Raw genomic sequence first — 57,671 nt, 5'->3', positions numbered from 1 at the left:
GGTTCAGCTTTTTGGCGATATTCCGTTAATTAAGGAGAGTCCAGTTGCGCTGGATGAGAGTAGTCTTCCTCGAACAAAAAAAGAGGAAGTGCTAAAATACGCATTGGAAAACGCAGATTTTGCTATTAACAATTTACCAGACAAATACACTGGCGCCGATGCCGGCAGAATTACAAAAGGGGCAGCCTTGATGCTCAAGGCTAATGTTTTGTTATATCAGGCTAGCATCAAGCAGTTCCATGAAGGGACTAGTGATGCCACTTTATGGAAAGGAGCAGCTGATGCAGCAGCCCAGGTATTGAATTTAGGTTATAAATTGGTTGATAATTATGCCGATATCTTTAAACAGGATAACAACCGTAATATGGATGAAACGATCTTGGCTTACCAATATGTTCAAGATAAAATAACTCACATGTTACCGGTATTGGCTTCACCCTCAGGTACCGGGATTACAGGAAATGGCTGGGCATCTTTTTGTCCGACAAGAGATTTGGTAGATTCCTATCTGTGTACAGACGGTAAGACAATTACAGCGTCGCCTTTGTATAATAAGCAAGATCCCTGGGCAAACCGTGACAAACGACTTACGCAAACCTTTATGTTACCAGGTGTTCCCGTTTTAAGGCCTAATGGTCAATACACACCGTACCAACCCCATCCAGCGTATAATCAAAGTGAAAAGATCAACAGTGAAGGCGGTGGATTAACAGGTTATATGTATTTGAAGTTTAATGAACCGAACTACAGTAAACCGAGCGAAGGATTTGCCAACTGGCCAATTTATAGATATGCTGAAACACTTTTGATCGTTGCAGAAGCGTTAAACGAGTACAAACCGGGAGATATACAAATAAAAACAGTCTTGGATCAGGTAAGGAAACGGGCTGGACTTCCCGCGATAACAACGGCCCAGCTGAGCGACAAAAACGAAATGCGCCAGATTATCCGTGAAGAAAGAAGACATGAGTTTGTCGCTGAACATAAGCGGTACTTCGATATCCTACGATGGAAAATTGCTGAGGATGTCTTAAGCAAGCCCGCGTATGGTATCAATAGTGATAAAAATGACCCAATTGGAGACTGGACCAAACCTAAATTTTTGGCACAAAATCGGGTGTTCGACAAAAGTAAACATTACCTTTGGCCAATACCACAAGAAGCCATCGACAAAAACCAAAAATTGTTGCCTCAAAATGCAGGCTGGTAAAATGAATATAAACGGAAAAATGGACAGAAGAAACTTTTTAAAGAAATCGGGTCTACTTGGACTGGGTGTATTAGCTGCTAATTACCCCGTCTGGTCAACCACTATGTTTGCCTGGGATCAACCTATGCACAATATTCCATTGGACAAAGGATATCCTGCGGAATGGATAAAGTCACTCTACCAAAAGGGAGATAAAATACAATATAGAAAAAGTAAAAACGAACTGAAATATATCGGTATGCCTGTTGGAGGACTCCATACTGGTACTGTTTATATTGGTGGTGATGGCAGATTGTGGTTGTGGCAGATCTTCAATGATGCCTACGATGGTCTGAAAGAGGGGATAGAAACCAAAATTGTACAGTGGGACAATGGAAAGGAAATGGTCAAGGTGAGACCGAGAGATGGGTCGGCCTATATTGAGCCTGCTATTGCAGATAATCTGCGGAAATTCGAACAGGGTTTTAAGGTCGTTGTAAGAAAATCGGGAGAGCTCTTTCAGAAAGACCTGAATGAAAACGATTGGGACGAAATAATCTTTGAACCTTCTTATCCAAGCTGTAAAGTTACCTATAGCAGTGAAACGTTCCCGGTGGATGTTGAGTTGACCGCATTTTCTCCATTTATTCCCCTGGATGAAGATAATTCATCTTTACCATTGACCACATTTCAGATTGAGGTAAGAAATAAATCCAATGCGGATCTGGACGTGGAGTTGATCGGATGGATGGAAAATGGGGTGCACAAAGGTAGAAAAGATTTCAAAAGCGTAAAGAAAGTAGCTGAGCTAGACAGATCATATACGACACACAAGATAATTCAATTCACATGCGATCAGGTAGCTTCACAGGATCTCACAGCAGGTGACTATGGTAACATGGCATTTATGTGCCATGATCCAGCGATTAAGCTCGTGACAAGTATTCAGGAATGGCCAATTAATCCGAATAATTTTGTCGATACTGAAGAAAAACGTGTAGAAGATTTTGACAAAATGCAAGTTGCGGCAATAAGTTCCCGCCAAAAAGTTTCGCGTTCAGATTCAAAGAAGTTCAATTATGCTGTTGCCTGGTATTTTAACAATCCACATCCGCAATTGATAAAACGTCTGTCCGATGCCAAGGAAGGATACTGGTTTGGCAAGAAGTTTAAAGACGCAGTTGATGTACTGAAATATTATTCAGCAAACAAGTCCCAATTAGACAATGATACCATGACTTGGGTAAAGACCTGGAATGATACAACTTTACCATACTGGTTCATTGATCGAACTTTTGTTAACATTGGAACCTTGGCAACAGCAAATACGATGCGTTTTGCAACCGGTCGATTCTGGGGATGGGAAGGCGTGGGCGCCTGTGCCGGCACTTGCACCCACGTCTGGCAGTACGGTCAGGCTATGGGCAGAATTTTCCCTGGTTTAGAGAGAAATCTGCGCGAAACTACTGATTATGGAGTGGGATTTGTGAAAGATTCTGGAGCAATAATATTCAGGGCAGAATATGAGACTAGACCTGCGATTGATGGTCAGGCTGGAGTGATCTTAAGGACCTACCGTGATCATCAGACGAGCAAAGACAGTCAATTCTTAAAAACAAACTGGTCCGCGATTAAAAAAGCGACTCAGTTTATCCTGGATCAGGACAAGAACGGTGATGGCATGACAGATACACCAATGGAAAATACACTGGATGCCGTTTGGGAAGGAGAGATTGCCTGGATTGTCGGCCTCTGTTTGGCAGCAGTAAAAGCAGGCGAACTAATGGCTGAAGAAGTCGGTGACAAAAACTTTCAAAGAGTTTGTGCCGAATATTTCAGAAAAGGGAGCAAAAATATGGATGAGCAGCTGTTTAATGGCGAGTATTATATCCATAGGCCTAACAAAGAATTTGGTAGAAAGAAATTGGGCTCTTACAATACCTGCCACATTGATCAAGTGTATGGACAAGCGTGGACCTTTCAGGTCGGACTTCCACGAGTAAATTCTAAAGAAAAAACCATGTCTGCTCTTCGTGCCCTTTGGAATTACAATTTTACACCGGACGTAGGACCTTATATAAAAACACATCTTCAGGGTAGGCCATATGCACTTGCAGGGGATGGAGGAATGGTGATGAACACCAATCCCAAGAACGAGAAAAATGCTTATGGAGAGAATGAAACCTGGCAGTTGGGGTATTTTCATGAATGTATGAGTGGATTTGAACATCAGGTAGCGGCCCATATGCTTGCAGAGGGAATGGTGGATGAAGGTTTAATTCTTACCCGTAAGATTCACGATCGATATCATGCATCGAAGCGAAATCCATTTAATGAAATCGAATGCAGTGACCATTATGCCAGAGCCATGGCAAGTTATGGTACATTTATTAGTGCTTGTGGATTTACCTACCATGGTCCAAAGAAGCAGATCGGCTTTGACCCTAAAATTAATCCTCAAGATTTTAAAGCTGCATTTACAGCTGCGGAGGGCTGGGGAAGCTTTTCACAGCGGTCATCTGTTACTGAATTTAACGCTTCCCTGAAACTTGAAAAAGGACAGTTAGAACTTGGTGAAATTTCGCTGAACGTCTACGTAAAAAAACAGCTATCAAAGAAAAATATCACAATTAGGTTGGACCAAATGACTTGCCAAGTTCAAGATGCTCTGATTGCAGATGGAAAGGTCAACATTGTTTTAAAAAATCCTACTTTAATTAAAAAAGGTGAAGAACTTTCAATCCAGATCATATGAAGAAACGAATAAGTTATTTATTGCTTGTGTTTTCGGTTTTATTTATAAACTGTCAGCCAAATAAAACCTCGGTTCCCGATGGACAGAAATCAACAAGTTGGAAGAAGCAACTTCAGACCGAATTACCTCAATTGGGACATCGAAACTGGTTGTTGGTGGTAGACAAAGCATTTCCGCTACTTGCAGATGAAAATATTCAAATTATTGAGACCAATGAACAACTGGTGGATGTATTGAATGAAGTAAAGAACCAAGTAGGGGAGCAGGCACATGTTAAACCAATCCTATACAAGGATCTTGAGCTTGATTATTTGAATGAAGAACTCGTTCCGGGAATAGAAAAGTTTAAAAAAGACTTATACAGGATTTATCCCAAAGAGTCGTATTCGGTGATCTCGCACAACGAGATCTTTTCTAAAATGGACGCTGCATCAAAACTGTTTAAGGTATTGGTTCTCAAAACAAATGCTGTCATGCCATACTCCTCTGTTTTCATGGAGCTGGACTGTAAGTATTGGAATGTTGACAAAGAAATTTTACTGCGGGACAAAATAAAGAAAGGAAACTCCGGTAATTAGCTGTCCGAACTTTTTATCATAATAATTTAGGTTTAGTTGGAGGCATTCAAAGATTTCTTTGAATGCTTTTCAATTTGAAGGTTGTCTATAATTTTTATTCCTTAATTTTGTACTTTTCTACGATCTTATACTTAAGCCAAAATTTGAAAAAAGAGAGAATAAAAAAATTTTTCATTTTTGAAAATACCTATCAAAACCGACCTTTCCATAACCATACCCTAAAAAAATGAAAAGTAATAATAAGTACAACACTTGTGGAAGGTAAAGAAAATAACTTAGCCATGTAAATGGATCCATCGGGTATATTTTTCCTCCATCCAAACTTGGCAGCAGCTCTTTTGGAATCGAATTTAAATCATGGCTTATAAGGGCAACTAGGATAATGATAATTAAACCTGCTGAACTTATACGGGTAAATAGTCCAATCAACAAAAATAGACCGAATATGCATTCAAAAGTCGCAGTAAAGTTTGCCGTAAACTGAGGATAAGGGAATCCAATTTTACTGATCGTATTTAACATACGTTCCTGAAAAATAGGATGAAATAATTTGTTAAAGCCTGTAATGGTAAAAAACAGTCCGATAAGAACCCTAGCGACAACATAGAAGCTTATTCCAAATTTATTTTGAAAATTGTTAACTGATTCCATATTCTTTAGATTTTTTTGTGAAGTATTTTTTTGCTATTAAATGGTTATAACGAGTTATTGATCTGCGGATCTCGTTTATATTTTTGGTTTTCCTGCCATAAATACCTGCTGAATTTCAAATTCACTGTTGAATAAAACTAAATCAGCATCATAGCCGGCTTTAATTTCGCCTTTGTTTAATTGAATTAAACGAGCAGGATATTTTGTAGCCATATTCACGGCTTCTGGAAGCCCAATGTTCAAATGTACAACACCATTCTCAACACATTTCAACATGGTAAGATTCGATCCGGATATTGTTCCGTCTGGCAGTTCAAAGTGATCACCTTTATCTATATGAATAAATTGACCGATATTAGTTCTTGTAACAGCATCTGTGATAAAAAATAGCTTGGAACCCAATTCTCTCTTTGCTATTCTTGCCATTGCGAAATCCACATGGATGCCGTCTGGAATTATACTTGTGTAGGGTCGTTCTTCAAAAACAGCAGGTATATATCCCGGATGGCGATGATGCATCTGTGGCATCGCATTAAATAGATGAGTAACAGCTTTAACAGGATTATTTAAGAATCTTTTCGCTTCCTGATATGTTGCATTACTATGTCCACAGGACAGAATGATGCCTTCATTTGTTAAAAATCGTAGTACTTGATCTTCTTGAAGTTCCGGAGCCAGTGTCATCATCTTAATTACTCCTTCTCCCATACGCACCCATTTTTTTACGAGATCAAAAGAAGATTTTCTGATTAAATTAACAGGATGTGCACCCTTCTGTTCAGGGTTTAGAAAAGGCCCCTCTAAATGTAAACCTAAAAAGTTCCCTTGGCAAACTTTATAATACTCACGTGCAACATGTATAACTTCTTCGGTATCATTTAGGGAACTGGTTGCAATGGTAGCTAAGAATCCTGTTGTTCCTTGCGAAATCAAATCGTGCTCCATTTGGGCCAAGGTATTAACGTCTCTTTTTGCACTCAATAGATTGCCACTACTTCCATAAACCTGAAGGTCTATGAATCCTGGTGTAACGTAAAAACCATTACAATCAATTTTTTCAAAATTCGTTGAAAGTACCGAACAGTCAGTTATTCCCAATATTTTGTCATTAGAAATAATAATCGCTTTGTTTTTAATAATCTCGCCGTCTGAAATTATCTGTAGATTATGGAGTACTTTTATCATATGAATATTTAAAATTTAATATTTAAGCGCAAAGACTTATTAGGAGTCACATTAAATATAGCTTGAAAATATTTAGTAACTAAAGCACTGTTATAAATCAAAAAATAGAATAGATAGATTTGTAAACGATTGCCTCGAGATTGGCATTTATTCGCTGAAATTTCGCTGTCAAAATGATTTTGGAAAATACTTTGGCTAGTTTTTAAGGAGTTTAATGCAGAATGATCTGATTGATTTTTGTTATTAACACAAAAAAAGCCAATCTTGCGATTAGCTCTTCTCAGTGATCCCGCTGGGATTCGAACCCAGGACCCATACATTAAAAGTGTATTGCTCTACCAGCTGAGCTACGGAATCTTACTTCTTTATTTTGAACTGTCGTTCCTTGTTTGAAGTGATGCAAAAGTAGGGCTTTAATCCTGTTCCTGCAAATAATTTTGGCTTAAAATCATGCTTTGAGGTTTAATAAGCTGATTTTAAGCCAAAAAAATTAACCATTTTCCAATTCCATGATTTCTTCCGCCAGCTGTTCCCAACTCTCCTGAAATTGCGTCAATAATGCCTTCGCTGAGTTGTAAGAGCGTGTAGTTTCCTGTAACTTAGTCGCATCCGAATACACTGCTTCGTCGGCAAGTTTTGATTCTAAATTTTTAACTAAAATTTCTTGCTCTTCAATTTTTTGTTCAAAAGACGTTAGCTCCTTATTTTTTTTACTCAACAAACGTGTTTTATCTTCCGTAAGTGGTTGCTTTTCTTTCTTTACTTTGGGTTCTTCCTTGATTTTTTTCTCCGTTTTTACGTCCGCCTTTACGACGCGTTTTGCAGCCCATTCTTCATACTCCTGATAGGTACCTGGGTATTCCTTGATCTGTTTATCTTCAATGTACCAGATTTTGTTTGCTACATTGTCTAAGAAATAACGATCGTGGGAGACAACGATAAATGTACCTTCGTATTGCTGCAAGGCCTGGATCAGAATGTTGACAGACTGCATATCCAAGTGGTTGGTAGGCTCATCGAGCGCTAAGAAGTTCGCGTCCGCGGTTAATGCTTTTGCAAGGGCCACACGCGATTTCTCACCTCCGGAGAGTACTTTGATCTTTTTGAATGCATCATCACCAGTGAATAGAAAACATCCAAGGATCGAGCGCAATTCAGTCTCTGTATGCTTCGGCGCAAAAGTTTGTAACTCGGCAAGGATGGAATTTTCCAGATGTAAGGCCTCCAGCTGGTGTTGCGCAAAAAATGTCTGCGAAACATTGTGTCCCTGTTCTGCTTTTCCTTCAAACTGGTGATCCGCATTGGCCACGATACGTAAGAGGGTAGATTTACCTTTACCATTGGCACCAATTAGGGCTATTTTATCACCCTTTTCTATAATGGCTGAAGTATTTTTTAAGATCTCCAGGTTAGGGTATGACTTGGAAATATTTTCCAATGTCACGACGTGGCGCCCCGAAGGTTTTGAAAATTTAAAGCTGAAGTTTACCGTAGGATTGTCATCGTCTACATCGTCAATTCTCTCCAAGCGATCTAATGCTTTGATGCGCGACTGCGCCATTTTGGCTTTAGAAGCCTTGGCGCGGAAACGCTCGATAAGGCGTTCTTCCTGTTTTATCTTGGCTTGCTGGTTTTTGAATTGATTGGCCTGCAATTCATTCCGTAGTTCCTTCTCTTCAAGATAAAAACTGTAGTTACCTGCATAAAGTGTTAATTTTCCTTTACGGGATTCTACCGTTTTCTTGATGATGCGGTCAAGAAAATATCGATCGTGGGAAACAATCACAATGGCGCCATCAAATGCTTGCAGATAGTTCTCCAGCCATTTGATGGAAGGTAAGTCCATGTGGTTGGTCGGTTCATCCAATAACAGAATATCTGGAGTTTGCAATAAGATACGGGCAAGCATAACCCGCATACGCCATCCTCCGGAGAAAGTGGCCAATGGTCTTTTCTGTTCTTCTTCGGAAAAACCTAAACCGGCAAGGATTTCATGGGCCTTAAATTCGATGTTATAACCATCTAAAGCCTCAAATTCTACTTGTTTATCACTTAGTTTATTCAGGATTTCATCCGAATAATCTGTTTCTAGTTTGTGGAGTAAGTCCTCGATTTCGGCATGTAATTGATTTTGGCGCTCAAAAGCTTCCATGGCAACATGCAAAATGCTTTTGTCAGAATGGTACGACAATAAGTCCTGGTTTAAATAACCAATCTTAAGGTCCTTCGCCATGGAAATCGTTCCTGATGTGGGCGTATATTGACCGACAATAAGGCGAAGTAAAGTCGATTTACCTGTACCATTGGCACCGATCAAGCCAACTTTATCTCCTGGTTTGATATGCCAGTTTGCTTCGTCATATAAAGCGCGAGATCCTATTTCAAATGTTAAATTATTTATTGATATCATTTCAACTGCAAAAGTACAAAAGTAATGAATATTTCTTCTTCTTTGAGTAACTTTGCGATTATGTATAAATTAGTCAAACCTATATTCTTTACAATGAATCCGGAGACGGCTCACCATAAAGTGACCGGTGGATTGAATGTTTTCTCAAAAATTTGGGGCGCCAAACAATTATTGAATGCTTTTTTTACCGTGGAAGATCCACGTTTGGAACGCGAAGTCTTTGGATTGAAGTTTAAAAATCCGGTGGGCCTTGCTGCTGGCTTTGATAAAAATGCGGAATATATTGCGGATATGACTAATTTGGGATTTGGTTTTATCGAAATTGGAACGGTAACTCCTAAGCCGCAACCGGGCAACGATAAACCCAGGATGTTCCGCCTTGTTCCCGATGAAGCGTTGATCAATAGAATGGGATTTAATAATCAGGGGGCAGATGTTGCCGCTACAAGATTGAAAAATCTAAAGGATCGAAAAGGATTGTTAATAGGGGGAAATATCGGTAAGAATAAGGTGACACCCAATGAAGAAGCTGTCAATGATTATATTTATTGCTTCAATGCATTGTTTGACTACGTGGATTATTTTGTTGTCAATGTGAGTTCTCCGAATACACCGGGCTTACGGGATTTACAGGAAAAGGAGCCTTTAAAACATATATTGAATACTTTACAAAGCCTCAATATCGCAAAATCGGCTCCGAAGCCCATCTTGCTTAAAATAGCGCCCGATTTGACGGATAGTCAATTGGATGATATTGTCGAGATCGTTTTGGAAACTCAAATTGCAGGTGTTATCGCAACGAATACGACGATTTCAAGAGAAGGCTTACAGAGCCAACAGGAGCTGATCAATGAAGCGGGTGGTGTAAGTGGACGTCCTTTGACAAAACGTTCAACGGAAGTGATTCGCTACTTAAGTGAAAAATCCAACAAGGCATTTCCGATCATCGGTGTAGGGGGGATTCATTCGGCGAAAGATGCCATTGAGAAGTTAGATGCTGGAGCCAGTCTCATTCAAGTTTATACCGGTTTTATCTACGAAGGCCCAGGCTTGATCGCAAAGATTTGTAAAGGTATTCTTCAAACTGGAAGATAAGGATTAGTATGGACGTTGATTTTGATCTGAAAGATTTCTTGGATAAGAAAGTTGATGAATATAATCAACCTGGTTTTATTCCAAATGATCCCATATCGATTCCCCATCAATTTTCCCGGAAGCAGGATATTGAGATCATGGGATTTTTGGCTTCCATCATGGCTTGGGGACAAAGAAAGACGATTATCAATAAATGTAATGAACTGGTGGCTCGTATGGATGGTTCGCCATACGATTATATTGTAAATCACCAAGAACAGGATTTAAAGACCTTGCTGGGATTTAAGCACCGTACCTTCAATGATACCGACATTCTTTATTTTGTTTCTTTTTTTAAGCATCACTATGCGCATTTCGAATCTTTGGAGGATGCTTTTCTCGTAGGACAGGAGAACAGGGAAGAGGTCGACCTAGAAATGGCATTGAATGCCTTTAAAACCTATTTCTTTTCCTTACCTGATTATCCTGTTCGCACGCGGAAGCACATTAGTAGTCCAGCACAGAAGTCAACTGTTAAGCGGATCAATATGTTTTTACGCTGGATGGTCAGAAAAGATACAAAAGGTGTAGATTTTGGTATTTGGCACCGCCTGTCCCCAAAAGATCTCATCTGTCCATGCGACGTCCATGTCGAGCGTGTTGCCCGCAAATTTGGTCTAATTACGCTGGATAAAGTGAATTGGAAAACAGCCCAGGAATTAACAGCCAATCTGCGCTTACTGGATCCGCTGGATCCGGTCAAATATGATTTTGCGTTATTTGGATTAGGCGTTGAAGGGGAAATGTAAAATTAATGCATGAAGAAAAAAAAGCGTCCTTGCCAATTATAATTGGCAAGGACGCTTTTTTTATGCCGCCACCTATCCTAAGATGATGATGAGGTAGCAAACTTATGCGAGCCTATCGATCTTGATCAGAAGGTCAACCAAACGATTGGAATAACCAAATTCATTGTCATACCAGCCCACAACTTTGACCAGACCGCCCACTACTGAGGTTAACTGCGCATCAAATACACATGAATAGGGGTTATTGATGATATCTACCGAAACGATGGGGTCTTCTGTATAAAATAATACGTTTTTTAATTCGTCTTCTGCTGCAGCTTTGAATGCTTTATTGATTTCCTCTACAGTGGTTTCTTTCTCGAGCGTACAGGTAAAGTCCGTCAATGAACCGTTGAGTACGGGGACACGTATCCCGGCTCCGCCAAGTTTATTCTGCAGATGCGGAAAAACATTGGTAATCGCTTTAGCGGCACCAGTAGTTGTTGGAATGATCGCCGACGATGCTGCCCGCGCTCTCCTTAAATCTTTATGTGGTGCGTCGTGAAGATTCTGGTCTCCCGTCATGGAATGAACCGTGGTAATATAGCCATCTCTGATGCCCCAATTTTCATCCAATATTTTAACAAGAGGAGCAACATTGTTTGTTGTACAGGAAGCATTGGATAAAATCGAAGCAGATAGATCAATGACACTGTCATTAATGCCCAATACCACTGTTGGAATGTCTTTATCTTGTGCCGGGGCGGAGATAATCACTTTTTTTGCACCAGCTTCCAGGTGGAGAGCCGCTTTGTCACGACTGGTGAAATACCCTGTAGATTCGATGACAACATCAATTTGAAGCTCCTGCCAGGGCAATGCAGTAGGATCTTTTTCATTGGTAACCAAGATGGAAAGACCATTGACAATAATATGTTTTTCATCGTGTGTCACGGTGCCAGGAAAGGGACCATGTACAGAATCGTATTTAAATAGGTGGGCCAACGTCTTTGTATCTGTTAGATCATTGATGGCAATGACCTGTAGTTCATCGAAAGCCCCCCTTAAAAAGATATTACGTAGTGTATTCCGACCGATACGTCCGAATCCATTGATTGCTATGTTTAGCATTTCAGATTATTTATGAAATTGGCTTATTGCTTCGTTAATATTTTTTTCACCTTCCCAATGTGCTTTTAGTTTTCCGTCCGCACCATAGACGTAATTTGCGGGAAATTGTGAAGGTACGTGGATGGTCTGTATAAATGTTTGGTCTTTATCAATCAATACCTCTACGTTGGATGCTTTGGATAGTTTAGGTGCAAAGGTGTCAAAAAAACCTAGTACTAAGGCCGGATCATTCATGGAAATATAATAAATATTGACGTCTTTTATACGATCAATATTCTTTTCAAGCTCCGTAGCTTCATGTTGGCAATGACTACACCCGGGATCAAATAGAATAAAAACGGTATTCTTGTCTTTAGCAACGTTTTCCTGCGTAACACGGATGCCCGAACGAAGCTGATAAAATGTGAAATTAGGAAGAATGGCTGCAGGGTCGGAAGATTGCTTTGGCGCAGCTTGACTAGGATCGTGGTCTGCATGATCATGACCTGCATGATCATGGCTGTCAGCACTGGCTTCCTGCGTAGTATTTGCAGTTTGATCTGTTTTCGGTTTGTTGTTGTTGCATGAGGAAAGAATGCCGGCGGCCAATAACGCTGTCACTCCTAAGATTATCTTTTTATTCATAGAATACGTTTGCTTTTAAATCAGTTTTCGTGATTTTATCGTTTTAATGTTTATGCTTAATACATCGTCAATTTTTACGTAGAAAGTATTGAAGAATGTATTATACTAATGATCAAAACTATGAAAAAAAAGGGATTCTTAATCGTAGAAATTCATTTATGACAGTATACTGGATATTAATGCATGTTGTGATCAAAACAATTTAACCTGTTGCAGTTCCTTTATTCTATGATGTCAGGACCGTCATGCGTAGACTTAGAGTCTGTCAATGAGGTAGATTGAATAATTTCTGGCGTACTTCTTCCAAATTCAATGCTATACACCTTCAATAATACACCCACACAAGATAGGATTAGTGGACCGAAGATCAATCCCAGCATACCAAATAGGTTTAATCCCAGCAAAACACCGAATACCGTTATTAAGGGATGAACGTCACCCAACTTTTTCAATATGGTAAATCGAAGTACATTATCAATACTACCAATAATAATGATACCATATAAGGCAAGACCTATTGCATTTCCGGACTGTCCATTCGCCAGTAGAAAAAGCGCTGCCGGTAGATACACCACCATGGTTCCCAAAATTGGGATTATAGTGGAAACTGCGGTAAGAATTCCCAGAAAGATCGGGCTCTCTAAGCCAAAGAACCAATAGCCAAGCCCCGCTACAATACCTTGGCATATAGCCAAAATCGGGATACCGATTGCATTGGATTTTACCATCATATCAAATTCTTTCCACAACTCGGCTTTACTGGTTTGGGTGAAAGGGATCGCTTGATAAATGGTTTGTTCTAGTTTTTTGCTGCTAACCAACATAAAATACAACACAAATAGCGCTACCAGTATATTGACACCAACTTCTGCAACAGAATTCAGAATATTGGGTATAAATTTAGCTGCTTTTTGAAGCGTTCCCATTAAGGCGGTATCAGAAAGATCGATATTGCTTAAATAGGGGCTATCTTTAAAGTACGTTTTGATCGAGTCAAACTTGTGCATCAGATCGTCTTTGTTGCTAATGACTTCTGTTACCTGAGGTACCATGTAGTTGATTAACAGATAGAGTGGCCCTACCAAGAATATGATAGTCAATAATATCAATAAAATACTGGCGAAAGATTTATTCCATTTTTTTTCTTCAGTCAACTTAAAATTGATTTTTCTAAAAAGAATATATAAGGTAACTGCTCCCAGAAAACCGGGGAGGTAGTAGAATAAGCTTGTAAAGATCAATATACATATCGCCAATATGATGACGATTAGCATGATTTGATTGATGGAATTATTGTTGATTTGTTTGTACTTCATATAGCTGACAAATATACTGTCTATCGATTGTTATTTATCGTATGACAATATTTTTTTGGAAAAAGTTTTGTCTGGTTAAAATAAACTTTCTTTTTTATAATTTCAATGTTTTATTGTATTTCTTTTTTCTGCCCTAAAGCCAATTGTGAAGTTCTGGTTCCCAGTGATTAGCAATCATGTTGTTTTGCTAAATTTTGATAGCTTTATACGCTATGCTGTACCTAGACTTTCTTTAACCTAGGCACTAATCGTGCGTAGTAAACATAGTCTGTTTACGTTTACATGTAGGGCCAACATCATTCACGTTAGTATGGAAGATGGAAATCTGCTTAATTTTAGTTTTGATTCTGCGGCATTAAAACCTCCCTTAAGATCGTTAGTATATCGTATTGTTTGACAAAAAGCATGGATTGTACCGTCCTTGTTTGACTGGTTTCTTTAGCTGAAAAGGCCGTGCTGCTTACTGTTTTGGTCGCCTTATGAAAAAAAGGATGAGACCCTTTTCCTTTTTTATTGTTTGAAAATAAGCCCATAATCTTTTGTTTTTGTTGGTTATAGCGATCAGGCTCGTTCAGCGGAACCGCTATAACTAATATACAAAATAAAACGGAATTAATTGATAAAAATTTGACTGCCACGCTCTTCATCCTTTTCTATTGAAAGGGATACTGGAATACGTTCTTTGAGCTCTTCAACATGTGAAATAATACCGACGATGCGGTTTTCCTTGTGTAAATCTAATAGGGTTTCGAAAACAATATTAACAGAAGTGATATCTTGTGTTCCAAAGCCTTCATCGATAAAAAAGAAGTTTCTGGCCGCACGCGAATTAGACTGTACACTTTCTGCTAAGGCCAAAGCCAGACTTAGGGATACCTGAAATGCCTGTCCACCGGATAGTGTTTTTACACTGCGACTTTTTCCCTCATTCAAATAATCGATAATTTCAAATTCATTGTTGTCATTCAGCTGCAGGCTAAGTTGATTGCGGGTCATGCGATGGAAACGAATGTTCGCATGATCACACAGCTGCCGTAAATAAATCGAAGAAACATATTGCACAAAGCCCGCACCTTTAAATAGATTAAAAAGTTGTTTCAAATTATCGTGGCGTAAACTTAGTTTGATCTGTTGTTGCTGGAGATTTTCCTTTTTAGCATAGGCGATTCTTAGCTGATCGCGCTCTTGTTGAAGTCGGGCAACATTTTCTGTGCTTGCTTTCAATTCTTGGGCGCTCTCATCCAGGATTTTTTCCTGCGCGAGAAATTGGTTTTCGTCATATACCTGGTCGACGAGTTTCTTTTCCAACTGACTGATCTGTGCCTTCACCGTTTCAAATTGAATCTGAAATTGCTCCAGCTCTTGTCGGATCTGTATGACAGACAAATTCTCCGCGAGGATTTGCCGAATCTCTTCCAACGTTTCAAAGGGTGACGCCTCAAGTAGCTGTTGGAGCGTGACATCGGCCTCTTGACTTTCACGTTCGATATGTCCGAGCTGTTCAACAATGGTCTGTACCAAGCTGTTTTGGGCTGCAAATTGACTGTTTAACTCATTTAATCGTTCGCTTAAAGCAATGTAGTCGCGCTCAATCTCAAGATTCGATCTTTTCAGTGCAGTATAGTCCTGTTCGACTGCTTCGGACTCCCGCATTTTATAGTCGGACCAGCGCAGCGTTTTTAGATTCCCCATATTTTGATTAATCTGGGCCTGTTTGCTTGCTTCATCACGTTCAAACTGATGCAGTGCTTTATTGTATTTCTCCAGCTTTTCCTCAACGGAGGCGAGTGTAGCCTGGTGTTCGCCAAGTTGTTGCTCCACTTTTGCTAGTTGCGTTTCGATCCGGGCAAGCTCCTGCTTATTTGATGTGTAGCTGGATTCATCCGTAGGACTATAACCGGCCCATGTAAATTGTTGGGCATGCGCAATTTTTTTACGGGCATTCAGCTGTATTTTCGTATGTAGATCTTGTTGCTGATCATTTAGTGACTGCAAACGTAGCTGAAGTTTCTCGACCTGAAATTGCTGATCCTGTTGGTGCTTAAGGTTCTCATTTGTCTCAGTAATCAATTTCTCATTAGCGGCAACCTGGTGAGAAATATCCTGTCCTTGATTGATGGCGGGATGTTCCAAAGCTCCACATAGTGGGCACGGGGAGCCTGCTTTAAGGTTTTCTGCATATTGGGTCAGCCTTTGCTGCAGGAGAAGATGAGATTTTTCATCTTGGAGTGCTTGAAGTTTTTGCTCGAGGGCATTGACGACAAGAGGATGATTGGATCGAAATTCTTCGAGATCAGGATGGAAGGCATGGAGTTCATTCTTCAGTATGGCTATGCTTTTTTCTAAATCAATGGCCTGTTTGTTCAGGTCGTCTTCCTGCTGCTGGATGCTCTGCTGCTTGGTATACCACTGACCCAGCTCCATGAGTTCTTGAGATGAGGGTTTTGCTCGCTTTAGGCTGACGATTTGAATTTCTGTCTCCTGAATTCTGGCTTTACAATGTCGTTGTTGATCTTTCGTTTCCTGCACAAAATTGCGTCCCTTCTGCGCCCGATCCTGTAAACTCTTGATTTCATTTGAAAACGTAATCAATTGGCTTATCAATTCCAGGTCCAATTCCTGAATACGACGCTGTGGTAGCAGCTCATATTGTGATTTCAACAGATTTAGACTTGAGGAATGCTCCTGGATCAGCTGTTGAATTTCGGCCTGTCTCTGCTTTTCAGTTTCTACTCTTTTCTGTGTAATTAGGCCTTCCGCCGCTAATTTTTCCTTAGTTTTAAGAATATGTAGAAAGTTGGTTTGCGCTTCCTCAAAGCGATTTAACTTTAACCGTAAAGTTTCTTTTTCATCTTTTTGTTCTAGCAATTGCTGAAAGAGTGCTTTCACTGTTCGGAGTTCTAAGAAATCCTCTTTGAGTTTTTTGAGGCTTAAGAACCTTTCATGATGCGCCTTGTACGACGACTCAAGGACGACAAAGGACTCGACTGCCAGTTGGAGATTTGTTTCGGTCGTTTCTATCAGTTCGGTTGTGACCTCATCAAATCCGATTAATTGACCGTTGAGGTGATCCAGTTCGGACTGATTTTTTTTATAGAGGTTGGAAACTTTATCCTGCAGGTCGAATCGATGCAGCTGAAAAATTTCTTTCATCATATCCGTGCGTTCCTTGGCTCCGAGTTCTATAAACTCTTTAAACTGTCCTTGAGGAATGATGATTGTCCGCTTGAAGTTCTCATAGCTTAATCCGATGATATGCTGTGTATTGCTGCTTTCTAGTGGAACCCATGCTTCATTGATTTTTTCGTAGAGTACAACCGTGGGCGATTTCACATCATCGAAATTTTTGGAATTGCGTTTAAATTCGCGGGTAATTCTAAATGTACGGTCTTCAAAGTTGACGAAATCAAGCTCAATATAAGATCGGTTAGACTTTAGATTCATCATGTTATAAGCGCGCTTATCCCGTGCATTCAGGCGTTCTGTTTCCCCAAATAAGGCGTAGGTAATTGCTTCCAATATCGATGATTTGCCGGAACCCACAGCACCGAAGATACCAAAAAGACCTGCTTGAGAAAGCGCAGTGAAATCGATCGTCTGACGTTCTTGATATGAGTATATCCCTTCTAGAGTTAACTTTAATGGAATCATGGATTATGAGTTTAGGATTTCGCGAAAAAGATCGAGGATGTCATCATTGGGTGCCTGGTTGCCGTTCTTGGATTTAAAATAATCGTTGAATAAAGTCGACATGTCTTGTGTAAGATTAATTTCTTTGGCTTCAAGCAGCTCTTGCTCATCCTGCTTAACGAGCGGAATGAGGTAGATTATTCCCGAATGGCTCTGATAGATTCGCTTGCGGTCCTCGGCTTTTAAGAAGGTCTCCGATTTCAGCGTGAGCTCCACCAATGCATTGGGGTTTTCAGACAACCAAGATATACACTGCTCAATATCGTCGAATGATTTTCGGACCAGCGGTTTGCCCTGAGTCAATGGAATGCGCTCGACAATTGCTTGTTCGCCGGCCGATACATTCACCAGCGCAACGTATTTAGTTTGCCCAGCCTCCGAAAAGCTATAACATAGGGGCGAAGATGCATAAATTACCGGTTTCTCAGCCGAACCGATATTTTTATAACCATGGAGATGCCCTAATGCCGTGTATTGGACCTGCGGCGGGATGGCCTCTGAATAGATTAAGTCTGCATTACCAATTTTGACCGGTTTTTCGCCATCTGGCTCCTCTAAAAGTGGACTGCCCAATTTATTCATGTAAAGATGTGCCGTCAATATATTGACGCCTTTATCATCGCAATAGGTATTGGCTATTTTTTGCCAATTTGCCGCTAACACTTCATTCAATTTACTTTCTTTCTCTTCGCCTAGATACTGTTTTAAGCGTATTTCATTGGCATAGGCTGTGTGAAGAATACGAATCGGGTCGTCAAATTGCGGCAAGCTTAATTCGATGAAGCCTGTATCTGACTGTAACACGGTGAAACCCTCTGTTGCGAAAGGAGTGACCACAGCATGAGGATGCCCGATTAAGATGATCCCCGACGCTCTTGCCAAAGGATCGGGCGCATCAATCAAATGAGGTGAATCGTGATTGCCTGCGATTGCTATTACAGGGCGCATGCCATTCTTTGTAAGACGCTTGATGGTTCGGTAAAATAACTCAATGGCTTCCACACCTGGATTGAAGGCATCGAACAGATCTCCTGCGATGATCACCAGATCCACGTTTTCCCGATCTGCGATATGAACGATTTCGTCCATGACCAGTACTTGTTCATCTATCCGGGAAAAACTGTCCAATCTTTTTCCTAAATGCCAATCGGCGGTATGCAATATTTTCATGTGAGAGCTTGGATATTTTGCGACAATGTTACAAACTAAGATAATTTTGGCATGAAATGCAATTATAATGGATGGAATCTTTCAAATGATCAATTTGTGCTAATAAGGAATGAGGCCTTTCTTTTCTTTGAATGGCTATGTTCCCGAAATCGAAGTGTTAAAACATGTTAAATGCATACCATAAAAGTCATTTAATTGTATTTTTAGTGCTCCAAAATTAAGCTAGATAGTCATAGACAAGAAGTATGCGAAAAATTTACCTGTATATCTGTTTTTTCTTTATGCTGTTGATGCGCGTAAATGCGCAGGAGATACACGCTATAAAAGGGGAGACTGCTTATCCTTTTCTATTGAAAGATGCTGCACCGGATTCATTGGAATCTGAAAAGCAGCCTGTGTTTGTGTTTTTGCACGGAAGAAGTTTGTCCGGGACAAATTTAGACCGTGTAAAGCGTTACGGTGTATTGTATGCCATCAATAAAGGGCAGGATGTACCTGGGATAATTGTTGCACCACAGTCCCGCGGAGGATGGGATCCAGACAAAGTGATCGAAATTGTTGACTATGTTATTGAACATTACAATGCCGACCCCGATCGTATTTACGTTTGCGGCATGAGTATGGGAGGCTATGGCACAATGGATGTGGCTGGCAAATATCCTGAAAGGGTGGCTGCTGCCGTTGCAATATGTGGTGGTGGATCGAGTCAGTATGCATCTAACCTGACGCAGGTGCCGATATGGCTTCATCATGGTACTGCTGATCGTGCTGTGCCAATTTCGGAATCCCGAAAAATTATGAATGCGATAAAAAGAGAGGATCCGGAAGCAAATGTGAGCTTAAATGTAATAAAAGGGGGCACACACGGAAGCGTGGAACGACTGTTTCATGACGATGCAATTTACAATTGGATGTTGAAATTTAAGAAAAAGCATAAATCTTAGCTTAACGTGAATGCGAAGGTGCTCTGTCGGACAGTGATTTACAACATAAAAAAGCCTGATGAAATATTTCTATCAGGCTTTTTTGTTGTTAGCCTTCGTGATCAAAGGCAGACTGTCTTTTTTGAAATTGAGCCATTAATATATTAGGTTGATGGATCAAACGTGTTTTTGCGAGGTATTCGGAGTTGTCAGCATAAATAAACAACAACGTTCCATCTTTGATTGTGTTAATGATTGGACCTGCAAACTCTCTTGGAACCGCGGGGCAGCCGTAGCTTTTGCCAAGTCTGCCTAAACTTGCTATTGTTCCAGTGCTACAGTAGTCGGCGCCATGCATCACAACATATCGTGCTTTTGCATTGTCATTTATCCCCTCTTCAAGACCATTTAAAACCAAAGAGTAGCCGTTCTCGCCATTGTAGGTGTTTTCTGTTGTAAAGAATCCTAAAGAACTTTTAAGTGATTCCTGTTGATTTGAAAAATTGACGGCATAGTTTTCACCGCTATTTTTTCCATGTGCGACCAGCGTGTTGAATAGTACTTTTTTGTGCGCAAGATCGAGTACCACAAGCCTCTTTTCCGTTGATGCCAATGAAAAATCGATGACGGTCATGATGTCCTTGTTGTGGATCGGAAGTTCTTTTCTGCCTTCCATTGCTTGACGAAACGCTTCGTATTTTAATACTTTGCCTAGATTCATTTCATCATACAATGAGTCAACTTCGGTATGTTGACGTTCGACATTGATACGATGAGTGCTGGTGGTTTGTTGATCTGTTGTTTTTAATTCTTCTTGTGAGGACAGTGCTGTATTAAGTGCCATCAAAAGAAACATAAACGTATTTCCCATTCTTCTCCCTTTTCTGTGTAGATGTTTACAAAATTAATGATTAAAGATAATACATATTTGATTTACAGAATGTTAAATATTGTTAATCAATAACAACAACCAGCGAAGCGAGGTCTTTTGACCGTTTATAGACAAATTGAGCGTGAGATGACGCATTTCTGACGCACATATGGGACTTGGGTATTGTGCCCAGACTCTCACTATATTCAATGATGCTGCCGTTGGGATTGTTAACTGGAACCCCATGTATATAGGCCCCGGCGGTAAATCGGGTAGCATAGGGGGCGAATCCGGCATAAGTTTTGGTACCGTCTTCATAGTAAAACATCTTGGATTTGTGTTCCTGGACCACAAAGAGGCCTGTCGGTGTTTCCTGGGCATGGGGAGGTTTGTGCCGGCCACTCGTCACGGGGTTCATGCTCCGGACAAGCCATTCGTTACCGACCTTCTCCAAGGTGCAGATATTTTGGTTCTTCACATCGACAACATTGATAATGTTGAACTGTACGGTATCGCTAATGATGCGAAGATATCTTTTGGGTACGGTATATTTCCCTTCGAATGAAATACCCTCAATCGGAATCCGTGCGATGCTGTCTGGGCCTTGTACGCGAACGAGCCAGCCGTCCCGACCGTAACGAACGGCCTTCGCGCTGTTAAGATCGTAGAGGGGTGCCGCTTGATAGCGTTCGACATTGAAACTGTCGGACACGCGTTTATAAGAGTCCCGCTTATAATTCTGGATTGTTGGCGCTTCGCCCTTTTCATTTTGATAATTTTGTAGAACGCCGTACAGCGATGGAGACTGTTGAAAATTTTCGATAAAGGCCAGGCGTTCCTTGATTTTATCCCATTGAAAACCTCGCGTGGTATCTTTATAGGGATAACTGTCCTCCAGGGTGTATTTGTTGTAACGCAGCTCTTTTTTTAGGATAATATCCTCAGCCGTAAATACTTTTTTCTTCTCAACCTGCTCTTTAGGAGGTGTAGGTTTTCGCTGTTCAGTTTGCTGATTGGTCTTTGTTGTGTTTTTCTTATCTTGCCGGCATCCCGGCAATAGAAACAACATGCTTAGTATGAAACAGGTTAATCTTCGATTCATATATGGATGTATAGATTATCGTTTTATACCTTAAACTTAGATAATTAGTTTATTATTTGCAATTTTATTGCAGTTGAAAGAAAAAGAATTACCGTTAAACCTTTAATATTCGTTTTGTGAACCCTAACAGATTTTCGAGGTTAGGACGTTCACTTGGTGTGAAATTTGGTTGTAAAGAGCTGTCTTGAATGCGGGGGATATATTTCTTTGATGATGGATAAAAAGTTAGTTTTGTGGTCTGAAATAATCAGTGTGAAATAAGTGATATGGACAAAATTGTTATTTGCTCGGGGGTGATGCTTGCCCCGGAAGGAGATTTGCTGATGGTTCGTAAAAAAGGTTCTAGCTATTTTCAGCTGCCCGGCGGGAAGGTAGCTCCGGAAGAAAGCCGTGAGGAGACCTTAATTCGCGAACTCAAGGAGGAGCTTCAGTATGACGTGGGCGGGATGGAAATACGGTTTATCGGAAGCCACAGTACGCAAGCCGTAAATGAGCTTAATACGGTTGTCGTGGGCTATATCTATTTAATTAAACTGGCAGAGCGTCATGCATTTGAGGCTTACGAAGAGCTGGACGAAGTGCTGTGGATCAGTAAAGCTAATTGGCAGAACTACCGATGGGCTCATTTGGCATCCGAGTTTGTTCTTCCGAAATGGCTTTCGGGTGATTTTGATCAGTAAATCGTATTGAGTAAACAAATTAAACCTTTGTTTGTTAGAGTTTTATAAAAACTAAAAATAAACGAAGATTATGGAAAATCAGCTTTTAAAAGGGGCGAAGGACTTTTTTGACGAAGAAGCGGTCGCTCAAATAGGGCAAGTTTTAAACCAGGATAAAGAGGGGGTGAAGCAGGGGTTGAATACAACAATTCCCGCCTTGTTTTTAGGTTTAAGCCAACATTCCGATTCCGGTGGAATTTCGGCAATACTTGAAAAGGCCAAGCAGCATTTCGCGGATTTTGATCTCAAAGGACTTCTCGGCGGTGTGACAAACGCGGAGGAGTCTGCAGGGGCTCGTGCGGTGGAAGGTGAGAATTCGGCTGGGCTACTGGGATCAATATTTGGTGGTGGCCTGGATACCGTTTTGAGTACCGTTGCCGGTTATTTGGGCTATGATGGTAGTTCCATTGGGAAATTAATGAATTTTTCTCTGCCAGCGATATTCTCCAGTTTAACAAATAAGGGACAAAATTGGGATCTTGAACGTATCGGTCATGTTTTGCAGGAAAATAAAACAGCTTTTGCTGCTGCTGTGCCAGCGGGTTTAGGTTTAGGTGCCTTTGGAAAGCTTTTCGATGGGGCGCATTTTTCTCCACCTGTGGAGTCGGTGACTGAACCTGCAGCTCCTGTTGATGTTGTCAAGGAGGTCGATAGTCATAAGTCAAGCTCCATTAATCCAGCAAATGAGTTGGAAGCACATAAAGAGCCTTTGTCATTGCCGAGAACAGGAGAGTCGCGGGCAGCGATAGCTGAAAACAGTTCCAGAAGCGGGTCCGGTGGCGGTTGGTGGAAGATTTTAATCGCCTTGGTTATATTGGCTCTACTCTGGTTTTTATTTGGAAAAGGCTGCAGCGGCAGTAAGCAAGACGGTGCTACCGACACCAGTGTGAACAGTGCAATGGTGGATTCAAGTACCATGAAAACAGGTTCCAGTTTAGTGGAGCGCGAGCAAACGGAGGTCATCTTGCCAGATGGTGTCAAACTTGCTGCATTTAAAGGCGGGATAGAAGATCAGTTGGTCCAATTTCTAAAATCCGATTATAAGTCGATCGGTGAGGATTCCCTGAAAAATACCTGGTTTGATTTCGATAACCTGAATTTCAAAACAGGTACAGCCGAGGTGTTGCCTGAAAGCCAGGTGCAACTGCGTAATCTTGCGGCGATATTAAAGGCTTTTCCTGCAGCCAATATTAAGATCGGTGGTTATACCGACAAAACAGGTAATGAGGATTTTAATAAAAAGTTATCGCTTGAGCGCGCAACAGCTGTAAAGGATTACCTGGGTAAAGAGCAGCTTTCCAAACAGGTAATCGGTGCAGAGGGGTACGGTTCACAGTTTGCCAAGTATAAGGCAGATGCGCCCGAATCCGATCGTATTATGGATCGGCATGTTTCGATAAGTGTACGGTAAGTGTTTTTTGCTGAACAATAGCCTTGAACGATCCGATCGACAAGACTAAGTTTGAATTCCAAACTATGTTTTTTCTCATAAAAATGCCCCCAGAAAGTGTCTCGCTTTTGGGGGCATTGCAGTGTAACCTGCCCTTTTCTTTGGTGTAATGGGATGCTCTTTAGAAACTGTATACACAGGCCAATAGAAATTGTCCTGCAGATTTAGTTGGGCTTAAGTCGTTCTTGATGAATCGTTCGGTATTTCCTTTGTCAATTCTGATTTCGGGAATAAATTTGAATCCATGGTAATTGTATTCTGCTGTTAAGGTGGTTGCGAGGATATTGGAACTAGGGATTCCATTTTCTTCCTCTTTATGCGTTTGGAAAAACTCTTCGCGTAATCCTAGGCCAAAATTTTCTGAAAAATGAATTCTTGGATAAAGTGCTATTCCAGAGTAACCGCCACCATCTCTCTTTTTATAATTTGTAGCATTTAATCCAAGGAAAAATTTTGAGGTGAAGTCATAATTAGCAACGAGATCGACCAAGGTCCCGGAACTGTAATTGTTTTTACCGCCAGCGGACGATCCTGTCAGAAAATTGAGATAGAAGCTGCTTTTGTCATTGGGGGTATAGGCCAGTTGTGATCCGACATGGGAAACTCCGTTCATATCTTGATAGACGTTCCAGTCGTTAAATAGTCCGACCATTAAGGCTACTTTGTCTGAGAAACTATAGGTAGCTTTTAAACCTGCGTCTTGAAATGGGCCGGCGCCAAATAAATAGGAAGTTGAATAATGAAAGTTGTATGTGGGCGATATTACTTCAAAACCCACAAATGTTCCCATGAATCCTGCAGTAAGATTGAGCTTCTCGGTTAGATCATAGCCTACATATAAATTTTGGATGTGGAAACTGTTTTTGTCATCGCCGGCCTGGCCATCACCATTCATAATGGATCGATACTGCCCTCTGGGGCCAAAAGATAATTCTCCGACAAATGATGCTTTTTTAAACTTCTTTTTTACAGCCAAATCCACCATGCCAATAGACACAGAATTGTTGTCTTCCGTAAAATAGGTGTTGATGTTGGGTTTGTTTTGAAAATCATATTTCCAATAGGTGTCTACTGATCCGGATATTTCTATTCCTTTTTCTTTTGTTTCTTCTTGGCACGTGGCTGTTTTTATTAGAAATGTCGATAAAATGATGGTTGTTAGAAGTCTTTTCATGTTTTTTTTGGGGTTTAAGTTTGATTTGTTTGATGTTTTTAGGTGAAATTATCTTTGTTTTTCTTGTTTTGTTTGGTTTTTGGTTTAAAAATAAAGTGATTATTGTGGTTTTTGTATTTGTTTTTGTGAAATTATGTAAAAAAAATCATAAAAAATAAAATAACATGGTATTTTTTTAATAAAAAGACTTTATATTTGAAAAAATTATAAGCGAAAGCAGGTTTTTGTTTTGTTCTTGTATTTTTTTAACAATTTTATTAATGTATTGAAAACACTAATCAGTTTAAACAAATGAAAAAAATTATTCCACTCATTGTTCTAGTTCTTTTGGGAGTATTAGGACTTGTATTTCCCTCGATTGACTTGTCTGACTTAAACAAGACAGAATTTGATACGGGAGATACGGCCTGGTTGTTGACTTCTTCTGCATTGGTGTTGATTATGACACCTGGACTTGCCTTTTTTTACGGCGGTATGGTTAGCAAGAAGAATGTAATTTCAACGATGATGCAAAGCTTTATATGTATGTGTTTAATGACAATCCTTTGGGTCATTGTTGGCTTTAGTTTAGCTTTCGGCGATGATATCGGTGGTATTGTGGGTGATCCGCGTACATTTTTTATGATGAAAGGTACATTAGGGAATGTTGCTTGGGGAGCGCTTCCCACTATACCTTTGGTTTTGTTTGCCATGTTTCAATTGAAGTTTGCGATTATCACACCGGCATTAATTACTGGGGCTTTTGCGGAACGTATTCGTTTCAATTCATTTATGCTATTCATTATCCTATTCAGTATTTTTATTTATATGCCATTGGCACATGCTACTTGGCATCCAGAAGGTATATTGGCAAAATTTGGTGTTCTTGATTTTGCCGGTGGTACAGTTGTACACATGTCAGCTGGTTGGGCAGCGTTGGCAGCCGCTATTTATTTAAAAGGACGTAAGACGCAAAGTCATAACCCCGCACGTATAAGCTATGTGATATTGGGTACAGCACTCCTGTGGTTTGGCTGGTTTGGATTTAATGCCGGTTCTGCTGGTGGAGCAAATTCGTTGGCAGCATATGCTTTTGCGACCACAACTACAGCATCGGCCATGGCCGCCATGGCATGGATATTTGTTGATATCATACGTGGAAAAAAACCTTCAGCAATGGGGGCATGTATCGGTGCCGTTGTTGGTTTGGTTGCGATTACTCCAGCAGCTGGTTTTGTCAGTATTCCACATGCGATGATCATTGGTTTGGTTGGTGCTTTGGTTAGTAATCTGGTTGTATATCTGAGAAGCAAAACAAGTATAGACGATACGTTGGATGTGTTCCCTTGTCACGGGGTAGGCGGTATGGTTGGTATGGTACTTACCGGTGTGTTTGCTCACCATAATGTTAATCCGCTTGTTGTGGACAATGGCCTATTTTTTGGCGAGACGAAATTGTTTTTTGTCCATATGGTCGCGTTATTTGCGGTGTCATTTTTTGCCTTCGTGGGTTCATTGGTACTATTGAAGATCACCGATCTTATCGCTCCATTGCGCGTCGAAGAAACAGATGAAGAGCTTGGCTTGGATGTTTCTCAACATGCAGAAGCATTGTAAACCATTCGTGGCATAACGCTCCATTTATCCCAAACAATCTACTGCTTCGCGGTACATTGTTTGGGATATTTTTTGCATTTTTGTCCTGCCAGGAGAAGAGTGGATCTTGTTATACACTATTTTCGGCAACTATGCCTCTAAAAAGATGTTCAATGACTACTGAGATTAAAGATACTTTGCGTTCTGATTTTGAAAAAATGATGCTTTATTGCCTCCAGAAAAATGGTGATTTCGGTTTTAACCTGTTTGGCGAATATGCTGTATCTGTATTAAATTTCTATGTCGGGAGTTCAATTTTGCCGCTTAACGAAAAACGTGAAGCTGCATTTTTCCTTACGAACCTTTACAATGCAGGTATCAGAAATGCAATTACCCCAGAGGATATTGAAGAAATCGCCGATGTGCTCTCGCAGGACAAGACGTTAAACTATCAGCTATTGGCCCCTATCTTTAACTAAGGTTTGATCTATACAGGATTAGTGCTTGGTCCACACCAGATCGCCTGTTTTATATCCACATTGGAGGGCATAGGTTAAAAATTCATTTCTTATTTTATCTGGAATTTCCCTCTCACGGCCCAAAATCCACATATAGTCGAGGTTGTCTCCAAAAATAAGTGCATATTTATAATCCGATGTTATTTTTACGATATTATAGCCACTGTAAAACGGTCCAAAGAACGACACTTTAAGTGCACCTTCATTGGGGCTGTTGACAAATTTAGCTTTTCCGATAGACTGTTTCCAGCGTTCTTTGTCTTCGGAGTACCCTTGGTTATTGACACGTATTGTACCATTTTTATTTTTGCTGTATTCTGCCGAAACTTGACTCAAGCCTTTTTCCCAATAAAAATCGAGTCTAGCTATTTCATACCATTTTCCAAGGTATTTATCCAAGTCAAACGGATCGACGACGTCAGGTCGCGAGATGACGGGCTTAAAGGCATTATAGGCCACAGCGCTAAGTGCGACGCCAGCTAACAGTAACAGTGATTTTTTCTTATCCATGTTCATCTTTCGAATATATATTGTTAAAACAACAATTTTGATACCAATAAGGTTTAGACATACCGCGCTATTTTGCTAATTTTGTTGACTAAAATTTGTATCGGTGTATTCAAGGGAAGAGATAAAACAATTAAAACAGTTATTCTGGACAAAGTTTGGCCAATTTATGGCTTTACATACTTCTGCAGATGGGGATAAGGTAAATTGGATCAACTACAAGACAGGCATTAAGCATTTATACTTCAAAATGGATGCGGATAACAAAGTGGCAACTGTTGCGATACAGTGGTCACAACCTGATGCTGGACTGAGGGCATTGATGGCAGAACAATTTTTTCAGTTTAAAGCGTTGTTGCAGGATCTTCTTGAAGAGGAGTGGATTTGGGACATGGACGGAACGGACGAATATGGGAAACCGATTTGTCGGATCTACACAAGCTTAACAGGTTACAGCGTTTTTAAAGAGACAGACTGGGCTGAGCTCATTTCTTTTTTTAAGCCTCGAATAATTGCGTTGGATGAGTTTTGGTCCTCAGCAAAGTATACCTTCGATATTTTCAAATAATTAACATTTAGTATAGTAAGATGAGTTATTACAGGTTTGATTCCGCTTTTCAACTCCAGTTTGTGGAGAGAACAGCGTTTTTTACAGGTAAGAACTTCGTCATCATTTAAAACAACAATCTAATGAAAAAAATGATTAAGGGTTTGCTGGCAATGGCAATGTGTTTTCAGCTTTCTTCGGTATTTGCGTGGGGTACAACGGGACATCGTGTCGTGGCCGAAATTGCGGAACGCCATTTGACAAAAAAAGCCAAAAAAAATATAGGGAAAATTATTGGAAAACAGAAACTGGCTTATTGGGCCAACTGGGGCGATTTTATTAAATCAGATCCCAATCCTGAATTTAAAAAACTGGGAAATTCCCATTTTATCAATTTAAACTCGAATTTACCCTGGGCTGATTTTCAATTGGGTTTGGAAAGTTCAGCCGACGAGAATCTTTATAAGACAGCGCTACGTATTGAGAAGTCGTTTGCAGATAAAACTCTTCCAATGGATCAGCAAAAGCAAAACCTGTATTTCTTGATCCATATTTTGGGCGATGCGCATCAACCCATGCACGTTAGCCGTGCTGAGGATCAGGGAGGCAATAAGATTGAAGTAAGCTGGTTTGGAAAAAAATCGAATATTCATCGTGTATGGGATAGCGATTTGGTTGATAATGAGAAGTATAGTTACACCGAGTTTGCAACTGTTTTAGATGTGAACAATAAAAAAGAGAATGCGCAGTTAGCGGCTGGAGAACTCTCGAATTGGTTGTATGAATCAAATCAATTAGCTGAAAAGATTTATGCTGACGTAGCTAATAACGCCAATTTATCGTACACTTATGTCTATCAAAACAAGGATATTATGGAGCAATGTATGCTCAAAGGTGGTTTACGCCTTGCCAAAGTGTTAAATCGGATTTTTGGTTAATGTAGCGGGGCTATCACTTCACACAAACAGGGCTATTCATTTTGGATAGCCCTGTTTGTGTCATGCCAGACATATTCCTTACAGTACCGTTTAAGTTATTCGCTTATCAAAGAAGCTGGCCTCACGGTTTGGATATCTTCCTAATTTAGGTCAGCCCGACGTTGCGATCAAATTGATTGTATGCTTTCAGTTAAACAATGTCCGTAGCTTAATTGTTTCCTGTGTATTAAATCGATTTCAATGACTATCCCACAATTATTTAAGAAAATTGTTCCCTTTGCCAAACCTTATCGTCAGCTGATTATTTATACGTTGCTATTAACGGTAGTGGGGTCTTTCGCGGCGCAAATAAACGCTTTTATTTTACGTTATACCGTCGATCAAATTAATGAGCTGATGGTCGCCAAGGAGCCTTTATCGAAGGGCATGTATCTTGTTGGTATAATCAGTGTTATTTTACTAATTAAAGAAATTGTCTACGCTTTTGTGCAATTTGGTCAGAAATTTTACGGGGAGAAACTTCGCATTTATATCGCACGTGACTTTTCTCAATCCATTGTAAACCGCATTTTAACCTATAAGTTAGCCTTCTATACCTCAAGCGACAATGAAAGTGGAAAATTGGCTACCCGGATAGATGCCGGGATCAGTTCGTTGACACGTCTGGTCCAAAATTTCTTTATTGATATTCTACCTTTGTTTGCCAATGCAATCATTGCATTAATCTGTATGTTCTACGCTAATGTATACGTAGGTCTAGTGGGATTGGCTGTTATTCCCTTGTATCTTTATATTAGTCAGACCCAAGCCTCCAGATTGACGGGCTTTAGGAGGCAGATGCGCAAATACCGGGAGTCGAAAAATAATCGGATCATTAGTTTGATCGATTCAATTTTGGTAATTAAGTCTTTCGTTCGAGAGCCAGAAGAAGCGAAACGTCATGAAAAGATTCAATATGAAATGACTGAGAATCAAATGGAAACTCGAAAAACAAGTTTTTTTTACGATAGCATTAAAAATTTCGTAGAACAGATTGCCGTTGTCATAATTATTGTTTTAACGGCCTATCTTGTTCTCTCGGGCCAAATTACCATTGGTGCGATTATGTTTCATATTATGTTATTTAATAACGTTTCGGCACCGATTCGTCAGCTGCACCGGATTTATGATGAAGTAAACGATGCCCTGGTCTATTCGGAATCTTTCTTTGAAATTTTGGAATCTGACGAGTATATAGAATCAAAGGGAGATTATAAGCTGGCACAGATAAAAGGACATTTGGCGTTACGGAATGTATTTTTTGAATATCCGAATGGGACGGTTGCTTTAAAGGATGTAAATTTTGAGATCAAGCCAAATGAAATTACGGCATTAGTGGGGCTGAGTGGAGCCGGGAAAAGTACGATTATCAACTTATTGGATAAATTTTATGAACCCACCAGTGGGCAAATTTTTTTGGATGGGGTAGACTTGGCAAAATACGATACAGCGTTTCTCCGTCGACATATCGGTATGGTATTGCAACGGAATCATATTTTTAAAGGAACTATCTTTGAAAATATTGAATATGGTAAAATGGGAAGTTCCAGGGAAGAGATCATTGAAGCGGCCAAAAAGGCCTATATCCATGAGCAGATTATGGATTTGCCCAAAGGTTACGATTCAGATGCGCAATCGCTGTCAGGGGGGCAGCAGCAGCGGATCGCTATAGCTCGTTTGTTTTTAAAAAATCCGCCGATTATTTTTCTCGACGAGCCTACGGCTAATTTGGACGCCATTGCGACCGAACAGATTAAAAATAGTTTGGATGCCATAAAGAAAGACCGTACAGTAATTATCGTTTCCCACAGTATCTCCCAGATCATCGATTCCAATGCTATTGTGGTCATGGAAAAGGGGATGGTGGTGGAGAAAGGACAACATGAAGATCTATACACACATAAAGGAACCTATTATGATATTTTCTCGGCAATGGCCAACAGCTTAAACCTGAGTAAAATAAGCAGAACATTACAAGCAGATAAAAGATAGGGGATTATTAACTTGTGCGACTATGGAGTATCATGCCAATGACCACCAATACAATACCCATACAGGAATATACATTTGGAAGTGCCGCCTGCAAGATGAGAATTTCGCCTAGCAGCGTAAAAATAACTTCCATGGCCTGTGTTGCCTCTACAGCTGCTAAGGCTTTATGATCGTGATGAACGAAATCAGTAGCTGAGAAAAATAAAAGTGTTGCAATCACCCCCGAACAAATGGCCACTAAAAAGGTTTGGAAGAGCTGACTATCAGTTGGTAAACCATGATCAGAATAGCCAAATAGACTCAGGATAATCCAAAATGGCATACTACAGAGCGTCATCCCGAGCGTGCGTTGAAAAGCATCTAACCTATTATTTGATATTTTCATCATTTTACGGTTACCTAAGGGATAGGCAATGGAACCGATCAATACAGGGATGGTTCCCAATAACATGCTGTTTAAGGAGGTTGACTGGGCTTCTGAAATTTGCATCAAAAGAATACCTAAAAAAATTAGAATGGAGAAGAGGAGTGAAGCTTTTGATATGCTTTTTCGCTGACCTTTCTTTTCGAGCAACGGACCAATAAACATGCCGGCTATAATGGTGAATTCGAAAGTGCTGGCCACGAGCCAAGATGGGCCATAATTTGCGCCATAGGTAAGCGCCGCATAGAACAGTCCGAATCCGATGGTACTCCAAAGAAGCCATTGCCAAAGGTTGGATCTGATTTCTTTAAGTAAATCGATGAGGTTTCCTCTTATGGCAACAATGATAAGTAAGACTGGGAGCATCCAAATAAACCGTAAGGAGGCTGTCCATTGCCAGCTTCCACCGGACACGGCCATAATGCGGTTTAGAACGAAGGTACTGGCAAAAAATAAGGCGGCTAGCGTTCCTAAAAAAAGTGCATTTTTTTTATTCTTTTTTATTGTAAATTGGATTGGCATAAATAAGTGGAATGCGATGTATACTTAACTTTGTGAAAGTAAGCAAATGTCCGTTTAAATGAAAATGAAACAAAAACTAATTGATTTTTATCGCGATTTTCTCATTTAAAATTCCTTATTTTGCCTAATCAATAAAACAAGTAGTAAGAAAATTAATCAAGATGATTATACAACCAAGAACTAGAGGTTTTATTTGTTTAACCTCGCATCCACAAGGGGCTGCGCAAAACATTAAAAATCAAATTGAATACGTGAAATCCAAAGGTGAGATCGCGAATGGTCCAAAGAAAGTATTGGTAATCGGTGCTTCTACTGGATTTGGTATTGCATCTCGGATTTCTGCAGCATTTGGTTCTGGAGCTGCTACAATCGGTGTATTTTTTGAAAAACCTGCGGCAGAAGGCAAGCCCGGGACTGCCGGATGGTACAATTCCGCAGCTTTTGAGAAAGAAGCCCATGAGGCGGGATTATATGCCAAAAGTATCAATGGTGACGCTTTTTCGGACGAAGTGAAAAAACAAACTATTGAACTTATTAAAAAGGATCTGGGACAGGTTGATTTAGTGGTTTACAGTTTGGCATCACCACGCCGTACGCATCCAAAAACGGGGGTAGCACATGCTTCTGTTTTGAAACCGATACAAGAACCATTTACCAACAAAACGGTAGATTTCCATACGGGTGTAATTTCAGATATTACCATTCAGCCTGTTGAAAATGAAGAAGATATTGCGAATACTGTAGCTGTTATGGGTGGAGAAGACTGGAAGTTTTGGATCGAAGATCTTAAAGCTGCTGGTGTGTTAGCTGATGGAGCGAAAACAGTTGCCTATTCTTACATAGGTCCTGAACTTACTTATCCAATTTACCGTAATGGTACGATTGGTCGTGCGAAGGATGATTTAGAAGGAACAGTGCCTGCCATAAACGCGATTTTGAGCGATATTAATGGTGTATCTTATGTATCGGTGAATAAAGCTTTGGTTACGCAATCAAGCTCAGCTATTCCTGTTGTTCCTTTATACATTTCTTTATTGTACAAAGTCATGAAAGAAAAAGGAATTCACGAGGGTACAATTGAACAAATGCAACGTTTGTTTGCCGAGCGACTTTATACTGCTGACGGTAAAGTATTGCTTGATGAAAAAGGTCGTATCCGTGTTGATGACTTAGAAATGCGTGAAGATGTTCAGGCTGAAGTTGCAGCATTGTGGGAGAAAGCAACAACTGAAAATTTAGCGGAAATTTCAGATATTGAAGGTTATCGTAACGAGTTTTTCAATTTGTTCGGTTTCAATTTTGAGGGTATCGATTACAATGCTGATACCAATGAAGTTGTTGGCGTACCTAGTATTGAGGGTTAAATTTAACGAATATACCTACAAAAAGAGCGGTGAATGTTTAAACATTCACCGCTCTTTTTGTAGGTATATCTTTGATACGATGTATGGATGTTTAGTGGAGACTATGGTGTCAGCTCCCGCTTTTTTTGATAGAGTAGGTTTCCAACAACGGCAAAACCAATGCAGACCATCATGGTACTAAATGGGTATATCGCTGTCATCCCCCTATTATTGGCCACAAAGCCAATTAATGGACCAGTGATGCCAAGTGAAATATCAATAAATAGCCCATAAGCAGCCAGGGCAGAGCCTTGTTGACTTTGGTCTACCCGTTTAATGGCTTCGACACCAAGCGCAGGAAATACCAGTGAGAAGCCAAAACCCGTTAACGCAGCACCCAATAGGGTCCATAAGGGATCAATTGCCACGGCGATAACCGTGAGGCCTACTGTTTCAACGAAAAGACTAACTAAGGCAACCTTGAGCCCACCATATTGGTCAATGACCTTATTGAAAATTAGTCGTGTTAAAATGAAAAATACGCCAAATAAAGTTAAGCATGCTGCCCCATTTTCCCAATTGAAATGTTCATAGTAAAGCGTCATAAAAGTGGAGATACTGCCAAACCCCAGACCACCTAAAGCAAGACAAATTCCAAAGGGAGCTACTAAAATCAATACGCGTCTAAAACTCACTTTTTCAGCCTTTTTACCTGCCACTTGATAGGGTGTTTTTGCGCGGCAATAAAAATAGCCGAGTAGACCAATAGCACTGGTCAATAGAGCCAAAGCTTCATAATTGATATGATCCACCAGCAACACACCCAAGGGCGCACCAATAGCCAATGCACCATAGCTGGCTATTCCGTTGAAAGAGATCGCTTTTGCGGCATGTTCGTCGCCGAGCTCCATTAATGCCCAATTTATAGGGCTCGCACCCACTAGACCCTCTCCAATTCCAGTAAACAAGCGGGTAATAAGTAGGAGACCCAAACTGAGCAGAGGCTGAGACCGGAATAAAAAAACAAGCAGTAAAAGGAGTCCCGATAATGCAAAAAATAACATGCTGCGCAGAACGGAAATCTTGGGGCCCTTGGTGTCCACAATTTTTCCTGCATAACCACGTAGTAGGAAAGTAGCGATATATTGAACGCTAATAACCAGTCCCGCAATAATTGTATTAAATCCTAAAGTTTGATGAATAAAGATGGGGAGGGTAGCAAGCGATAGGCCGATTGTGAGGTAACCAAGGAAAGTTAAAGAGACGTAGCCTAAAATCTTTTGATTGACCTCCCGAAGAGAAACTGTCATTATAAAAATTTTAGGCGAAATTACGTCTTTATGCTTGTTTTAAGAAATAAAATCAATAAACAACTGTCTCTTTAATATCACAATTTTTCTCGAGCCATTCTTGGTCAAATTGTTTTGGTGAAATTCTTTTGCCTTGATAGATATAGTAAACTTTTTCAGATTCACCCTTTACTGGGGGACCAGGTATTTTATTGACAATCTTCTCTTCAGGGCAGTCCTGTATCAAAGCCTGTTCTTTGACTTGACGAGTTTTACATGAATTGAAGGCGATAACAAGGATGAAAAGGTACAATAATTTATTCATGAGTTTAGTTTTAATACAATTGTTAACGTAAGCGCTGTTCAAAATGCGACATCAATTATTCAATAGTGTACAACTTTTTGATCGACTGTTTGTTCTATAAAAGATACCTGAAAGGCTAGAATCGCGACAGGAGAAATTAACGTTAGAAAAATTAAATAATTAGCATAGAAAACATGAGAAGAAAAGCAACAGCCCAATGGAATGGCAATCTGAAAGAAGGAAAAGGTAGCCTGACCACAGACAGTACAGCGTTGGATCATACGCAATACTCATTTTCGACACGGTTTGAAAATGGTGTGGGGACAAACCCCGAAGAATTATTGGCAGCAGCACATGCAGGATGCTTCACCATGCAATTGAGCGCTTTTCTTTCTGAAGCCGGTTTTGTCCCGGAAGAATTAATCACCGTGTCGACAATCGTGTTCGAGAATGGTTCAATTGTGCGATCTGAACTTGAACTGCAAGGAAAGGTGCCAACGATAAGCGAAACTGAGTTTCAAACAATAGCGCATAAAGCGAAGGAAAACTGTCCGGTGAGTAAGGCATTCAGTTTCGAGAAAACCTTAGATGCAAAGTTACTTTGATAAAGGCGTTCTATCGAACAAAAACTTGGTCTTTTTTCGTTAAAAGGAGAAAAAGCTGTTATTTTTGAGGCTAACATAAATAATTAGCAATATTGAATTTTAATCCATTGAGTTTTGGTTCAGAGAAAGAAAAATAAGTTAAGTTCAGCAGCGCTTGCGGAAAAGAATCTGGAAGCTGGAAAGGTATTTTTGGAAAAGTATGCCCAGCAAGAAGGAGTAGTCGTATGCGCATCGGGTTTGCATTATAAGGTATTAACAAAGGGGGCGGGGCAAATCCCCAAGAAGTCGGCTAAAGTTATCTGCCATTATAAAGGCGAGCTTCCAGACGGAACTGTATTCGATAGTTCGTATAAGCGGAAGCGCCCCGAAACGTTTTATATTAATGAACTCATCGTGGGTTGGCAAGAAGCGATTTCAATGATGCCGGTTGGATCAATCTGGGAGGTGTGCCTTCCACCTAAACTGGCTTATGGAAAGGAAGAGTTGTTACCTCGAAAAGGAGGAGAATGTACGTTGATATTTCAGATTGAGTTAATTGCGATTTTAGCTTAACCCTAAAAAACTTCCATAAAAAAGCCCGCGTCATCAGATGCGGGCTTTTTTATGGAAGTTTATTTTTTACTCTACTTCTTTGATCTTAGCATTGATTTCGGCCGTTTTAGCTTCGTCTTGCATAAAAATATAGTAGTTCTTTAAATTCGTTAAAGCATCTACATTTTTTGGTTGCAAAGAAACTGCTTTCTCTAAGTAAGGAAGCACTGGCTTTAATTCTGCTTTAATCTTATTTAATTCTGCATCATATTGCGCTTGCGTCAATTTTCTGTTATTATTAACAACATTTAATTTTTCACGTGTTTTGTTCATTAACGTGATTGCTAAATTTGTATTTGCCTCAAAAAAGTTAGGATCAATCTCCAATGCTTTTTTGTATGCTGCAACTGCTGCGTCTTCGTTTTTCGCTGAAGATTGGGCTATGCCTAGGTAATAATTTAAGCTTTTATTGTTTGGATCTTTTGCTAATTGTGCAGTGATAGCATCAATTGTTTCTTTTTCGTGGCCTGTAATCAGATTCAATTCGATGTTTTGAGTCATCGCCGCATTGTCATCTGGATAAGCTTCAGCCGCTTTTTTTGCATATTCAAGTGCTGAAGTTGTATCTTGCATAGAGAGGTACAATTTCGGTAGATCGACCATAATCGTTTTATGCGAAGAGAAATCTTTTCTTGGAATTAGTTCTTTATAACGTTCCACAGCATTCTTATAATCCTTATTTGATAGCGCTGCAACACCGCTGTAATAAGTAACTAATGTATCTCCAGGAAGATAGGTCAACGCTTTTGTAAAAGAGCTGTACGATTCAGCATATTTTTGTGCTTGATATGCTTCTGCTCCCAAATTGAAATTATATTGTCCCAGAATTTGTTCTGCAACAGTAATATTCGCTTTATTCGCACCGTCTGTATCCAGCTGTTTTGCTTTCGCAATTCCGTCCTCAGCCAATTTCGCTAATTCAGATGACTTATCTATTGTTGATAGGTTTGCATTTACCAATGCATATACCGTCCACGCTTCCGCATTATCTTTTGTTTTGTCATTGACAACAGCTGCGTCAATAGCTTCTTTCGCCGATTTCAAATTAGGAATACCCAATTGAACCGTACCAGCGTCTTTCAATTCTTGGAATTTCGCTAGGGCAGATTTTGCCTTTTTAACATTGCCCGTCTGCGCAAAAGAAACTGAGGTAGATACAGTACCTATTGCTGCTAATAATAATAGAGATTTTAAATTCATATCTATTTAACTGTTAATTGATTCAATAATAAATTCACTCTGTCTAATTGAGATGCGTCATCAATAAGCTTATAATATTTAGCCAAAGCTTTAAGCGCATTGACATCATAAGGCTTAATCTCATTTGCCTTCAACAGATACTCGATGGTCAACTCTTGTATATCCTGGTTGGAAGGTTCCTTTAATAAAGTCTCCAGATTGATTAATCCTAATGCAAGATTAGATTCATAATTATTCGGATCCAATCGCAATACATTATTATAATATTCTTTCGCCCGTTTTATATCATTGGCATTTTCGTAAGAATAGCCTGCAATATAGTTCAGTTCGACATTTTCAGGTTCTAGACGGATAGCATCAGCAATGACATTTAAGATAGCGTCATAAGAATTATTGGCCGAATACACATCAATTAATCTAAAAAGTATCTGTTTATTTTCAGGAAATATAGCATGTCCTTTTTCAAGAACGTTCAAGACATCCTGTTTAGTACCTCCGAGCGAATAAATCTGCGCTAATTCAAGAAAGTAATTAGGCTTTGGATGTTCACTTTTAATGAGTTCATCATAATATTTGATTGAATTCATATAATCTTTATTCTTGCCGGAGAGTACCGCCAGATTATATTTGAGATCATTATTTTTGAAACCAAGTGAATCTATTCGAAGGTAAGCTTTATAAGCTTTGTCAAATTTGCCATCTTTTAAAGCCAACGCTCCCTGATAGGATATGGCTCCAGCAAGATTTTGACGAATGTAGTCCATTTCCGCAGGAAAGTTTCGACGTGCTTTTTTTTGATCCAGAAGCTTAAGTGATTTGATGGATACGTCGATAGGATCCATTTTATAGGGCTGCTTCCTTGTTGAATCTGCAACTGCCAAGGAGCTATATACCAATGCCCTTAAAAGGTTATTATTGACAGAAGCCGAATCTTTCTTTGATTGGAAGGCGGCGTCTGCAAACTTTCGCGCATTTTCAAGATTTTTAAATTCGCCAGTTTTGGTATATAAAGCAAAACTGTTGCTGCCCTCCTTTAAATTGGATTGGGCAACAACAGTTAAACTACTTGCAGATATTAACAATGATATCAGTAAGTTTTTCATTAGACTATTTATTCTTCGTTTGAGTCCGTGTTTTCTTCAGAAGTCGAATCACCATTTTCCGTTGACTCTTCGGTCAGTTCAGACTCTTCTTCAGATTCTTCTTCACGATCGACTTTCGTAATAGACGCGATCTCGTCGTTATCTTTCAAATTAATGAGCCTTACACCTTGTGTTGCACGTCCCATTACTCTTAACTCTTCTACAGCAATGCGGATAACAATACCAGATTTGTTGATGATCATTAAGTCCTCGTTGTCCGTAACGCCTTTAATTGCAACGAGTTCACCTGTCTTATCGGTGACGTTGATTGTTTTCACACCTTTACCACCACGATTCGTTACGCGATAATCCTCGATATCTGTACGTTTTCCATATCCTTTTTCAGAAACGACCAACACGGTAGTTTCCGAATCATTCACACTAATCATGCCAATCACCTCATCGCTTTCCGCTGCCAAGGTGATACCACGTACACCTGTTGCCGTTCTGCCCATTGGACGAACCGTAGATTCATTGAAACGAATTGCACGACCAGAACGCAGTGCCATGACAATTTCGCTGCTTCCAGTAGTCAAACAAGCCTCAATTAATTGATCGCCTTCATTGATATTGATGGCATTGATACCGTTTGCTCTTGGACGAGAATAGGCTTCCAAAGACGTCTTCTTAATCGTACCTTTTTTGGTACACATAATAATGAAGTTGTTTTCCAAATAATCTTGGTCTTTCAGGTTCTTCACCAGGATGAAGGCCTTTATTTTCTCTTCTTTTGGAACGTTGATGATATTTTGAAGTGCTCGACCTCTAGAAGTACGGCTTCCTTCAGGAATCTCAAATGCACGCAACCAGAAACAGCGACCTGCCTCTGTAAATAGAAGCATATAATTATGTGCCGACGCTGTAATGATATGTTCGGTAAAATCTTCTTCGCGTGTATTTGTGCCAATTGATCCGCGGCCACCGCGACCCTGACGTTTGTATTCGGATAATGGTGTGCGTTTTACGTAACTGTTGTGGGAGATTGTGATAACGATTTCTTCATCATCAATAAAATCTTCCATACGCATATCTTCAGCAGAGTGTACAATCTGGGATCTACGTTCGTCACCATATTTTTCTTTGATCTCAATTAACTCATCTTTGATAATTTTCATACGAAGTTCCTCGTCTTCCAATATCGATTTTAAATAGTCAATTGTTTTCATCAATTCAGCATATTCCTCTTTAATCTTATCACGTTCCAGTCCTGTTAGACGACGTAAGGTCATATCAAGGATCGCGCGAGCCTGAAGATCGGATAGGCCAAATTTCTCCATTAATCCAAGGCGTGCATCTTCCGGAGTATCCGAATTACGGATCAATTTGATGACTTCATCCAAATGATCCAAGGCAATTAAATACCCCTCTAGAATATGAGCACGTTTTTCAGCTTCCGCCAGCTCATAGCGTGTACGTCTAACGATTACCTCATGTCTATGCTGTACAAACTCATGAATCATGTCTTTCAGATTCAATAGCATTGGCCTTCCTTTAACTAAAGCAATGTTGTTTACTGAAAATGAAGTTTGTAGCGCTGTGTATTTAAACAAATTGTTTAAAACAACATTTGCATTTGCATCGCGCTTGATGTCGTACACAATACGCATCCCGGTACGGTCAGATTCATCACGAATAGCAGAAATTCCTTCTAATTTCTTTTCGTTAACTAATTCGGCTGTACGCTCGATCATATTCGCCTTGTTCACTTGATAAGGAATTTCGGTGACGATAATCTGCTCTCTACCCGATTTGGTTGCTTCTATTTCAGCTTTTGCACGCATAACAATACGGCCACGACCTGTATTACAAGCATCTTGAACCCCAGCATAGCCGTAGATTAATGCACCTGTAGGGAAGTCTGGACCTTTGATGTGCTGCATCAATTCCGAAACCTCGATATCACGATTATCAATAAAAGCGATTGTACCATCGATAACCTCGGATAGGTTATGTGGGGCCATATTTGTAGCCATACCCACTGCAATCCCCGAAGCTCCGTTGACCAGGAGATTTGGAATACGGGTGGGAAGGACTGTTGGTTCTTGTAGAGAATCGTCAAAGTTATTTTGGAAATCAACCGTATCTTTGTTGATATCAGATAGCATTTCCTCGGCAATTTTCTTTAATCTTGCCTCCGTATAACGCATCGCCGCAGGTGGATCGCCATCGATGGAACCGTAGTTACCTTGACCATCTACCAAAGGATAACGTAAACTCCAATCTTGAGCCATACGAACCATGGTGTCATAAACGGATGAATCACCATGTGGGTGATATTTACCTAATACGTCGCCAACGATACGGGCAGACTTTTTGTAAGGCTTGCCACTGGTAACCCCTAAGTCCAGCATGCCATAAAGAACACGTCTGTGTACTGGCTTCATGCCATCACGCGCATCAGGAAGTGCTCTTGATACAATGACAGACATGGAGTAGTCAATGTAGGCAGACTTCATCTGATCCTCGATGTTAATTGGGATAATCCGGTCGTTTGCCGGAACAAGATTGTTGTCGTTTTCTGTTTCTTCAGCCATATGAATTTGGTTTCAATAAAACTAGTATGCAAGCCCTCTAAACTGGCTTGCCACGCATGCGAAGTTACAAAAATTTAACCTCAAAAGCGAATGATTTAAGCCCTAATATACACAAAAAAGACAATCTTTTATGGATTGTCTTGGTACTTATGGGGTATCCTTTTTATTTGATTTTTTTAAAGCGGAGCCGAATCGAATTGCCGATGACAATTAAGTCTGAAAAGGCCATGCTAAGGGCTGCAAGCATAGGCCCGAGAAAGCCAACCGCGGCAAGCGGTATGGCCACAATATTGTACGCGAACGCCCAAAAGAGATTTTGCTTTATCGTCAATAGGGTATGGTGACCAATTTCCAGCAGCTTTTCAATAGATTTGAGCTCATTGTTTAATAAAACCACCTTTGCCGATTGGATGGCAATATGTGTCGAATCGCCAAGCGAGATGCCAACATCGGCAGCAGCTAATGCGGGAGCGTCATTGATACCGTCACCAACCATTGCGGTAGGGCCATTCTTTTTGAGTTTGAACAAGATTGCTAATTTTTCTTCTGGCGATTTATCCCAATATACATCCGCAATACCAAGTTTCTGTGCTGTGCGTTCACATTTGCTTTGTCGATCTCCACTCAAAAGAATAGGCCGTATGCCTTTATCTTTGAGGTATTGGATGAGTTCCTTTGCATACGGCTTAATTTGATCTTCGAGGACAATGCCTGCAATTACAACGCCATTGATGGTTAAGGTAAGGTCATAACGATTAGAGTAATCTTTTTCGCCAAGTTTTGCATTGCAAATGGAGTAGTTATTTCCATTTGTGTCGGTCGCAAAGATTCCTTTTCCTTTTATTTCATTGACTTCCTTAAAGATAATTCGGTAAGATTTTATCTCCTTGAGCTGTTTTCGGATCGACTTGGCGATCGGATGGCTCGAATAACTCTCCAATTGTGCGATGATCGATTCGACTTGCGATTGTTCGATACCAAAGGTCTGAATCGCTTTGATATTAAAATCGCCTGTCGTTAGGGTCCCCGTTTTGTCAAATACCATCTGTTTGAGATCGGACATCTCCTCGATGGTGCTTCCGCCTTTGATCAGTATTCCACTTTTTGCAGCTCTTCCCAGGCCAACCATGACAGCAGTAGGTGTGGCTAGCCCCATGGCACATGGACAGGATACAACAAGGGTAGCTATGGCATTCATGAGGGATTGCTGCAGCGGCAATTGTGCGATAAAATAAGTAACAAAAAAAGTGAAAAATGATATCGTCACAACGATTGGAACGAAATAAGCGGCTACTTTATCACCAAATTTTTGAATAGGTGGCTTTTTACTCTGCGCATCTTTAATTAATTGGATAATCTGATAGAGTACACTTTTAGAACCAACTTTGGTCGCCACGATTCTGATATTTCCTTCGGTTAGTAAGGTACCGCCGATGACGGCATCATATTTAAGTTTTTCAATAGGTAGACTTTCTCCGGTTAGCATAGATTCGTCCACCCAAGCCTGTCCTTCCAAAATATCGCCATCAGCGGGGATGAGATTTCCAGAATTTACTTTTAAAATATCACCGGATTTAATTTCTCGGGCTAATAGCTCGACTTCTTGGTCATTTTCAATTTTGATAGCGGGTATATCTTGATATTTAACCAGCTCTTTGATGGCTGATGTGGTTTTGGTAACGGCTCTTTTTTCGAGGACATTTCCCAAAAATACCAGTGTTATGATTGTTGCACATGTTTCGTAGAACTGGTAATCATGTCCTAGATTATAATATGTTCCAATGAGACTATAGGCAAAAGCAGCTGTAGATCCAATAAAGATGAGTACATCCATATTGGGCATTTTGTTACAGATGGAACGAAATGAACTGATGCCAAAATAGGAAAAACCAATGATGTAAACTGGCGCACAAAGCGCGAGTTGGATAAAGGGATCATGTAGAATAGGTAAATTCGTAAACATGTGACTCCACAAGGGTATCGTAAAGATGAGGCAGCAGAGGAACTTAAGCTCGATAGATTTCCAAAAGCTAGGTTTCTTATCCTTACCCTCCATAACTTTGTAACCCAAAGACTCAATGCCTTTGACCAGCACAGGTATTTGTTCCAGCGGTATCTCCGAAAATTTCACTTCATCTGATGCAAAATCGACATAGATATCCTTAGCACCGTTGTTTTCTAGGTATTTGTGGATTGAAATAGCACAATTTGCACAGTGCATTCCGCTTACGTTAAGTTCAGTTTGCACGTTCGATTCCTTCATTTAATAGCATGTAATGTCTTTAGCCAAAGATAGCTATTTCCTGATAATGCTTTTTACGTAAAGTAAAATTGTTTAGTTTAGCAAGCCTGTTTGAAGCCATTTTACATGAAATATCTTGAATAGTGAATGGGAGAACATTAAATTTGACTAGATAGACAACTTAAGCTTGTGTAAAAAATGACAAAACCGATTTCAATTTCTTTTATCGTCCGAATTATATTGTTGATTGCGCTAACGGCATCCTTTGTTCAATTTGTAACCTTTTATAAGCAGCGGGAGATCATCCGGAATATGGCATACGGCTTAAATACTTTTCTAACAGCTAGTGTCCTGATCTCCATTGGTCATTTTATCCTTGTAAAACTATACAATAGCCGAAATGAGCAGCAGGTTGTACGGGGTAATTTTGTGCTTGGAATTACGCGTGTCGCCACGGTAGGCAATGTCTTTTTCATTATTGTCAGCCTAATGATAGCGGTTGGGATTAACCCAAAAGATTTTATCACCAGCATGACAATTGTCGCAATGGCTATTGCTGTGATTTTTAGAGAATACATCACGAATATGATATCTGGTTTGATTATTATGTTTTCGGATCAGTTTTCTGTAGGCGATCGCATAAAAATCGGCGAATATCAGGGGAAAATCGTGGATATCACGTTGGCTAATCTGGTTGTGCGCGATGAAGATGACGACGCTGTGATGATTCCCAATAATTTGGTGTTTACTGCAACGTTGGTCAATAAGACCTCCCAAAAGTCAAATAAAATTGTTGTAAAATTCGAATTGCCGATTGATCGCTCGTTTGCAGTGGCGGAATTGGAACAGTATTTAAGTCCATTATTACAAAAAAATCCAAATTTAGATCATTCCCAAGGTTTTACAATTAAGGTCGCCGATATGACTAAAGATTATATCAAGTATAAAGTTGAGGTTAGTGCAATCTCGTCCAGCAATAAAGTACATCAACAGGTACAAAGCAGCATATTAAATGAAATCCTGCAGTTTACGAGACTGTAGGGTCAAATCTTTCTTACTTTGACATTTTTAACAAAGTGGTGGCTTCCTTTTTCCAAAATAAGATCGGCGCGATATCTCGTTGGCAAAATGTTTTTAATTAGATTGGGCTTATTAATTTCGTTCCAGATATTTACAGCCATGGTGTGACTTTCATCAGCTGTCATATTTGCATATTTATGGAAAAATGAAGCCGGATTTTGAAATGCAGTGGCACGCAGTGACTCAAATCGATTGGTATACCATTCAATAAGATTTTTCTCGCTGGCATGTACATAGATTGAATAATCAAAAAAGTCGGAAACGAATACGCTATGTCCCTTTCGTGGTCGCTGGGAATTGACTTGTAATACATTTATCCCTTCTACAATAAGGATGTCGGGTTGTTCAATCACTTGTTGCTGTTCGTCTGGCAACACGTCATAGACCAGGTGGCTGTATACTGGAACCGTAATTTTTGGAGCTCCTGATTTCACTGCTGAAAGGAAATGAATCAATCTTTTAGCATCATAGCTTTCAGGAAAGCCTTTTCGGTTTAGAATACCACGTTCGATAAGATATTGATTCGGGTAAAGAAAACCGTCTGTGGTCACCAAATCGACCTTCGGTTTGGACGGGAGTAAACTAAGCACACGTTGTAGCACACGGGCTGTCGTACTTTTTCCCACAGCAACCGACCCAGCTATACCGATGATATAAGGCAGTTTGCTCACTTCCTTGCCAAAGAAGCGGTTTGTACGCTGGTGAAGACTTTGGAAACGATCAATATGAATCTCAAGTAGATGACTCAAGGGAAAGTAGACTTCTTCTATTTCCTGATTTGTCAAGGGTTCATTCAGTGCATGGAGATTTTCCAGATCTTCGACACTGAAATTGTGCAATACTTTTCCGTTTAAATTTTTCCAGTCTTCACGTTTGATCGATCTAAAAGGCGAGTCTATTGCTATTTGTGGATCCAATTGCATTGTTTGCTTTATTTTTATTCCAATTATCTATATTGCAGGACAAGTAACCTTTTCTATTCGATTCTAGGAGCTATTAAAGGTCTTTTTTGCGCGGACAAATATAATTAGTGTTATCCGTTATCCCAAGAAACATTATAAATGATTTGAAGTTATTACAATAGGATTTGATAATATCTTATGAACGGGGCACTTTTCAGCAATTTTGAACAACCGCTGCTTTTGCACCTCATCTAGATCTCCTTTAAAGCTGATAAAGCATTGTATATAGGTCGTTTGCTGCTGCTCACTTGTTTGCACCTCATAAGATAAACGCACCTGTACTTCTTCCAGGAGCCAATTTTTGCGGTCCGCATACATTTTGACGGTAATGGCTTTGCAACTCCCTAAGGATGATAACAGTAATGGAGTAGGGTTTATGCCCTGATCTTCACCGCCTATATCTTCAGGTTCATCGACCGTTATTTGATGCTTACCGTATTGTACTGTCGTTGTATAGGGGATTTTCCCTATTGAAACGATTACTTCATTGTCCATAAGCGATAGAAATTAGGATTCAACGTCTTCTAATAGACCTTCAATGATAAGGCTTCCAGTTGCAGGATTTGTTGCCAAAGGGACATTGTAAAGATCACATACACGCATAAGCATTTGAATATCTGGTTCATGTGCATGTTTTCCTAGTGGATCGCGAAAGAAAATAATGCCGTCCACTTTTCTTTCGGCGGCTAAAGCTGCGATCTGTGCATCACCACCCATGGGGCCACTTAATTTCAATTCTACAGGCAGTCCTGTCTGCCTGACATAAGAGCCTGTAGTACCTGTGGCAATGATATTGGCGCGCTCCAATAATTCCTGGTGGTCTTTGACAAATGCGACCATTTCAGGTTTTTTGCCGTCGTGGGCTATTAGTGCGATTGTTTTTTTCATCACAATATAATAATTTGTAAATAGTTGACATTGTTATAACAGCAGACCTTTCTGTAGTATAAGTATGTTATTTAAAAAATATGTATGAGATAATTATTGCTGCGATTACACCGGCTAATTCGGCTAATAATGCACATGGTAAAGCATGCCTAGTACGTTTTATGCCCACTGCACCAAAATATACGGCGAGGACATAAAAAGTAGTTTCTGTCGATCCTTGTATAACACAAGCAACCCTGGCAGCGAAGTCCATTGGACCTTTGGCATTCATCAAATCGACCATAAGTCCACGTGCACCGGAGCCGCTGAGCGGTTTCATAAAGGCTACCGGTAAAGCGTCTACAAAGGATGTGTCTAGACCACATAATGCGATGGCTTTGGAAATTCCAGCGACCATATAGTCCATCGTTCCTGATGCTCTGAATACCGCAATACCAACAAGCATGGCGACAAGATAGGGGATTATTTTTACAGAAACTTCGAAGCCCTCTTTGGCACCTTCAATAAATGAATCGTACACATTTACTTTACGGAAAAGAGCCAAACCTATGAAAGAGGTAAATAAGCTGAATAAAATAACATTACCAAACACTTTGCTGAATATTTCAATTTCTGTTTGTTGCAGTCCCGAAAAGTAATAAAGTAGTCCACCGATAAATAATCCCATTGCACCCAGGTATCCTAGAATTACACGGTTAAATAAATTGATTTTTTGATAGATGGAAACGAGAATCAAAGCCACCAATGTGGAAAAGAAGGTTGCGATCAAAATTGGCAGAAATACATCTGAAGGGTCTGGAGCACCAGCTTCCTTCCGATAAGCCATAATTGAAATAGGCAATAGGGTTAAGCTAGATGCATTGAGCACAATAAACATGATCTGTGCATTGGTAGCGGTTTCCTTATTGGGATTGAGCTCTTGGAGTTCCTTCATCGCTTTAAGGCCCAATGGCGTTGCCGCATTATCTAATCCCAACGCATTAGCCGAGAAATTCATCAGAATTGAGCCAAGTGCCGGATGATTTCTGGGTATTTCCGGAAATAGTTTATGGAAAAAAGGGCCCACGATTTTTGCAAAAATATTGATCATACCGCCTTTCTCGCCAATTTTCATAATTCCAAGGGCAAAACTCATCATGCCGATCAGCCCTAAAGAGATTTCCGCCCCCGTTTTTGCACTGTCAAAGATTGAATTTACAATTTGCTGAAAGATTTCCGTATCTCCGAAAAAGATTAGTTTTACAAGGGCTACGGCAAATGTGATTAAAAAAAATGCAACCCAAACGTAGTTTAATGCCATATAGATTTAAAATATGCGTAAAAGTAATCTTTTAGAACTTATCCATCAACTGGCTCCATGGATTTTTCTTCTTATTTTGACTCTTTTCCTTAATGAGGTGTGCAACGATATAATCCAATGTATCCTCGTGCTCACTGATCATTTTATCGGATAGGGAAATCAACTTCTGTATATTATTGGGCGAGGCTGCATCTAGCGACGCATTGATACTAGACAAGTTGGAAGGCTCTATGCGCAGATAATTTTGTTGCTTGCCATTATTTTGGAATAGTTGCCGAATAAAAAATTCGGTACTCTCGGAAGATGCACTTGTCATAATGTCAACTAAAGCGGGGCCGATTTGTATAGCAAGTTTCTTCTTAAAATGTTCGTAGTTATAAGCTGTCTTTGATATTCCCGTACCTAAGGATACCATAAACATGTCGTTTATCTGCGTGCTGTTAAAAGCCTTTAAAACTTCAAGTAAACCACATATGGAGGGGTTTTGAGCAAACACACCGCCATCAATCAACGGATATCTTGTTTTTGAAAGGGAATAGATCTCTGCAACAGGAAAAAATGTGGGCGCAGCGGATGTCGCCTTGCAGACGTCTTTGAGGTAGAAATCCCGTGCTTCGCCATGCGTAATTGCTTTTTGCTGCCTGAAAAAATGATTTTTCCGTAATTCAATGTTATATGCAGTGATGATACATGGTTTGATAAGATGGCTCAATTGTGCATTTTGAAAATATTCATCCAGGACATTCGATAATGGATTCGACGAATACAGCTCACTGACCAGGCCAAATCCACTCAGAAATCGACGCCATTTGGAGGCCGTGAAAATTTCAGTTCCATGGTTGACGAATAAGTTTAACGCATCTCGAGCTGAAAATTTAGGATGCGCGGGATTGCCTTCTTCTGGATACAAGAGAATGCTCGTTAGAATTCCGCCGCTGCTTGTACCTGCAATAAAGTCAAAGTAGGAGGCAATCCGTGCATTAGGATCCATCGTCTGCTTTTGCAACTTCTCTTCGAGAGCCACAAGAACCATTGCAGGAATGATACCCCGGATACCACCGCCGTCAAGCGCGAGAATATTCTTCATAAGCTAAAAATTGATTTAGTTAACGATATGTAAATATAATAAATGTCTACAATTGGCAGGAGTCATATATTGGTGACAATTGTCAGCGATCCTGTGCTTCAATGCATAGCGAATCTATTTGTAAATACTTTTACAAATTTGCCCTAAACAAAAAAAGCTGCCTCAATAAAATTTGAGACAGCTTTTTTAGCTAGCATAGATACCGATTTAATTGAACCAAGCAAATACTTCGTCTTTCGTTGGCATATTGATATCTAGTTTCAGTTTTTTACGCATACCACCAAGATCATTAAAAACCTTGTTCGGATTCGCTTCTTTTAAAGCTTCAATGGTTGTAAAACCCATTTTTTGTAAAGCAGGAACCCAGGCCGCAGGAATGCCTTGTTCCTCATAATCTTTTACTTCTGCTACTTTGGCGACTTTTTCAGGTCTCATTTGTGGGAAGAAAAGAACTTCTTGGATTGACGCATTATCGGTCAAGAACATGATTAAACGGTCCATACCGATTCCAAGTCCAGAGGTCGGCGGCATTCCATATTCCAATGAACGTAGGAAATCCTGATCAATAAACATGGCTTCATCATCACCTTTTTCAGAAAGACGTAATTGATCTTCAAATCGTTCACGTTGATCAATTGGATCATTAAGCTCTGAATAAGCATTGGCAATCTCTTTTCCACAAACCATCAGCTCAAAACGCTCGGTTAAATCAGGATTATCTCTGTGCTTCTTCGTTAAAGGAGACATTTCTTTTGGATAATCTGTAATGAATGTTGGCTGGATGTAGTTTCCTTCACATTTTGCGCCGAAAATTTCATCGATCAATTTGCCTTTACCCATGGTTTCGTTTACGTCGATGCCCATTCCTTTGGCGGCAATACGGATTTCGTCTTCAGATTTTCCAGTAATATCAAATCCAGTGAATTCCTTAATGGAATCTGTCATCGATATCCGTTTATACGGTGCTCTAAAGTCAATTTTATGTTCTCCGAAGGTAGCTTCAGTTGTACCGTTTACAGCCAACGCACAATGTTCTAACAGACGTTCTGTAAAGTCCATCATCCAGTTGTAGTCTTTATAGGCTACATAAATTTCCATTGCGGTAAACTCTGGATTGTGGGTACGGTCCATTCCTTCATTACGGAAGTTTTTAGAAAATTCGTATACACCATCAAATCCACCAACGATTAGTCTTTTTAAATAAAGCTCGTTGGCGATACGAAGATATAATGGAATATCTAAAGCATTATGGTGTGTAATAAACGGACGTGCTGCAGCACCGCCTGGAATGGATTGCAGGACAGGTGTTTCTACTTCCATATAACCCGCGTCGTTAAAGAACTGACGCATCGCATTGAAAAGCTTCGTACGTTTGATAAATATGTCTTTGTTACTTGGATTTACGATCAAATCCACGTAACGCATTCTATAGCGTTGCTCTGGGTCTGTAAAGGCATCAAAAGTTTTACCTTCTGCAGATTTAACGACAGGTAGGGGACGTAGCGATTTGGATAAAACGGTAAGTTCTTCTACGTGTACTGCAATAGCCTCGGTTTGTGTTGTGAAGACATAGCCTTTGATACCAACGATATCTCCGATATCCAATAGCTTTTTGAAAACGACATTGTATAGGTCTTTATTCTCATCAGGACATACATCGTCACGCTTAATATAAGCTTGAATACGTCCGGTAGAGTCTTGAATTTCAAAGAATGAAGCACTACCCATCACACGACGACTCATGATACGTCCAGCAATGGTAATGTTCTTATAATTCAATTTATCTCTATCGTAATTTTCTAAAATATCAGCAGCATGTGCATTGACGACAAATTCGTTTGCTGGAAATGGATCAATTCCCATATCCAACAACGATTGCATCGCTTGTCTTCTAAGTTGTTCCTGTTCGGATAATACAGTACTCATTCGGTATGAATAATATTTAAAATGTGAAAATCACGCAAAAATAGCCATTTTTTTCAATTCTTTTTATGGATTTTTTTTGAAAACGCTGTAGCGAAAGGAAATGGCATTTCGTTATATGGATAAAAATAGTTAAATAGTGATATTATTACAAGGGGACATTCGGCTATTTGATGTTGAGTTTTATAATTTTAATTTCGTTATCTCCTCGAAAAAAACGTTCATCTTGAAGGGGAGAATTCGATAGATTGTTTACATGGCATATGTTATTGATTGCATATGAAAGGCAATTTGTCTAAGTTTGAAACTTAATAATTAAATGGTTTAAGTGGGTATAATTCGGTCATATTTTTATAACAAGAAGCTATCATCTTTACAGGATGCCTTAGAACGTTGCTTACGCGATCGTGAGGACGGCAAGGCCTTCGTTTATAAGAAGTATTATGGTTATCTCATGGCTATTATTATTCGTTATGTTAAGCAGGATGTGGACGCGGAAGAGCTTGTAAATGAAAGTTTTGTTCGGGTATTTCGGAAATTAGAATCATTTAATAGGGATATTGATGATGAAAATCTCGAAAAATCATTTAGAGCCTGGATAGGGCGAATTGCTGCCAATATTTCGATTGATTTTTTACGAAGTAAAAAGCAGTTTTATTCGGTTGAAGATTTGGGAGAAGGGGATATGCATACTCCTGCAGTACAATTGGACAGTCGACTAGAGGTCAATGAGATTATGCGTCTGCTCGATCAGCTCCCCGAAATTCAAAAAACTATTTTTAATCTCTATGAAATTGAGGGTTATTCGCATGATGAAATAGCCCAGATGCTTAACATACCAGATAGTACGTCAAGGACTTATCTGACGCGAGCGAAACAAAAACTTAGAAAATTATACTTGGATTATACAGGCGTAGTTCAAGAAATAAGATAAATAGTGTTGTTACGATGAAAGACAATAAGAAAAAGGAATTGATAGAAGAGATCATTGGACAATTAAAGGACCATGAACTACCTTATAAAGAAGGTTCCTGGGAGAAATTTGCCTCAAGTTATGGCGTTTCAGCACATCGTTCTTCGAATTGGAAATACTGGAGTGCTGCTGCGGCCGTGTTATTGTGTTTTGGTGTGGGGTATTGGGGGCTAAAGAAGAATGTGGAGACTGATTTACCAGAAGTAGTGTTAACACATCTGCCGGAACAGGAAGATGTGTTAGGCGACAACAAAGATTTAAAAGAATCCATCCAGCGTTCATTATCGGATATTAGGGGCGGTAGGGCTTTAAGTCCAGAGGTATTAGCACTGCAAAAGCCCTATACCTATTCTGTACCAACGGCTCATCCGACAGAAAGTTTGGGTAATCACCACTTGGTATTAGGTGCTGGGCGATTAATGCAGGGGCAGGATGTGACTGTATCAGCCGATTTAGGAAGACTGCAGTCCATGCAATTGAAAAATAATTCATTTTCAGCGCAGGTTGGCGTACCTGATAATGAAGCGGAACGGGCAAGCGCGTCAACAAATAACACGTTGACGAATAAAACCGTTATTGCATCGACCAATTCAGGGCTAATCCCGCCTGTTAATCAAACGCAACGTGACGCTGTAAAACTCGCGCAATTGTATGATGCGCAACAAGGGAGAACAAGAACTAGTGTTGTTCACACGAACATTAACCAAGATAAGAAATGGGAAATGGGCGCTTTTGTATCACCTGCTTCTACGTCGGAAAGTATAACGTTGGGGGGCGGGGTCGCACTAGCCTATAATATTTCGAGTAAGGTAAGTCTTCGTTCGGGAGCTTCCATTCAACATTATGGAGCTGTTTCGGGTAATTCACCCATTACTCCTGCAATGGGATCAAATTCTCTTAATGCGGATGCGCCAAATTATATTTCTCAATCGAATTTGAATAATTCCTTTGCGATGCGGGCAGCAGATGCAAAAGATGCAAAGAGTAATGAACGGGTTTCAGGTAAAATCCTAACAGTTGATATCCCATTGGATGTTAGATACGCGATAAACAAGAATTTCTATACCTCAGTCGGTGTATCCTATGTTGGTGTATTGGATCAGGAACGGGCAACGATCTATGAAACAAATAATACGGAGTACAGACAAAAATCTCAAGACAAAAATGTTGATGATAAAGGTGTGAACGGCTTTATTAATTTTTCAGTTGGTCGGAAACAGAAAGTTGGAAAATTATCCATTTCTGTAGAGCCTTATTATAAAGCTCCAATCGGAAATTTGAAATCATCCGATTTGAACTATAGCAACGGGGGAGTGAAAATAATTACTAGTTTTTAAATAGCATAATGTTATAAAAAAAGCCGCAGTAAGCTTGAAGTTTACTGCGGCTTTTTTTATAGTCTGCAAATTAGGGTTTATTAAATTTCATCAACGCGAACCCAACCCATTCCTGCGGCTTTCGCACCTTCAACTCCAGGGGTCCCGTCTTCGTAGACCAGGCATCTTTCCGGAGCAATATTCAATTGAGCAGCTGCCAAAAGAAAGGGTTGTGGTGAAGGTTTTCCCTCAGCTGTATCTCCAGCACAAACCAGTGTTTCCAAATCATCCCATACACCAATGGTGGTTAATGTCATGGATAAGGTTGTTCTGGTTCCTCCTGAAACGGCAGCGATGTGTTTTTTACCTTTCTGATATTTTAGATGTTCAACAACGTAATCTACAGGCTTAGTCTTGAAAACATACTCGTCTCGAAAAATAGTAGACTTTAGTGTGGAAAATTCTTGATAATCGAAATCTACCTCATAGCGTTTGCTGATTTCCTCTGCAACAGCCACAGTGGGCCATCCGGCAGTTTCATCAATCAAATTGACGTCCAACTCGACTCCGTATTGTTTGGCTGCAGCTTTATAGGCTTGTTTATGTGCGTCCATATTATCTGCCAGGGTACCATCGACATCAAATAATAGTGCGTCGTAGGATTCGGCAAGAAGGTTTAGTAATTCAAATTTTCGTTGTGATTCAGGTGACATATACTTTTAATAGTGAGCAGTAAAAATAAAAAAATATAATTGGACGAGCAAAAAAGAAGCCTTTCCCTTGTTACAAGGAAAGGCTTCTTGCTGTTAGCTCCGTGGGGATTCTTCACAGAGGCAGCGTATAATTAGTGTGAACTTAAATTTTTCGCTTTCTCTTCATCGAAATTCGCTTCTAATTCAGCCAATTTTTTCTTACCGTATGCCATACGTGTAATCACAACGAATAGTACCGGAACGATAAAGATCGCTAGGAGTGTGGCTGCAGTCATACCACCAAATACCGTCCAACCGATTGTTTGGCGAGAAATTGCTCCAGCTCCATGAGATAGCATCAATGGAATAATCCCCAAGATGAAGGCAAAGGACGTCATGATAATTGGGCGTAGACGCAATTTTACAGCATCTAATGTCGCTTCATAAAGGTTCATCCCGATATCAACCCGTTCCTTAGCAAACTCTACGATTAGAATCGCATTCTTGGCAGCAAGTCCAATGATGGTGACCAGACCAATCTGTGCATAGATGTTATTATCCAATGTAGGGATTAATGTTAGGGTTAATATGGCCCCAAATACACCTAAAGGAACAGATAATAAAATAGAGAATGGTACAGACCAACTTTCGTATAATGCGGCTAAAAGCAAGAACACAAACAGGATACACAACGCAAAAATTTGGACAGTTTTTGATCCCGATTGCATCTCTTGCAACGACAGACCGGAGAACTGATAGTCAAAACCTTCTGGTAATGTTTGTGCAGCTACTTCTTGTAAGGCTTTCAAAGCATCTCCTGATGAGTAACCAGGGGCCGAACTACCATTGATCTCTACACTTCTAAAGATATTGTAGTGATTGATGATCGAAGGCATAGTCATCAATTCATACTTAACCAGCGTACCCATAGGTACAGGGTTTCCCGACACATTATTGACATACAATTTGTTGATGTCTTCAATATTCATACGGTACGGGATATCAGCTTGTGTGACGACACGGTAACTACGACCATACTTTGTAAAATCATTCACATAGCTACTACCCAAATAGGATGATATCGTCGAATAAATACTGGAGATAGGCACGCCCATGCGTTTTGCCTGTTCGCGGTTCACTTCCAATTTGTAGTTGGGAGAGTTGGTATTAAATAGGGTATAAGCCATGCCAATTTCTGGACGTTGGTTGGCAGCCATCAAGAATTTGCCGACTGTCGCTTCGAAATCTTTGATATTTACCGTCTGTAAATCCTGTACCTGCATAGAGAAACCTCCAGATGTACCTAGACCCGGAATTGCTGGTGGCGTTACCGCCAACACCCTTGCTTTGGTATAGCCCTGGTATTTACCCATAATCATACCAGCGATATCGTTTGCCGTGCGTGTACGGGTTTCCCAAGGTTTAAGCGAAACGAACACTGTTGCACCATTGGATTTAAACGCGCGGTTCAAAATATTGATACCGGAAATTGCAGTAACATACTTGATTTCTGGAAATGTCTTGTGTAGATCGGCTTCAATCTCTTTAAGAACTTCATTTGTACGCGCAGAAGAAGAACCTTCTGGCAATGTAATACCGGCGAAAAATGCACCACCATCCTCTGAAGGAATAAATCCAGTTGGTTTGGTTGTAAACATCCAGCCTGTTCCGATAAAAATACATAACAGAATAATCAATACCAGTGGTGCTTTTTTGATAGCCTGTTTTACACCATTTGAGTACCTGATGGTCACTTTTTCAAACCAAATATTAAATTTGTAGAAAAATTTATTCAAACCTTTAGCGCCTTCATGTACTGCTGTCGGCTTTAATAAAATTGAACATAATGCTGGGGTTAACGAAAGTGCGATAAATGCAGACAGCATAACGGATACTGCAATGGTGATTGCAAACTGTTGATATAATTTACCAACCATTCCAGGGATAAAACCAACCGGAACGAATACCGCAGCCAAAATTAATGCAATTGCAATAACCGGAGCAGTGATATCGCCCATGGCACGACGTGTCGCTTCTTTTGCATCCAGTTTATAATGGTCAATATAGTGCTGGACGGCTTCCACCACAACGATGGCATCATCCACCACAATACCGATGGCCAATACAAAGGCAAGCATGGTCAGGTTGTTGACCGAAAAGCCAAACATTAGGAAGAAGATGAAAGTACCGATGATGGATACGGGGATTGCCAGTACGGGAATTAATGTTGCTCTCCAGCTTTGAAGGAAGAAAAATACCACGACCGTTACCAGAATCAATGCTTCAACCAAGGTGTGGATAACCGAAGAAATAGAGGCATTCACAACCGACACCGTCTCATAACTGATCGTATAATCTACATCCGTTGGAAAAGATTTCTTTAATTTTTCCAAAGCATCGACAATACCTTTTGCGGATTCTACGGCATTTCCTCCTGGGGTTTGATTGATCATCATCGCAGATGAAGTCATACCATTTACGGTAGATGATGTACCATAATTAAATTGACCCAATTCAACACGCGCAACATCCTTTAAGAGTACGATAGATCCATCTTTATTGGTTTTTACAACGATGTTTTCAAAGTCCTCGGGATTTGAAAGATCACTATCGGTAATGATCGGATATTCAAATACCGTCGAAGACTCTTGTGGACGTCCACCAACGCTACCACCAGGTATACGGGAGTTTTGTTCGGCAATTGCTGTGGATACATCAGCAGGAGTCATGCTCAGGTTGGCTAATTTATTTGCGTCAAGCCACACGCGCATCGAGAATGGTTGCCCGAAAGCCGTTACATCACCGACGCCTTTCACACGCAAAAGTGCATCTTTAACGTATAAGTTGTTGTAATTGGCCAAGAAATTTTCACTTCTAGTTCCTTTTGGTGAAGTTAAAGCAACCAACATCAAGATATCGTTATTGGCTTTACGGGTTGTAATCCCCAAACGTCTTACCGCTTCCGGAAGGGCTGGTTCAGCAATTCCTACGCGGTTTTGGACGTCTAAGGTCGCGATATCAATATCTGTTCCCACTTCAAAGGTCACGGTAATTGTTGCTTGACCATTTGACGTACTATTGGACGACATATAAATCATGCCAGGTGTACCATTGATCTGACTCTCAATAAGAGTAGTCACGGTTTGTTCAACCGTCTGTGCATCCGCTCCCGTGTAATTGGCCGTAACCGTTACTGTTGGAGGTGCAATAGAAGGATACTGGCTAATTGGCAATGTAGATACTGCAATGATCCCGATAATTGAAATCAATATCGAAATAACGATTGCGGTAACTGGCCTCTTAATAAATACTTCTGAAATCATTCTATATCTTTTAGATTCTCTTTAAAAAATTAATGGTGTTATTTTCCTTGAGGAGCGCCTTTTGCAGCCTGTTGGGCAGCGACAGCAGCGTCAACTACTTTAACTCCATTTTGGACATTCATGGCACCATCGACAACGATTTTCTCACCATCTTTAACACCTTCTTTGATCACAATTTTGTCACCGGCTTTAATACCTAATTTTACTTGGCGAATTTCAGCTTTACTGCTATCATTTACGGTATAGAGGTTAAATACGCCAAGCTGTTCGAAAACGGCTTTGTAAGGAACCACAACTTCTTCCGTAGCTGAGGTTGTCGATACATTCATCGTAATATTCATACCAGCCCGCAATTCGTTGGCATTGTTCGGGAAAGTAGCGCGCACTTTGATCGTCCCGGTTGCAGGGTCAACTGCGCGGTCAATGGTTGTGATCGTTCCTTTGCCTTCATAAGTGCTTCCATTTGGCAATACAAGAGAAAGATCGGATGATGAATGGCTACTTTGCAGTTGGGTAAATTTGGTAATATCCTTTTCATTTACCTGAAATTCAACAGCTATTGGGCTAGTTGAAGACAAGGTATTCAATAGGGTCGTACCTGGATTGACCAAGGCGCCCAAACGTACCTGTGATATTCCTACGGTACCACTAAAAGGAGCCCGAATGGTCGAACGCGATAAGTTTGTATTCGCGGTGACCAAAGCTGCACGAGCAGACTCTACTTGTGCCTGCGAAGCGGCTACATTCGAAACTGCATTGTCAAATACCTGCTTCGCAATCGCATCTTTATCGGCTAATGTTTGGTAGCGCGCTAGATCTCTTTTTTGCCGGTCCAAATCCGTTTGTGCTACCTGTAAGCTTGCTTTAGCTTGTTGGACAGCCGCATTGTAGCGTGTTCCATCAATTTCATAAAGCGCTTGTCCTGCGGAAACTACTGCGCCGTCAGAAACATATATTTTGGTGATATAGCCGCTTACTTCCGCATATAGATCTGCTTCGTTCAACGGTTTGACTG

The 57,671-nt window shown here is 40.2% G+C and carries 48 protein-coding genes and 1 tRNA gene (2 of these 49 cut by a window edge); 19 read left to right on the top strand and 30 right to left on the bottom strand.

The features are described 5' to 3' along the window. The 3 genes in view from B3600_RS02910 to B3600_RS02900 are tightly spaced (at most 19 nt apart) and all read left to right on the top strand, a layout consistent with a single transcriptional unit that may run on beyond the window. On the top strand, nucleotides 1-1,210 hold the 3' portion of the coding sequence (locus tag B3600_RS02910; RefSeq protein ID WP_286752011.1) for a RagB/SusD family nutrient uptake outer membrane protein. 434 nt of this gene lie to the left of the window's left edge; the window shows 1,210 of its 1,644 coding nt (coding positions 435-1,644); the start codon falls outside the window, past its left edge; its stop codon occupies nucleotides 1,208-1,210. Between the two features lie 19 nt (nucleotides 1,211-1,229). Continuing rightward, the gene (locus B3600_RS02905; protein WP_286752010.1) at nucleotides 1,230-3,944 is read left to right on the top strand and encodes a GH116 family glycosyl hydrolase; all 2,715 of its coding nucleotides are present in this window, start codon (nucleotides 1,230-1,232) and stop codon (nucleotides 3,942-3,944) included. After that, nucleotides 3,941-4,522, top strand: coding sequence for a hypothetical protein (locus B3600_RS02900; protein WP_286752009.1), 582 nt, complete (start codon nucleotides 3,941-3,943; stop codon nucleotides 4,520-4,522). The genes B3600_RS02905 and B3600_RS02900 overlap by 4 nt, the downstream gene beginning before the upstream one ends. Before the next feature lie 171 nt (nucleotides 4,523-4,693). Here the strand turns inward: B3600_RS02900 and B3600_RS02895 are convergent, their stop codons facing one another. From B3600_RS02895 to B3600_RS02880, 4 genes are all read right to left on the bottom strand, one after another. Further along, nucleotides 4,694-5,173, bottom strand: a complete 480-nt coding sequence (locus B3600_RS02895) for a DoxX family protein (RefSeq protein ID WP_286752008.1) — start codon at nucleotides 5,171-5,173, stop codon at nucleotides 4,694-4,696. Nucleotides 5,174-5,248: 75 nt separating this feature from the next. After that, nucleotides 5,249-6,358, bottom strand: a complete 1,110-nt coding sequence (gene nagA, locus B3600_RS02890; protein WP_286752007.1) for an N-acetylglucosamine-6-phosphate deacetylase — start codon at nucleotides 6,356-6,358, stop codon at nucleotides 5,249-5,251. A gap of 284 nt (nucleotides 6,359-6,642) precedes the next feature. Then, nucleotides 6,643-6,715 (bottom strand) — tRNA-Lys (locus B3600_RS02885). Nucleotides 6,716-6,848: 133 nt separating this feature from the next. Beyond that, on the bottom strand, nucleotides 6,849-8,768 hold the full coding sequence (locus tag B3600_RS02880; protein WP_070568943.1) for an ABC-F family ATP-binding cassette domain-containing protein: 1,920 nt from the start codon (nucleotides 8,766-8,768) through the stop codon (nucleotides 6,849-6,851). A 60-nt stretch (nucleotides 8,769-8,828) separates the two neighbouring features. Between B3600_RS02880 and B3600_RS02875 the strand changes: the two genes are divergently transcribed. Both B3600_RS02875 and B3600_RS02870 read left to right on the top strand, forming a co-directional pair. After that, nucleotides 8,829-9,863 (top strand): quinone-dependent dihydroorotate dehydrogenase, encoded by a 1,035-nt coding sequence (locus tag B3600_RS02875; protein ID WP_070569103.1) that lies wholly within the window; start codon nucleotides 8,829-8,831, stop codon nucleotides 9,861-9,863. Between the two features lie 8 nt (nucleotides 9,864-9,871). Further along, nucleotides 9,872-10,651: a TIGR02757 family protein gene (locus tag B3600_RS02870; RefSeq protein ID WP_286752006.1), complete on the top strand. Its 780-nt coding sequence runs from the start codon at nucleotides 9,872-9,874 to the stop codon at nucleotides 10,649-10,651. Nucleotides 10,652-10,753: 102 nt separating this feature from the next. Here the strand turns inward: B3600_RS02870 and gap are convergent, their stop codons facing one another. From gap to B3600_RS02840, 6 genes are all read right to left on the bottom strand, one after another. Then, nucleotides 10,754-11,761, bottom strand: a complete 1,008-nt coding sequence (gene gap, locus B3600_RS02865) for a type I glyceraldehyde-3-phosphate dehydrogenase (RefSeq protein ID WP_286752005.1) — start codon at nucleotides 11,759-11,761, stop codon at nucleotides 10,754-10,756. Nucleotides 11,762-11,767: 6 nt separating this feature from the next. Further along, complete coding sequence (locus B3600_RS02860) at nucleotides 11,768-12,385, bottom strand: TlpA family protein disulfide reductase (RefSeq protein WP_070568934.1); 618 nt, start codon at nucleotides 12,383-12,385, stop codon at nucleotides 11,768-11,770. Between the two features lie 221 nt (nucleotides 12,386-12,606). Further along, the gene (locus B3600_RS02855; protein WP_070568932.1) at nucleotides 12,607-13,701 is read right to left on the bottom strand and encodes an AI-2E family transporter; all 1,095 of its coding nucleotides are present in this window, start codon (nucleotides 13,699-13,701) and stop codon (nucleotides 12,607-12,609) included. Between the two features lie 335 nt (nucleotides 13,702-14,036). After that, nucleotides 14,037-14,234 carry a hypothetical protein gene (locus B3600_RS02850; RefSeq protein WP_139145072.1) on the bottom strand — a complete coding sequence of 66 codons (198 nt, stop codon included), beginning with the start codon at nucleotides 14,232-14,234 and terminating at the stop codon, nucleotides 14,037-14,039. A 79-nt stretch (nucleotides 14,235-14,313) separates the two neighbouring features. Further along, complete coding sequence (locus B3600_RS02845; protein ID WP_286752004.1) at nucleotides 14,314-17,352, bottom strand: AAA family ATPase; 3,039 nt, start codon at nucleotides 17,350-17,352, stop codon at nucleotides 14,314-14,316. A 3-nt stretch (nucleotides 17,353-17,355) separates the two neighbouring features. Further along, nucleotides 17,356-18,561, bottom strand: a complete 1,206-nt coding sequence (locus tag B3600_RS02840) for a metallophosphoesterase family protein (protein WP_286752003.1) — start codon at nucleotides 18,559-18,561, stop codon at nucleotides 17,356-17,358. 245 nt (nucleotides 18,562-18,806) lie between these two features. Here B3600_RS02840 and B3600_RS02835 point away from each other — a divergent pair, with 245 nt between their 5' ends. Continuing rightward, nucleotides 18,807-19,505: a prolyl oligopeptidase family serine peptidase gene (locus B3600_RS02835; protein ID WP_053003619.1), complete on the top strand. Its 699-nt coding sequence runs from the start codon at nucleotides 18,807-18,809 to the stop codon at nucleotides 19,503-19,505. A gap of 88 nt (nucleotides 19,506-19,593) precedes the next feature. Here the strand turns inward: B3600_RS02835 and B3600_RS02830 are convergent, their stop codons facing one another. Continuing rightward, a complete protein-coding gene (locus B3600_RS02830) occupies nucleotides 19,594-20,355 on the bottom strand; it encodes a murein L,D-transpeptidase catalytic domain family protein (protein ID WP_236586050.1) in 762 nt (253 codons plus the stop codon). Between the two features lie 82 nt (nucleotides 20,356-20,437). Beyond that, the gene (locus B3600_RS02825; RefSeq protein ID WP_286752002.1) at nucleotides 20,438-21,457 is read right to left on the bottom strand and encodes a L,D-transpeptidase; all 1,020 of its coding nucleotides are present in this window, start codon (nucleotides 21,455-21,457) and stop codon (nucleotides 20,438-20,440) included. 266 nt (nucleotides 21,458-21,723) lie between these two features. On the opposite strand from B3600_RS02825, the gene B3600_RS02820 reads away from it, so the two are divergent. Then, entirely contained in the window at nucleotides 21,724-22,137 is a 414-nt protein-coding gene (locus tag B3600_RS02820; RefSeq protein ID WP_053003618.1) for an NUDIX hydrolase, read from the top strand. Between the two features lie 70 nt (nucleotides 22,138-22,207). Next, nucleotides 22,208-23,587 carry an OmpA family protein gene (locus B3600_RS02815; protein ID WP_286752001.1) on the top strand — a complete coding sequence of 460 codons (1,380 nt, stop codon included), beginning with the start codon at nucleotides 22,208-22,210 and terminating at the stop codon, nucleotides 23,585-23,587. Between the two features lie 160 nt (nucleotides 23,588-23,747). On the opposite strand, the gene B3600_RS02810 is transcribed toward B3600_RS02815, so the two are convergent. Then, nucleotides 23,748-24,800 carry an outer membrane beta-barrel protein gene (locus tag B3600_RS02810; RefSeq protein ID WP_070568916.1) on the bottom strand — a complete coding sequence of 351 codons (1,053 nt, stop codon included), beginning with the start codon at nucleotides 24,798-24,800 and terminating at the stop codon, nucleotides 23,748-23,750. A 291-nt stretch (nucleotides 24,801-25,091) separates the two neighbouring features. Between B3600_RS02810 and B3600_RS02805 the strand changes: the two genes are divergently transcribed. Both B3600_RS02805 and B3600_RS02800 read left to right on the top strand, forming a co-directional pair. Then, nucleotides 25,092-26,396, top strand: coding sequence for an ammonium transporter (locus tag B3600_RS02805; protein ID WP_046673579.1), 1,305 nt, complete (start codon nucleotides 25,092-25,094; stop codon nucleotides 26,394-26,396). A gap of 152 nt (nucleotides 26,397-26,548) precedes the next feature. Further along, on the top strand, nucleotides 26,549-26,854 hold the full coding sequence (locus B3600_RS02800) for a hypothetical protein (protein ID WP_286752000.1): 306 nt from the start codon (nucleotides 26,549-26,551) through the stop codon (nucleotides 26,852-26,854). Nucleotides 26,855-26,872: 18 nt separating this feature from the next. Here the strand turns inward: B3600_RS02800 and B3600_RS02795 are convergent, their stop codons facing one another. Further along, nucleotides 26,873-27,403 (bottom strand): lipocalin family protein, encoded by a 531-nt coding sequence (locus tag B3600_RS02795; protein WP_070569098.1) that lies wholly within the window; start codon nucleotides 27,401-27,403, stop codon nucleotides 26,873-26,875. A 103-nt stretch (nucleotides 27,404-27,506) separates the two neighbouring features. Here B3600_RS02795 and B3600_RS02790 point away from each other — a divergent pair, with 103 nt between their 5' ends. From B3600_RS02790 to B3600_RS02780, 3 genes are all read left to right on the top strand, one after another. Beyond that, a complete protein-coding gene (locus B3600_RS02790; RefSeq protein WP_070568910.1) occupies nucleotides 27,507-27,968 on the top strand; it encodes a DUF4268 domain-containing protein in 462 nt (153 codons plus the stop codon). A 122-nt stretch (nucleotides 27,969-28,090) separates the two neighbouring features. Beyond that, the gene (locus B3600_RS02785) at nucleotides 28,091-28,885 is read left to right on the top strand and encodes a S1/P1 nuclease (protein ID WP_070568908.1); all 795 of its coding nucleotides are present in this window, start codon (nucleotides 28,091-28,093) and stop codon (nucleotides 28,883-28,885) included. 240 nt (nucleotides 28,886-29,125) lie between these two features. Further along, complete coding sequence (locus B3600_RS02780; protein ID WP_286751999.1) at nucleotides 29,126-30,916, top strand: ABC transporter ATP-binding protein; 1,791 nt, start codon at nucleotides 29,126-29,128, stop codon at nucleotides 30,914-30,916. A gap of 7 nt (nucleotides 30,917-30,923) precedes the next feature. Here the strand turns inward: B3600_RS02780 and B3600_RS02775 are convergent, their stop codons facing one another. Next, nucleotides 30,924-31,862 carry a multidrug resistance efflux transporter family protein gene (locus B3600_RS02775; protein ID WP_112376487.1) on the bottom strand — a complete coding sequence of 313 codons (939 nt, stop codon included), beginning with the start codon at nucleotides 31,860-31,862 and terminating at the stop codon, nucleotides 30,924-30,926. Between the two features lie 161 nt (nucleotides 31,863-32,023). Here B3600_RS02775 and fabV point away from each other — a divergent pair, with 161 nt between their 5' ends. After that, nucleotides 32,024-33,226, top strand: a complete 1,203-nt coding sequence (fabV, locus tag B3600_RS02770; protein WP_112376488.1) for an enoyl-ACP reductase FabV — start codon at nucleotides 32,024-32,026, stop codon at nucleotides 33,224-33,226. Nucleotides 33,227-33,327: 101 nt separating this feature from the next. Here the strand turns inward: fabV and B3600_RS02765 are convergent, their stop codons facing one another. Further along, the gene (locus B3600_RS02765) at nucleotides 33,328-34,515 is read right to left on the bottom strand and encodes an MFS transporter (protein ID WP_286751998.1); all 1,188 of its coding nucleotides are present in this window, start codon (nucleotides 34,513-34,515) and stop codon (nucleotides 33,328-33,330) included. 52 nt (nucleotides 34,516-34,567) lie between these two features. Further along, the gene (locus B3600_RS02760; RefSeq protein WP_046673571.1) at nucleotides 34,568-34,819 is read right to left on the bottom strand and encodes a hypothetical protein; all 252 of its coding nucleotides are present in this window, start codon (nucleotides 34,817-34,819) and stop codon (nucleotides 34,568-34,570) included. A gap of 173 nt (nucleotides 34,820-34,992) precedes the next feature. On the opposite strand from B3600_RS02760, the gene B3600_RS02755 reads away from it, so the two are divergent. Together B3600_RS02755 and B3600_RS02750 are read left to right on the top strand one after the other, a co-directional pair. Beyond that, the gene (locus B3600_RS02755; RefSeq protein ID WP_070568887.1) at nucleotides 34,993-35,403 is read left to right on the top strand and encodes an OsmC family protein; all 411 of its coding nucleotides are present in this window, start codon (nucleotides 34,993-34,995) and stop codon (nucleotides 35,401-35,403) included. 114 nt (nucleotides 35,404-35,517) lie between these two features. Continuing rightward, nucleotides 35,518-35,955 carry an FKBP-type peptidyl-prolyl cis-trans isomerase gene (locus tag B3600_RS02750; protein ID WP_286751997.1) on the top strand — a complete coding sequence of 146 codons (438 nt, stop codon included), beginning with the start codon at nucleotides 35,518-35,520 and terminating at the stop codon, nucleotides 35,953-35,955. A gap of 66 nt (nucleotides 35,956-36,021) precedes the next feature. Here B3600_RS02750 and B3600_RS02745 read toward each other — a convergent pair whose 3' ends face one another. The 4 genes from B3600_RS02745 to B3600_RS02730 form a co-directional block, all read right to left on the bottom strand. Continuing rightward, nucleotides 36,022-37,194, bottom strand: a complete 1,173-nt coding sequence (locus B3600_RS02745) for a tetratricopeptide repeat protein (protein WP_112376491.1) — start codon at nucleotides 37,192-37,194, stop codon at nucleotides 36,022-36,024. Between the two features lie 2 nt (nucleotides 37,195-37,196). Next, nucleotides 37,197-38,297, bottom strand: coding sequence for a tetratricopeptide repeat protein (locus B3600_RS02740; protein WP_070568880.1), 1,101 nt, complete (start codon nucleotides 38,295-38,297; stop codon nucleotides 37,197-37,199). Between the two features lie 8 nt (nucleotides 38,298-38,305). Continuing rightward, nucleotides 38,306-40,870, bottom strand: a complete 2,565-nt coding sequence (gyrA, locus tag B3600_RS02735; protein ID WP_286751996.1) for a DNA gyrase subunit A — start codon at nucleotides 40,868-40,870, stop codon at nucleotides 38,306-38,308. Nucleotides 40,871-41,033: 163 nt separating this feature from the next. Next, nucleotides 41,034-43,133: a heavy metal translocating P-type ATPase gene (locus B3600_RS02730; RefSeq protein WP_286751995.1), complete on the bottom strand. Its 2,100-nt coding sequence runs from the start codon at nucleotides 43,131-43,133 to the stop codon at nucleotides 41,034-41,036. A gap of 177 nt (nucleotides 43,134-43,310) precedes the next feature. Here B3600_RS02730 and B3600_RS02725 point away from each other — a divergent pair, with 177 nt between their 5' ends. Continuing rightward, nucleotides 43,311-44,153: a mechanosensitive ion channel family protein gene (locus tag B3600_RS02725; protein ID WP_286751994.1), complete on the top strand. Its 843-nt coding sequence runs from the start codon at nucleotides 43,311-43,313 to the stop codon at nucleotides 44,151-44,153. 2 nt (nucleotides 44,154-44,155) lie between these two features. Here B3600_RS02725 and coaA read toward each other — a convergent pair whose 3' ends face one another. From coaA to lysS, 6 genes are all read right to left on the bottom strand, one after another. Further along, complete coding sequence (gene coaA / locus B3600_RS02720) at nucleotides 44,156-45,115, bottom strand: type I pantothenate kinase (RefSeq protein ID WP_046673564.1); 960 nt, start codon at nucleotides 45,113-45,115, stop codon at nucleotides 44,156-44,158. Nucleotides 45,116-45,247: 132 nt separating this feature from the next. Continuing rightward, complete coding sequence (locus B3600_RS02715; RefSeq protein ID WP_070568864.1) at nucleotides 45,248-45,649, bottom strand: OsmC family protein; 402 nt, start codon at nucleotides 45,647-45,649, stop codon at nucleotides 45,248-45,250. Between the two features lie 12 nt (nucleotides 45,650-45,661). Continuing rightward, nucleotides 45,662-46,042, bottom strand: coding sequence for a methylglyoxal synthase (locus B3600_RS02710; RefSeq protein WP_046673562.1), 381 nt, complete (start codon nucleotides 46,040-46,042; stop codon nucleotides 45,662-45,664). 67 nt (nucleotides 46,043-46,109) lie between these two features. Further along, nucleotides 46,110-47,342: a nucleoside recognition domain-containing protein gene (locus B3600_RS02705; protein WP_046673561.1), complete on the bottom strand. Its 1,233-nt coding sequence runs from the start codon at nucleotides 47,340-47,342 to the stop codon at nucleotides 46,110-46,112. 31 nt (nucleotides 47,343-47,373) lie between these two features. Continuing rightward, entirely contained in the window at nucleotides 47,374-48,429 is a 1,056-nt protein-coding gene (locus B3600_RS02700; protein ID WP_112376496.1) for a patatin-like phospholipase family protein, read from the bottom strand. 207 nt (nucleotides 48,430-48,636) lie between these two features. Then, nucleotides 48,637-50,355, bottom strand: coding sequence for a lysine--tRNA ligase (gene lysS / locus B3600_RS02695; RefSeq protein ID WP_120334298.1), 1,719 nt, complete (start codon nucleotides 50,353-50,355; stop codon nucleotides 48,637-48,639). A 325-nt stretch (nucleotides 50,356-50,680) separates the two neighbouring features. Between lysS and B3600_RS02690 the strand changes: the two genes are divergently transcribed. Together B3600_RS02690 and B3600_RS02685 are read left to right on the top strand one after the other, a co-directional pair. Next, nucleotides 50,681-51,286 (top strand): RNA polymerase sigma factor, encoded by a 606-nt coding sequence (locus B3600_RS02690; RefSeq protein ID WP_046673558.1) that lies wholly within the window; start codon nucleotides 50,681-50,683, stop codon nucleotides 51,284-51,286. A gap of 14 nt (nucleotides 51,287-51,300) precedes the next feature. Then, the gene (locus tag B3600_RS02685; protein WP_286751993.1) at nucleotides 51,301-52,662 is read left to right on the top strand and encodes a hypothetical protein; all 1,362 of its coding nucleotides are present in this window, start codon (nucleotides 51,301-51,303) and stop codon (nucleotides 52,660-52,662) included. An 80-nt stretch (nucleotides 52,663-52,742) separates the two neighbouring features. Here the strand turns inward: B3600_RS02685 and B3600_RS02680 are convergent, their stop codons facing one another. The 3 genes from B3600_RS02680 to B3600_RS02670 all read right to left on the bottom strand — a co-directional run. Next, nucleotides 52,743-53,354 (bottom strand): HAD family hydrolase, encoded by a 612-nt coding sequence (locus B3600_RS02680; RefSeq protein ID WP_070568850.1) that lies wholly within the window; start codon nucleotides 53,352-53,354, stop codon nucleotides 52,743-52,745. A gap of 131 nt (nucleotides 53,355-53,485) precedes the next feature. Beyond that, on the bottom strand, nucleotides 53,486-56,656 hold the full coding sequence (locus B3600_RS02675; protein ID WP_046673555.1) for an efflux RND transporter permease subunit: 3,171 nt from the start codon (nucleotides 56,654-56,656) through the stop codon (nucleotides 53,486-53,488). Between the two features lie 38 nt (nucleotides 56,657-56,694). Then, a protein-coding gene (locus tag B3600_RS02670) for an efflux RND transporter periplasmic adaptor subunit (protein ID WP_046673554.1) crosses the window boundary here: on the bottom strand, nucleotides 56,695-57,671 show its 3' portion. The gene runs 181 nt beyond the window's last position; only the last 977 of its 1,158 coding nucleotides appear in the window; its start codon lies beyond the right edge, outside the window — the gene reads right to left on this strand; the stop codon is at nucleotides 56,695-56,697.

The organism is Sphingobacterium sp. UBA2480 (assembly GCF_002341965.1).
In the GTDB taxonomy this organism is placed as follows: domain Bacteria; phylum Bacteroidota; class Bacteroidia; order Sphingobacteriales; family Sphingobacteriaceae; genus Sphingobacterium; species Sphingobacterium multivorum.
The sequence above is the reverse complement of the archived record's forward strand: the minus strand, read 5'-3'. Positions and strand labels throughout refer to the sequence as shown.

What these genes read in the sequence shown, in the direction of transcription:
- B3600_RS02905 (WP_286752010.1), top strand. Translation starts at nt 1,230, where the DNA reads ATGGACAGAAGAAACTTTTTAAAGAAATCGGGTCTACTTGGACTGGGT.
- B3600_RS02900 (WP_286752009.1), top strand. Translation starts at nt 3,941, where the DNA reads ATGAAGAAACGAATAAGTTATTTATTGCTTGTGTTTTCGGTTTTATTT.
- B3600_RS02895 (WP_286752008.1), bottom strand. Translation starts at nt 5,173, where the DNA reads ATGGAATCAGTTAACAATTTTCAAAATAAATTTGGAATAAGCTTCTAT.
- nagA (WP_286752007.1), bottom strand. Translation starts at nt 6,358, where the DNA reads ATGATAAAAGTACTCCATAATCTACAGATAATTTCAGACGGCGAGATT.
- B3600_RS02880 (WP_070568943.1), bottom strand. Translation starts at nt 8,768, where the DNA reads ATGATATCAATAAATAATTTAACATTTGAAATAGGATCTCGCGCTTTA.
- B3600_RS02875 (WP_070569103.1), top strand. Translation starts at nt 8,829, where the DNA reads ATGTATAAATTAGTCAAACCTATATTCTTTACAATGAATCCGGAGACG.
- B3600_RS02870 (WP_286752006.1), top strand. Translation starts at nt 9,872, where the DNA reads ATGGACGTTGATTTTGATCTGAAAGATTTCTTGGATAAGAAAGTTGAT.
- gap (WP_286752005.1), bottom strand. Translation starts at nt 11,761, where the DNA reads ATGCTAAACATAGCAATCAATGGATTCGGACGTATCGGTCGGAATACA.
- B3600_RS02860 (WP_070568934.1), bottom strand. Translation starts at nt 12,385, where the DNA reads ATGAATAAAAAGATAATCTTAGGAGTGACAGCGTTATTGGCCGCCGGC.
- B3600_RS02855 (WP_070568932.1), bottom strand. Translation starts at nt 13,701, where the DNA reads ATGAAGTACAAACAAATCAACAATAATTCCATCAATCAAATCATGCTA.
- B3600_RS02850 (WP_139145072.1), bottom strand. Translation starts at nt 14,234, where the DNA reads ATGGGCTTATTTTCAAACAATAAAAAAGGAAAAGGGTCTCATCCTTTT.
- B3600_RS02845 (WP_286752004.1), bottom strand. Translation starts at nt 17,352, where the DNA reads ATGATTCCATTAAAGTTAACTCTAGAAGGGATATACTCATATCAAGAA.
- B3600_RS02840 (WP_286752003.1), bottom strand. Translation starts at nt 18,561, where the DNA reads ATGAAAATATTGCATACCGCCGATTGGCATTTAGGAAAAAGATTGGAC.
- B3600_RS02835 (WP_053003619.1), top strand. Translation starts at nt 18,807, where the DNA reads ATGCGAAAAATTTACCTGTATATCTGTTTTTTCTTTATGCTGTTGATG.
- B3600_RS02830 (WP_236586050.1), bottom strand. Translation starts at nt 20,355, where the DNA reads ATGGGAAATACGTTTATGTTTCTTTTGATGGCACTTAATACAGCACTG.
- B3600_RS02825 (WP_286752002.1), bottom strand. Translation starts at nt 21,457, where the DNA reads ATGAATCGAAGATTAACCTGTTTCATACTAAGCATGTTGTTTCTATTG.
- B3600_RS02820 (WP_053003618.1), top strand. Translation starts at nt 21,724, where the DNA reads ATGGACAAAATTGTTATTTGCTCGGGGGTGATGCTTGCCCCGGAAGGA.
- B3600_RS02815 (WP_286752001.1), top strand. Translation starts at nt 22,208, where the DNA reads ATGGAAAATCAGCTTTTAAAAGGGGCGAAGGACTTTTTTGACGAAGAA.
- B3600_RS02810 (WP_070568916.1), bottom strand. Translation starts at nt 24,800, where the DNA reads ATGAAAAGACTTCTAACAACCATCATTTTATCGACATTTCTAATAAAA.
- B3600_RS02805 (WP_046673579.1), top strand. Translation starts at nt 25,092, where the DNA reads ATGAAAAAAATTATTCCACTCATTGTTCTAGTTCTTTTGGGAGTATTA.
- B3600_RS02800 (WP_286752000.1), top strand. Translation starts at nt 26,549, where the DNA reads ATGACTACTGAGATTAAAGATACTTTGCGTTCTGATTTTGAAAAAATG.
- B3600_RS02795 (WP_070569098.1), bottom strand. Translation starts at nt 27,403, where the DNA reads ATGGATAAGAAAAAATCACTGTTACTGTTAGCTGGCGTCGCACTTAGC.
- B3600_RS02785 (WP_070568908.1), top strand. Translation starts at nt 28,091, where the DNA reads ATGAAAAAAATGATTAAGGGTTTGCTGGCAATGGCAATGTGTTTTCAG.
- B3600_RS02780 (WP_286751999.1), top strand. Translation starts at nt 29,126, where the DNA reads ATGACTATCCCACAATTATTTAAGAAAATTGTTCCCTTTGCCAAACCT.
- B3600_RS02775 (WP_112376487.1), bottom strand. Translation starts at nt 31,862, where the DNA reads ATGCCAATCCAATTTACAATAAAAAAGAATAAAAAAAATGCACTTTTT.
- fabV (WP_112376488.1), top strand. Translation starts at nt 32,024, where the DNA reads ATGATTATACAACCAAGAACTAGAGGTTTTATTTGTTTAACCTCGCAT.
- B3600_RS02765 (WP_286751998.1), bottom strand. Translation starts at nt 34,515, where the DNA reads ATGACAGTTTCTCTTCGGGAGGTCAATCAAAAGATTTTAGGCTACGTC.
- B3600_RS02760 (WP_046673571.1), bottom strand. Translation starts at nt 34,819, where the DNA reads ATGAATAAATTATTGTACCTTTTCATCCTTGTTATCGCCTTCAATTCA.
- B3600_RS02755 (WP_070568887.1), top strand. Translation starts at nt 34,993, where the DNA reads ATGAGAAGAAAAGCAACAGCCCAATGGAATGGCAATCTGAAAGAAGGA.
- B3600_RS02745 (WP_112376491.1), bottom strand. Translation starts at nt 37,194, where the DNA reads ATGAATTTAAAATCTCTATTATTATTAGCAGCAATAGGTACTGTATCT.
- B3600_RS02740 (WP_070568880.1), bottom strand. Translation starts at nt 38,297, where the DNA reads ATGAAAAACTTACTGATATCATTGTTAATATCTGCAAGTAGTTTAACT.
- gyrA (WP_286751996.1), bottom strand. Translation starts at nt 40,870, where the DNA reads ATGGCTGAAGAAACAGAAAACGACAACAATCTTGTTCCGGCAAACGAC.
- B3600_RS02730 (WP_286751995.1), bottom strand. Translation starts at nt 43,133, where the DNA reads ATGAAGGAATCGAACGTGCAAACTGAACTTAACGTAAGCGGAATGCAC.
- B3600_RS02725 (WP_286751994.1), top strand. Translation starts at nt 43,311, where the DNA reads ATGACAAAACCGATTTCAATTTCTTTTATCGTCCGAATTATATTGTTG.
- coaA (WP_046673564.1), bottom strand. Translation starts at nt 45,115, where the DNA reads ATGCAATTGGATCCACAAATAGCAATAGACTCGCCTTTTAGATCGATC.
- B3600_RS02715 (WP_070568864.1), bottom strand. Translation starts at nt 45,649, where the DNA reads ATGGACAATGAAGTAATCGTTTCAATAGGGAAAATCCCCTATACAACG.
- B3600_RS02710 (WP_046673562.1), bottom strand. Translation starts at nt 46,042, where the DNA reads ATGAAAAAAACAATCGCACTAATAGCCCACGACGGCAAAAAACCTGAA.
- B3600_RS02705 (WP_046673561.1), bottom strand. Translation starts at nt 47,342, where the DNA reads ATGGCATTAAACTACGTTTGGGTTGCATTTTTTTTAATCACATTTGCC.
- B3600_RS02700 (WP_112376496.1), bottom strand. Translation starts at nt 48,429, where the DNA reads ATGAAGAATATTCTCGCGCTTGACGGCGGTGGTATCCGGGGTATCATT.
- lysS (WP_120334298.1), bottom strand. Translation starts at nt 50,355, where the DNA reads ATGAGTACTGTATTATCCGAACAGGAACAACTTAGAAGACAAGCGATG.
- B3600_RS02685 (WP_286751993.1), top strand. Translation starts at nt 51,301, where the DNA reads ATGAAAGACAATAAGAAAAAGGAATTGATAGAAGAGATCATTGGACAA.
- B3600_RS02680 (WP_070568850.1), bottom strand. Translation starts at nt 53,354, where the DNA reads ATGTCACCTGAATCACAACGAAAATTTGAATTACTAAACCTTCTTGCC.
- B3600_RS02675 (WP_046673555.1), bottom strand. Translation starts at nt 56,656, where the DNA reads ATGATTTCAGAAGTATTTATTAAGAGGCCAGTTACCGCAATCGTTATT.